Raw genomic sequence first — 57,671 nt, forward strand, 5'->3', positions numbered from 1 at the left:
AGTAGATACTCTCGTATCTACTTTTTCTTGTAATACCCAAAGTCCAGAAAGAACCTATTGGCCACCCTGGCATCTTTTCTTTTTTTAGTAAGCTGCCAAAATACTAGCGGAACAGCAGAAAAACAACAAACCAAATTAATTGAATCCTATTTGCAAGACTTAAAAAACGGTAATACGGAGGAGGCTTCTACAAAGGTCCGATTTACAAAAGCAGAAATAAATGCCGGTTTACCAGATATATTCTGTGATGCCATGCAAGGATATGATTATAAAGAATTAACGATTCATGAAATTAAAAAACTGAATGATTCTATTTATCTTGTAAATGCCACGGTCAATACAAACTTTGACAGCGAGGATAAATCTGAATATATCGATGTTGAATTCAATCCTTTTATTGTATTCTATGATAACGAATATAAAATCGCTTTTGTCAAAGAGCAGGTTCCCCAAAGCTTATATGGAGACTTAAAGGCACTGCCGGATAATTATGATGATAATTTAGACTACATCATATTTGAGGATGGTGATGAAACCTTTAACCCAGAATAGATGTTTATATTTTTATTAAGATGTATTAAAATATAAACAGGAGGTTGTATTGTATGGGAAAAAAATTATCACCAATGGAATATAAGTTCATGGAATTTATTTGGAAATTCCCCCAGGGAGTATACAGTAACTTAATATACGACGAATTTCCCCAGGCACAGGGCACAAAAGGGGCTATTTTATTTCATATCAAAGAAAAAGGGTATGTATCAGTCCAGCAGAAAGGAAAGCAGACCCTCTATACCCCGCTGATTAGCAAACTGGAATATGATAAAATGGCAATTAATATGAGGTTGAAGGATAAATTCGGAAGCAGCCGGTTGGAAAATCTGATTGCAGCATTATGCGGTAAAAAGAGTTTAACAGAACAGCAGGTAGATAAATTATATCAATTGATTGAAGAACTGAAAGAGGAGGATAATGATTAATTGGCTTGAACTGATATTTGTTATGTCAGTTGTATCCAGTATAATGTTCGGAGCTGTCCTTTTAATTGAACGCTTTTATAAAACTGAATACATTGAATACGTATATTTTATGATGAAAGTAGTTCTAATTATCTTTCTAATCCCCATGTTTATATTGATAACGAAGATTGTCATGGACAGCATGGGGTATACTGTCCATGATATTCATGGGGAAGATATAATGAGTGTCATTTGTTTTAATCGCTACAATGTTGCCATGCTTCCCCATATTCAGACTGCTGCAATATGTATGTTCGCCATATGGGGATTGGGGGCTATCTTAACTTTTATAAACTCTTTTATCAAGGGAAGGCGGCTGTTACATCATCTTATTAAAAGCTCTGAAACTATTTCAAAAACAGAACTGGACTGCATAATAGAAAAAGCAAAAACAGAACTGGACATACGAAAGCTGCCTGTGTTATATAAATCCCATCTCATAAGCACACCATTTTTGACAGGAATCTTCAATCCAAAAATCATATTTCCAGGCAGGGATTTTTCCGAGGAAGAGTGGGACTTAATGCTAAGGCACGAATTGATGCATCTTAAATCGAATGACTTGTTGTTTAAAGCCATCATTGGCATTGTACACTGTATACATTGGTTCAATCCCATTGTATATCTATATAAAATAATCTTTTTTGATTTCAGCGAATATGCTTGTGACAAGCGAACAGCAGCAGCTTTTAACTCCAGACAAAAATCGCAATATGCGGGCCTCATCATCAGCCTGGCCGCCACAAGACCGGAATATGAACAGACGGTCACATTCGTTGACCGAAATTACAGGGTGATTGAAAGGAGGGTTAAAGAGATTATGAAAAAACCAACAAAGGAAAAAAGTGCATTATTAATCGGAACAATGGCACTTTTTATATTACTATGCCCAATGGCCGCATATGCTGCTGCATCCGGAGTAATGGAAGCCCAATCTATAGCGGTAAAAAATGAGCTTACGAAAAATATTGAAGAGAGCACTATTTTTCTAAGCCAGGAATCATCCGTAAACATGAGAGCAGATGCAGTAAAGGTCATATTAGTTAATCCCAGAGGAATTAACAATATTGACATGTCTCTCGAAGCAGGCAGCACATATATGTTTGACTCTCTTTCTTTGAAAAAGGGACAGGAAATAACGCTATCAATCGTATCCGATAAGTCTTCCGACCGTTTCTCAGTCAGTATCACTGATAAATCTGGAAAAGGAAAACTCTTCTCATCCAATAAAGGCATGGTATCCGCTGCCTATACCGTCCCTCAGAATGGCGATTATAAGATTTATATGAACGGACCAAATAGCGGCAGCGACGATATCCATATCAGCGGAACGATACGGATTGAATAGTGGACGCACAGCAGCACCTGAATTTAGATATTTTACCTGTCTGTTTGACAAGGGACATATCGAAATTAACAGGTGCTGCATTTTTCTATCTGCAAATAGATATTACATAATCCTCACATTTTTAAGCGCCCCGGTCTTGGAAAACTGGGTCCACTCACACACATTCACAGCGTGGTCGCCTATCCGTTCCAGATATTTTGCCACCATCAGCAAATCAATCCCCTGGTCCGCCTGGTCAGGGGAGGATTTAAGCAGATGAATCACATCCTCCTTTACCTGGTTAAACAGTGTATCCACCTCGTCATCCCGGTCAATGATTTCCATGGCAGCATCCAAATCCTGGTCAATGAATGCCTCTATGGCGTCATGAACCATCCTGCCGGCCGATGCAGCCATAACCGGAAGATGCTTCACAATGTGGTATGCATGCTCGCTTTTAATCCTCAGAATCAGCTCCGCGATATCCGAGGCATGGTCGCCTATCCGTTCCAGGTCAGTCACCACCTTAAGGGCCGTGGACACCTGGCGCAGGTCGCTGGCAACAGGCTGCTGGCGCAGTATCAGGGACAGGCATCTGGACTCAATGGCCCGTTCCATGTCATTGACAGTCCGGTCGCCCTTAATCACATCCTCAGCCATCGTATAATCCTGGTCCTCAAATGCCGTAAAGGTCTGCTCAATGGCGCCCTCCACCATGTGGGCCATCTCTTTTAAATCCTGCTTCAATACTTCCAATTCATGTTCGTACGTAACCCTAACACTCAATCTGATTCCTTCCTTCTGCCATCATCCGAAACGGCCTGTAATATAGTCTTCTGTCCTTTTATCCTTTGGCATGGTGAAAAGTTCATCCGTAGCCGCATACTCCACCACCTCTCCCACCAGGAAGAATGCAGTGTGGTCTGCTATACGTGTGGCCTGCTGCATGTTATGGGTCACGATGGCCACCGTGTATTTATTCTTAAGGTCATCCATCAAATCCTCAATCTTCAGGGTGGATATGGGGTCCAGGGCTGACGTGGGCTCATCCATCAAAAGGACCTCCGGCTCCACAGCCAGCGCCCTGGCAATACAGAGACGCTGCTGCTGGCCGCCGGACAGCCCCAGGGCTGATTTTTTCAGGCGGTCAGAGACCTCATCCCACAGGGCCGCCCCCTTAAGGCTGTTCTCCACGATTTCATCCAGCCTGGCCTTGCTCTTAATGCCATGGATTCTTGGTCCGTAGGCAATGTTGTCATAAATGCTCATAGGAAATGGATTTGGCTGCTGGAATACCATTCCTATTTTCTTTCTCAGCAGGGTGGTATCCACCTGGGAATCGTAGATATCCTCATCATCCAGGAGAACGGTCCCATCTATCTTAACGCCCGGCACCAGGTCATTCATGCGGTTTAACGTCTTCAGGTAGGTGGACTTTCCGCAGCCTGACGGCCCTATGAAGGCAGTTATTTTATGTTCATACAAATCCAGGTTTATGTTTTTAAGGGCATGATTTTCCCCGTAGTACAGGTTCAGATTCCGGGTTGAAATCTTTGTTTTGCTTTCCACGCTTAATCTCCTTTGCTGATTGAAATGGTCCGTCATATCCTACGCCCCTGCTTCCACATTAAACCGGCGGGACATGTATTTTGCCAGACCGTTGATTCCCAGTACAATGACCAGAAGGACCACGGCCACGCCAAAGGCTTCGTTATACTTTGCTTTCTGCATGAACAGGTAGAGCTGTATGGTAAGGGTGCCTCCTGATTCAAATATTTTTGAAAACAGGTTCTTTGGAAGGTAATAGCCGCTTCCTGCCGTGAACAGCAGGGCAGCTGACTCTCCCACAATCCTTCCGATAGCCAGAATTACGCCTGTAAGGATTCCCGGCATGGCGCTGGGAAGCAGTATGGTCCGTATCATGTACCATTTTGTGGCCCCGATTCCAAGGGCTCCATGGCGGTAGCTGTCAGGCACGGTCTTAAGGGCTTCCTGGGTGGTTCTGGTTATGAGGGGCAGAATCATAATGGTCAGGGTCAGGGCTCCTGTAAGTATGGAATACCCCAGGCCCAGGGCATTTCCAAAAAACACCATTCCAAACAGGCCAAATATGATGGAAGGGATACCGGACAATGTCTCTGTGGTAAACTCAATCATGCGCACCACTTTTCCCGGCTTTGCATATTCATTCAGATACACGGCGGAGCCAATGCCCAGAGGGGTGGCCATAAGCAGGGTGATGATTACAATATACAGTGTGTTTATAATATTTCCCAGGATTCCAAAAGTACCCTTTGTGGCGCTGGAGGCCGTGCTTAAAAATGCCCAGGTTACATGGGGAATTCCCCGGACAAACACATAGCCCATTATGCCTGCCAGAAGAAGGATGGAAAAACCAGCGCAGATGTAGATGACAACTGTAAGAAACATATCCAGGCCGCGTACACGCTTACCGTATATGCTGTCCCGGACAACAGACTCCTCATGGACCCGGACTGCAATATCATTTGTCATTCCTGTTTCCTCCCCTCTTTAAAATCCTGGTAAGGCTTACATTGATTATCATGATGAAGGCAAACAGGACCAGACCTATGGTAAAGAGCACCTGTCTGTGAAGCCCTGCCGCATACCCCATCTCCGACACAATGGCTGTTGTCAGGAAGCGGACGGAGTTAAAGGGAAGGGGCAGGTTTACGGAGCTTCCCGACACAAGGCTGATGGCCATGGCCTCGCCGATAGCCCTGCCTGTTCCCAGCACAACAGCTGTTATAATGCCGGATTTGGCAGCAGGCACAATTACCTGGAATATGGTCTGTATCTTTGTGGCGCCCAGGGCCAGGGAAGCGCTCTTTAGATGGGCCGGAACAGACCTGATGGCGGATTCGCTGATGTTGATGACAGTGGGGAGAATCATCAGGGCAAGTACCAGTACAGCTGATATCAGGTTGGCCCCGCCTGTAAACTGGTGGGTTTCAGACCCCTTAAACAGTATCAGCTCCAGTTTGTACATCAGAGGATTGAGAATCAGGATTCCCAGCAGGCCGTATATGACAGAGGGAATGCCGGCCAGAAGCTCCACCGCCGGACGGACCATGTCGCTGAGCCGTTTGGGAGCTACCTCTGCAAGGAATATGGCAGTCATAACGCCGATGGGAACACCAATCAGGATTGCCAGAAACGTTCCTGCAACAGAGGTCAGGATGACAAACAGTATACCGAAGCTGGGGGAAGCTGCGGCAGGCTGCCACAGGGTCCCGAACAGGATTTCCAGCAGCCCCACCTTAAACAGTGCCGGCGTACCGCTGATAAGCATATATAATGTGATGGAAGCAACAGCCAATACGGCGAAAAAGCCGCAGGCAGTAAAGATGCCCTGTGCAGCTTTTTCGACGGCGGACTTGCTGCCATGACAGGAACGTATGGAACATGTCTCCGCTCTCATGCAGGAAGTCTCCTTTCTCTATTCCGATTATTTGTCAACCGCAATCAGTCCAACAGACCTGACAATTTCTGCGCCTTCATCGGAGTAAACATAATCGAAGAGGGCCTTTACAAGGTCATTCTGCCCGCTAATATCTCCCTTGGTAGCCATTACGAACGGACGGCTCAGGAAATAGGTGCCTGCCTTGATGTTTTCCTCTGTGGGCTCGGCGCCTTCCAGCTTCACGGCCTTTACCGTGTCATCCAGTACATCCAGGGAAACATAGCCAATAGCGCCCGGGGTGGAGGCCACCTTTGCCATCACTGCGCCGGTGCTGTCCAGCTCGTTGCTGTATTTGCACATGTCTTCCAGCTTTAACAGTTCCTCAAATGCGCTTCTGGTGCCGGAACCGGACTCCCGTCCAACCACTACGATGGGCGCGTCATTTCCGCCCGCATCCTTCCAGTTGGTGATTTTTCCTTCATAGATATCAGACAGCTGCTGCCTGGTCAGGTCCTCCACTGCGTTGGCCGCATCAACCACCACTGCAATGCCGTCAATGGCTACAATATTCTCAGCCACACCGTCAGCCTTCTCCTCATCTTTTAAGTTCCTGGAAGAGTTGCCGATATCGGCTGTTCCGTTGCTGACAGCCTCCACGCCTGCGCCGGAGCCAACAAATTCAGCTGTCACCGTTACATTGGGATATTTCTCCATAAAGGATTCGCTCAGGGCATTGGCAAACTTCTCCATAGAGGTGGAGCCCACCATGCTGATGGTGCCGCTTAAATCAGCTGAGGGAGCGCTGCCGTCCTTTTCCGCCTCTGCGGCTGTACCCTCTGTGCCGCCGGCAACACCGGATGTACCCTCAGATGCCGGGACCGTCCCTGCTGTGGTTGCGGCAGCCGCTGTGCCTGCGGGCGCTGCGGTTGTCTCTGTGCCGGTACCGCCGCATCCGGCCAGTATGCCCATGGCCAGAACTGCCGTGCCTAACAGCGCTGTTACTTTCTTTCCACTCATTCTCATCATACATTTCCTCCTGAATCATTTCGTTTATTGTCATGTTTGTTCTTATCTTTTCTACAGTTTGGAGTATACATAAGATTTACATCCGGAGAAATCATGATATGGTATAGTTTCTGTAAAATGTGTGTAAAGCCGCAGCAGCCGTCCGCTAATCCTGCATGAATCATTAACGTGCATCCCCGGGCACGGCAACGCCAAAAGGCACCTGCCGCGTCAAAAACAGCAAGTGCCTTTTCCATTTAGGTTCATTCTATCCGCTTTTATTCTGTCCGCATCCTGTCTCAGCCTTTACAGACATCCTCCACAATGCGTTCCATCTCTCCCCACTTTTTCTCCATATCCGCCACCAGTCCGAACTGGGTACGGCAGCGGTCCAGGTTGTGCTTCTCCCTGGCTGTCTTAAAATAAGTGTCACCGGACAGATAATCCGCCAGGAACCGGATTCCGCATTCCAGGGTCATAAGCCTGGCCCCCTGAGGAAGCATCCTGACCTCGGCCTGGGTAAGGCTTCCCGCACATCCCTCCAGAAATCCCTTTGTGTATGTCTCAAAGAGAGAAAGGGACAGGGATACCTTGCTTAAATCCGTTTCATCCTCCTTCGCGGTATTGGCGCCAAAGCGGATGGAGTCTCCAAAATCAAAGATAGAAAGTCCCGGCATCACGGTATCCAGGTCAATGATGCAGATGGCCTGACCGGTCTTGTCATCAATCATGATATTGTTTAATTTGGTGTCATTATGGGTCACTCTCAGCGGAAGCTCCCCTCTGGCCAGCATATCCATGGCCAGCCCCATATCCTGCTCCCTGTCCATGACAAACTGAATCTCATCCCGGACCCCTGACGCCCGGCGGCAGATATCCTCCTCCACTGCCTTTGTAAATGCCCTGAACCTGCCCGGAGTGTCATGGAAACCCGGAATGGTCTCTGCCAGCTCCCTGGCAGGATAGTGGGACAGAAGCCTCTGGAAATGTCCGAAGGCCTTTCCGCTCTGGTAAAAATCTTCCGGCTTTTCCACCAGGTTATAGCAGGTAGCTCCCTCAATGAAGAGATACATCCTCCAGTAATTTCCCTGACTGTCCACATAGAATGGGGCTCCCTCTCCGGTCTTTATAAGGTTCAGCGTTTCCCGGTCCGGGTCCCCTCCGTTTTTAATAACCTCCTGCCTCAGGAAGGTGGTAACCCCCTCAATATTGTGCATAAGGGATACCGGGTCCCGGAAGATATCCGTATTCATCCTCTGAAGGATATAAGGATGGTTCTCACATATGAGGCGGAAGGTATCATTGATATGGCCGCTTCCATAGCGCTCGCAGCTTACCGCCGCACCATCTGTGGCAAAGGCCGCGGCTGCCTCCCTAAGTATATGTTTATCAATTTCTGCGCTCATTTTCCTTATTACTCCCAAAGTTTCTCCGGATATAATCCCTTATGCTTAAGGTCCTTAATGGCGTTTACCACTGTATCCTTATCCTCCTTATAGGTGACCCCGTACCAGCGGTCCACGCTTTTTAAGACAGTCACCTCCGCCAGGCCTGCTTTGAGAAGTTCATCCACCACAAAGGGAAGAAAATACTCACACTTCATGGGATTTACAGGCAGGCTTTTATCCAGGAAGGCTCCAAATCTGTTTTCCAGCTCGCCCAGGATACTCTTTGTGAAGCCCCACATGTTCATGGAAACAATGGTGGATTCCGGAAGCTCTGTCCATGTGGCGCCGCCGTCCTCCGTATATTCAGCCTGATTCCCGTGTTTTTCAATTCTGGTCCGCTCACGGATATCCACCAGACGGCTGCCTGCATCGGTCCGGCACACTCCTCTTGCCACATATCCATTCTCTGTCAGGGTATTGTACAGTTTATAGCCCACCATGGTGTACTGGTACCGGTCCGTGTCCTCCACAGAGGCCAGCTGGTCATAAATCATACGGAAGGCTTCTTTGCCATAATAATCATCTGCATTGATTACCGCAAAGGGTCCGTCAATCAAATCCCTGCAGCAAAGGACTGCATGGCCTGTACCCCAGGGCTTCACCCTGCCCTCAGGCACCCCGTATCCTTCCGGAACCTTATCCAGTTCCTGGTAAACATAGGCCACATCCATATATCTGCTGACGCGGTTTCCAATGTGAATCTTAAAATCTTCCTCAATGGCTTTCTTGATAATGAATATGACCTTTTCAAATCCCGCTTCCCTGGCATCATATATGGAAAAATCAATGATGATATTCCCATAGGGGTCCACCGGGTCAATCTGCTTTAATCCTCCGTAACGGCTTCCCATTCCGGCCGCCATGATTACTAATACTGGTTTCTGAGACATGCTGTCCTTCCTCCTCACACAATACATTCTTATCCCTTTACACTGCCTCCGGTCACGCCTGCTAGAATCTTTTCTGACAGGAAGATATACAGGATGAAGGCGGGCAGGAATACAATCCAACAGCCACCGGCCGTACCTTGCCGGAGAAGCCTTAGGGGCGTTGCTTTGTCTGCCCATTTAATCAGGTCTTCCTTATAAAATCCGTGCCGCACTTCGGGCAATGCACACTTACCTTCCCGTGCCCCCTGGGTATACGCACTTTTTGTCCGCATCCCGGACACTTAAAGACGCGGTACTTCCGGCCTTCTGTAAAACGGAATTTAATTTTCCTGAAATACTCCGTTACATAGAACCGAAGACGCAGATATACCTGGTTTTCCTGGTAACGCTTTCCCACGTTCTTTGAAAACATCCGGGCATACAGGCAGATAATACCCGCCAGCTCCAGAAATCCCAGGAACGGGGACAATATCCTTACCCTGACAAAAGCATTTAAAAAAATCAGCACAAGCACAGCATACATAATGAACTGGCCCAGCTGGTCCATACCATATCGTCCTATCATGAAACGCTGGAATTTTTCCCTCAATTTATTCATCTTTAAACAATCCTTTCCCAATTATCCGGCCTGCCGCCAAGACGCTCCGCCGCAGCCGCGAATCATTCATCCGAGAGTAACTATAACCTAATTTTTGCGGGAAAGCAATGTACAGCCAGGGTTTTAATGATTATTTTATAAATACGGACAGAATGCCTCCTCCCAACAAAATATTTTGCCATCTTGACATTATATACCCTATCTTCTATAATCAAAATTGGTCTTAGGACCGCATTCCATGTTTTAGACATGATAAGAGAGAAAGGCGGCTAACTGAAATATGATTATTAAATGATTGAACAGCAGCAGATAATTTACACACTCCCTTCCCGGACTGTATAAAACCCGGGCGGATTTTGTGTGACTTTGTCATTTCGTTCAGTCATTCAGGGAATCATATTCCATACGGCCGTATTTTTGCATACCGGGATGTATCTGTATATCCATATACATCCATTGCAGCGGACAGGCATGTCCCGGCAGGCGCACACGCAACGCCCTGACCTGTACATTCCCGTTCCTTCTGCGCTCTTGCAGGCCAGGTTTATTCCCTTCTGAACGAAGTGCGTTCAGGAGGGTTTTTTTTTATGTTATTAAATGCACTGAATATTAAAAAAGAATATGGAATCCAGACTGTGCTGGATATAGAAAAACTGGAAATCCGGGACGGGGACCGGATTGGCCTCATCGGACGCAACGGGGCGGGCAAATCCACCCTGTTAGGCGTTCTGTCCGGAAGGATTGCCTGCGACCAGGGCATTGTAAAACGAAATTGCGCCATTGCCGAGATTCTCCAGACCGGAGAGACAGAGGATGAACCTGAGGCCAGGCTTTTAAGCCGGTTAAAGCTCCGGGACAGCGCGGTGAAAAGCGGAGGCGAGAAAACCAGACGGGCCATTGGGGCCGCATTTTCCAGCCAGGCCCCCCTGCTCTTTGCCGATGAGCCCACCACCAACCTGGATATGGAAGGCGTGGAGCTGTTGGAAAAAATGATGGGCGGATACCGGGGCGCCATCCTGATGATATCCCATGACAGGACCCTTTTAGACCGGGTCTGCAATCAGATATGGGAGCTGGACAAAGGAGCCCTGCGGGTCTTTGACGGCAATTATTCGGATTGGGCGGCCCAGAAAGAACGGGAACTGGGTTTTCAGGAATTTGAATACCAGCAGTACCAGAAGGAAAAAAGGCGCCTGGAACGGGCTGCCGACGCCCTGCAGAGAAAGAGCCGGAAAATGGCAAAACCGCCCCGCCGCATGAGCAGCAGCGAATGGATGCTCTACAAGGGCGTGGCCGCTGTCCAGCAGGGTCATGTGCAGAGTAATAAATCTTCTGTTCTGAGCCGGCTGGAGCATCTGGATAAAAAGGAACGGCCGGATGAGCTGCCCCAGGTGTCCATGAAGCTGCCGGATGCAGGGCGGATACGGGCCAGAAATGCGGCCTCGGTCCGGCACCTTACCGTGCGCTACGGGGAACGCATGGTACTGAATGATGTGAGTCTGGAAATAGAAGCAGGCAGACGTACCTTCATCACCGGCAATAACGGGGCGGGAAAGTCCACCCTAATCAAGGCCCTGACTGACAGGGTCCCTGAAACCTTTATTACCTCCGAAGCAAGGGTCAGCTATTTTTCTCAGGACCTGGACACCCTGGACCCCCAAAAGACGGTGCTGGAAAATGTGGCTGAGGACGCCGCTTATCCCCGGCACATCTGCCGGGCCGTGCTGTCCAATCTCTATATGACAAAGGACGATATGTTCAAACCGGTCAGCGTATTATCCGGAGGCGAAAAGGTCAAGACAGCCCTGGCCAAGGTACTTGTCTCCGGCTGCAATTTTATGATTCTGGACGAACCCACCAACCATATGGACGTGTATACCATGGAGGGTCTGGAAAAACTGCTGGGAAGCTATGACGGGACACTGCTGGCCGTCAGCCACGACCGTACCTTCATAAGCCATACAGGGGACGTGGTCTGGCGTCTTGAAGGGGGAACCATACAAAAAGGAACCTTATAGCGTGTTTTTATGTTTCAGGAGATGCCAACCGTTATATTTTCTTGACAATAACGCTTTTCCATTATATGATAGGTTTACTATAATTATCCATATGGAGGAGAAGTATCATGAAAAAAAATGTATTGGGGATTCTACTGGCAGGCACCATGGGGGCCGCCCTTATAACAGGCTGCGGTTCCGGTTCTTCCGGCACTGCACAGTCCTCTGCCACGCAGCAGGCACAGGAATCATCCGCTGACTCCGGGCAGGCAGGGGACTCCGGACAGGCAGCGGACTCCGGGCAGGCAAAGGAAACAGAGGCCGCCGCTTCAAAAACCACGGACCTTCCCGGCCTGACCGGCCATACCCTGATGATTTACTGCGGGGCGGGCATGACCAAGCCCTTTCAGGAAATTGCCGACAGCTTTAAATCCGCCACGGGCTGCGTTATGAACGTAACCTACGCCAATGCCGGACAAATCCAGTCACAGATTACCACATCTGAGGAAGGCGACATGTTCATAGCCGGCTCCGCCGAGGAGTTAAAACCAGTGGAGTCCTATGTATCTGAGAGCAAGGCCCTGGTAAAACACATACCTGTCCTGGCAGTGCAAAGCGGCAACCCGAAAAACATTACCTCCCTGTCAAGTCTGGCTGGGGAAGGTATTGCCCTCATCATAGGCGATGTGGACTCCACTCCCATTGGAAAGATTGCAAAAAAAGCCCTGACCGACGCAGGCATCTTTGACAAGGTACAGATAGAAGCATCCACTACCACGGCGCCCCAGATGGCAACTGCCATTGCTGCGGGAGAGGCCGACGCAGCCATTATCTGGAAGGAGAACTGCGATGCAGCGGGCGTGGAAATCGTGGACAACAGCGGTTTGGAGGATTACATAAAAACTATCCCCGCAGCATCCCTGAGCTGTTCCGGGGACAATGAGGCCAGACAGGCATTTCTGGACTACTTAAATTCAGAGGATGCACAGGAAATCTGGATGAAGTATGGATATGAGATTGCAGAATAAACAAAAGAGGCACAGGGGAACAGACCTGTTCTCGGCCGTGACCATTGCAGTAGCGCTGCTGGTGATTCTTTTCATCGGCAGCGCCATCTGCGCTATTGCAGCCGGCGGAATTTCCTCCTTTGCAGGAACCATCCGTCAGAAGGAAGTGCTCTCCGCCCTGCGCCTCAGCGCGGTTACCGCCAGTCTGTCCACCCTGATTGTCATGGCTCTGGCTCTCCCCACTGCCTATGCCCTGACCCGGACCTCCATGCCCTTTAAGGAGCTGTCCGGTATTATCATTGAGCTGACCTTGTCCCTGCCCTACCTGCTTCTGGGACTCAGCCTGCTTATCATGTTTTCATCGCCTGCAGGCAAATGGCTGAAGGAACAGGGTTTTAAAGTGGTATTTGCTCCTGCGGGCATTGTCATGGCCCATATCCTGGTAAACCTTCCCTACGCCATCCGGCTCATCCGTACTGCCTTTGAGGCGTCTGACCAGCGGATGGAATTCATTGCCCGGACCCTGGGAGCTTCCCCCTGGAAATGCTTCCTGACCATCCTCCTTCCCCTCTGCCGCAGAAGCCTTGTCAGTACCTTCATCCTGACCTGGTCAAGGGCCCTGGGGGAATTCGGCGCCACCCTTATGCTGGTGGGAATCACCCGGTTTAAGACGGAAACCCTGCCCGGCAGCATTTACCTGAGCATATCCACCGGCGACAACCAGGCAGCCATGGCAACAGCCATGCTGATGCTGATGATTTCCGGGCTGACCCTCTTTCTCTCCCGTCTGCTCAACAGTCCTGCGGACAGGAGCAAAAGGCAGGTGTACATACGATGAATGAAATAGTTATCAACAATTTTTCCGTGAAAAGAGGCAGTTTTACACTATCCCCCATCTCCCTAACCATCCAGAAGGGGGAAATCTTTGCCATCCTGGGCCGCACGGGTTCAGGTAAGACCGTACTGCTGGAAGCCATCAGCGGCATGTTTCCCGGCAGTACCGGCAGTATTCTATATGACGGAGTCAACATACGGGACATACCGCCCGGCCAGAGGAAGCTGGGCCTTGTATATCAGGACTACGGCCTGTTTCCCCATATGAAAGTAAGAGAAAATATTGGCTACGGGCTGAAGATGCACGGATTTTCAAAACAAGAGCAGGAGCGCCGCGTACAGGAGCTTATGGAAATGCTGTCCATCTCCCATATAAAGGACCAGTACCCCGGTACCCTGAGCGGTGGCGAGAGCCAGAGGACAGCCCTGGCGAGAGCTCTGGCACTGGCTCCCCAGGTTCTTTTATTAGACGAGCCATTTTCAGCCCTGGACCCGGCCACCCGCCGTTCCCTGTATCAGGAACTGCGCCGGATTCACCGGCATTTTGGCTGCACCATCATCTTCGTGACCCATGATTTCCTGGAAGCCCGGACCCTTGCAGGCCGTGCAGCCATCCTTTTGGAAGGGGAGCTGAAAACAGTCACCGACACCACACGTCTCATGGACGGTCATTTTACCGATGAGGTGGAACGGTTTCTGGGAAGGAATCCGTGATATTGGATGGGGAGTACGGAGCATGGGTACAAATTAATTCTGCGCCCAAGCGCAAGAAAGAAAAGAGGATTATCACAATGACACATATCAATGATGCGCCGTCATTTTACAGAGAATTAAAATCACGTTTCAGGGAGCTGCTGACAAAAGAAGGGATTCTGGGCCAGCAGGTGGTAATCAATACCAAATCCCTTACGCCTGAGGAAGCCATTGGGATTACCGGGCGAAGGGATTTTCCCATCATAACCGGAAAGGACGTGATGGTCCAGGCAGAATGCATGGGCTCCCTGGGACAGGCATTCACCGACGCCCCATCTGCCTTTTGCGGTACGTTGGAAGAAATATGCTCCCTGGACCTGACAGAGGACCCCCACAGCCGCGGATTATTCATAGCTGCCCTGAATGCCGTCATGAAACACCTGGGCAGGGCGGACTGCACGGTCCACTGCCGCAATCAAGGACCGGAATCCTGCGCCATGGATGTGGTCCGGTATATTGCCGGGCGCTGCGGCCGCCCAAACATTGCGCTGATAGGCTACCAGCCCGCCATGCTGGAACAGCTTGCAAAGGAATACCAGGTAAGGGCGGTTGACTTAAGCCCTGCCAATATCGGCCAGGAACGCTTCGGAGTCCTCATTGAGGACGGACGCATCCCAGAGGTAAGCCAGGACCTGTGCCGTAGAGCGGACCTGATTCTGTGCACAGGAAGTACGGTCTGTAACGGTTCCATCGTGAACTTCCTTCCATATAAGGACAAAATCCTGTTCTACGGCACCACCCTGGCCGGGGCAGCCCCTCTTATGGACCTGCCCAGACTCTGCTTTGCCGACCGGTATCAGGACCTGCCGTAATCCCCTGTAACAGCCTGGCCAAAGCGGCTCCGGTACTCCTGGAGCAGGAACACATTTTTATAAATTTGCGGTCCTTCTTGCAAAATACATCCGCCTGATGCTATAGTATAGAAAGATTTCATCAGAACGATTACAGATTGAAGGAGGACTACCATGGTATCACTGCCAAGGATTGGCGAAACCATAAGCGGTTTCACTGTCACTGAACTTGGGACTATACACATGCTGGGCACCAGGACCGTTCTGTTTAACCACGAAACAAGCGGCGCCCAGCTTTTATATATTCAAAACGATGACCGGGAACTGGGTTTTAACCTGATTTACCGGACGCCGCAGATGGATGAGCTGGACAATTCCCATATACTGGAACATCTTATTTTGTCATCCTGCAAAAAGTATCCCAGCAGGGATATTTTCTTTGATATGGACAGCAAAAGCTATACCACCTTTATGAACGGCCTTACGGACAATACCTTTACCTGTTACCCGGTGTGCAGCCAGAGCCAGGAACAGCTTCTAAAACTGATGGATGTATTCCTGTGCTGCATGGAGGAACCGGATGCCCTGAAGGACAGGAATTTTTACCTGAGGGAGGCCATACGGTATGAGCTCTCATCTGCCGGCGGTCCCCTGGCCATGCAGGGCACGGTGCTCAGCGAGGACTGGGGCCATCTGACCGATATCCTGGAAAATGCAGACAGCGCCATGTCCCATACCCTGTATGAGGGAGGACGCACTGCCAATCTGCTGGGGCGGGCACACCTTCATTACAGGGAACTGTCCTACGAACAGGCCAGGGAAACCTTTGGACGATGCTACAGCTACGCCAACTGCCTGATAACCTTATATGGGAATCTGGATTACAGGGCCGTGTTACATTTTCTGGACAGAGAACACCTGTCTAAAGTCCTCTCAAAAGGCAGCAGCCTTCTTGGGGAATTTGGGGAACCGGTGAAACCGGGTTTCCGGACCTGTACGGCGCAGAGTCCCGCTTATCAGGGCAGTCCCTCGGAACACGCCTCTGTGGTGGATTATGGCATCGACCTGTCCGGCTGCACAAGAGAAGATCTGATATACTGGGACCTTTTTGCAGATATTCTGGATAACGACACCTCTCCCTGGCACAGGCATGCAAGGGAAATGGGACTCAACCATGTAATGGAGGTTTATCTGGACATTCTGCTTCCCCACCCCTCCTTAAAGTTCCGCCTGCGCAACGGGGATTCCTGTTTGAAGGAAGTGTTTTTGGATTCCATAAGGAAAGCCCTTGAAGATATCAGCCGGGACGGCCTGTCCTCCAGACTGTACCAGGCTTCCATGAAGGAAAACCGTCTCTCTGACGCCCTTACCCGCGAGGCCCCCCATCTGGGCTTTAATCTGTCTGAAGAAATCGGACGTTTCTGGAGCACCACGGGCCGGACTGATTATTTCCAGCTCTATGAGGATGCCTTCCGGCGCTTTGAAACAGACCCGGACCAGACCATCATAAAGAAGCTGGCTGCTTCTGCCCTTCATCCCGCAGCCAGCGCCCTGGTGGTAACCGTGCCTGTACCCGGTCTGGCTGAGCAGCTGGAGGAGGAAAAGGAACAGTATCTCAGGGAAAAGCTGGATTCCATGACTGCCGCTGAACGGGAACAGCTGATAAATGAGACAGACGCCTTCCGCCTCTGGAACTCCATGGAACGGAGCAACATGGATTTTCTCATACAGCCAAAGGAACTTCCTGAGCCGGCAAACCCATGCCCGTTCACCAAACGTCAGCACGGAACCATCACATGCTACACCTCTCCCGCCCCCTCCCCGGGCGTGGGCAGTTACCAGCTCTATTTTGACATCAGCCGGATTGGTAAGGAGGACCTTAACTACCTTACGCTCTATCAGATGCTTCTGACGGAACTGGACACAAAACGCTTCACGGTGGAACAGCAGAAAAACCTGGAACAGGAATATCTTCACGACTGTACCTTTGATGAACTGTTTCCCGAACATAACGCCGGTCCCTTAAGCCATCCCATGATGAGCGTATTCTGGTACGGACTGACCGGCGATTTTGAAAAGGGACTGGATTTTCTCCTGGATGTAATGGGCGGAGGAGATTACAGTGACACGGACACCATTATACAGGTACTGGAAAAATATCTGCCTGACTATGACCTGTCCAAGGCGGACAATGCCTCTGCCCTGGCCTTCAGCCTGGCCGAGGGCTATATGAGGCAGGACTGCAGATTCCGCAATATGTTAAACAGCCAGGAAAATTATTATTTTCTGAAGGATGTGCTGAGACGGCTGAAGGAAGAGCCTGACTTTGGAACCGCAGCCGCAGCCAGGCTTGGCAGCATTGCCCGTACCATATTGAACCGTGACGGCCTGGTATTCCTGGCAGCTGCTTCACCGGATGTATTGGGAAATGTGGAGCAGGCCGCTGTGGAGATACTTGGAAGGCTTCCGGCTTTTCAGGATAGATACAGCGCCCCTGCGCCATCCATCTGGCTCCCGGACCAAAAACAAAGGCTGGCCGTGTGCGTGGAAGCCTCCTGCCAGGAGACGCGCCTCATAGGTGATTTTTATGGAAACACCTGCTTTAAAGGGCGTTATCTCCCCTTTCTCATGGCTGCGGCGGACAAATATTTAAAACCTGCTGTCCGGTACCAGGGCGGGGCTTATGACAGCGGCATTGATTTCTATATCCCTACCGGCTATTTCTCCCTGTGGAGCACCGCGGACCCTGAGGTCAGAAGCACGCTGGTGCTCTTCCTGGCAACCGGCGCCCGGCTCATGGAACTGCCGCTGACGGATGAAGAACTGGACGGCTATATCCTGAACACCTATGCCCAGGCGCTTCCGCCCTCAGGAACCTTGAGCACCCGTATGCGGCACATGCGAAGGGACATGGTGAACATAGATTCCCGCAAAATAAATGAGATGATTTCAGACATCAGGAACGCTGCCCTCAGCCACCAGCAGGAGGCTGCCCGGGTCATTGACGGAATATTGCGGCGCGGGGCCATTGTCACCGTGGGGAATGGAAAATGTATCATGAGGGATAAGGATGTGTTTGACCAGGTTCTGGTTTATCATACGGATGAGGTTTAAATGGACTGACCGGGATAAACCGGCCGTGCGGACAGAAAGAAAGCCCCGGAGTTTTTCCGCCTCCGGGGCTTTCCTTTTATATCATGGATTCCATCTTCATCCAATCCCGCCATACACAATTCCCAGTATAAACACCACCACGGCCAGGGGCACATAGACATACCTGGCCAGAGGTCCGAAGAATCCGCTTAAAGGCTTTTTCCGCCCTTCCTCCAGTTCCTTCCTGATTTCCTTATAGCCCAGAATATAATAGATGGACACAGCTCCCAGCACAGCGCCGAAGGGAACCACAATGATGGTGATAAAGTCCATCCATGACCCTACCTTGGGCTCTGACTCCAGGAAAATGCCCACCAGCAGGGCTATGCCGCTGCACAGGGCCACGGCTGCTTTTCTGGAAAGCTTAAACCGGGTCTGCCATGACTCGCTGACCGCCTCAAACATATTAATCAGGCTGGTAATGCCTGCAAAGGCCACGGACAGAAAAAATATAACTGCAAAGAGCCTTCCCATGGGCATCTGCCGGAATATGCCCGGCAGGGTAATGAACATAAGAGGCGGACCAGCGTTGGGCTCAATGCCGAATGCAAACACAGCCGGCATAATGGCCAGAGCAGCCATCATGGCAGCCACCGTATCAAAAAACGCGGTCCGGATGGATGCCTTTGGTATATCCTCCGACTTGGCCAGATAGGTTCCGTAAACAATCATTCCTGAACCTGTGATGGACAGTGAAAAAAATGCCTGTCCCATGGCCATAACCCAGGTATCCACCTTTAACAAATCGCTCCAGTCCGGAGCAAAGAGGAATTTATATCCTTCTGCCGCCCCCGGCAGAAAAGCTACCCGCACAGCCAGTATGGCGAACAATACAAAGAAGGAGGGCATCAGGACCTTATTGATTTTCTCGATTCCCTTGGTAGCCCCAAACATAAGGATGCCGGCAGCTGTCACAACCACCAGCACATGCCAGGGAATACTGCCGAACTCGCCTGTGGCCTGGTTGAAATAGACCGCTGCATCTGTTGTGAGGATAGCCCCTGTGACGGAACCGGCCAATGCTCTTACCACCCATCCTACGATGATGGCATATCCGATGGCAATACCCAGGGAACCCAGCAGAGGAATCCATGCCAGGAAATATCCCAGCTTACCTCTGCCTATCTTTTCCCAGCAGTATTCATAAGCTCCCAGGGTGCCGGTCCTGGCCCGGCGCCCTATGGCAAACTCTGCCGAAAGCCCTACCAGGCCGAATAATACAATGAATAAAATATAGGGCACCAGAAACGCGCCGCCGCCGTATTGTCCCACACGGTACGGGAACATCCAGATATTGCCCATTCCCACTGCGGAACCCACACAGGCCAGCACAAATCCCAGGCTGCTTCCAAAGCCGCCGTTCTGGTGCACGGCTGCCGGTGAGGAATCCGTTTTTTTCTGCTTGCTCATAACTTCTCCTTTATGGTGTATGTTTCAACGGCCTGCACGTCCTGTGAGGAAGGAAAACAGGACAGTCCAAAAGCCATCTTTACTATACTACCCCAATAACACCATTTAGTCAAAGCTTTAAAGCAAAAAAGTGACAATTGTTAAAACCCATCAACCACATCATAACTGCTTCCGTTCCACAAAGCCGGCCGCACCTGCCTGGTTTTAAGCTGCTCCACAAAATCGTTCAGCCGGTCCACCTTCTCCGGCAGCCAGGTAACATACTTTCCAATCTGGCCCGTGGTGTGGGCATCGCTGGCTCCGATAGCCTTAAGCCCTAACTCCCGGCAGTATGAAAGAGCTGTTCGGTTGGCTTCCAGGGTCGTGCTGCCGTTGAGCACCTCCACCCCGTGAAGCCCTGTGACCGCGCGGAGATTCTCCTCCAGCCCCCGGTTATTGTTCCTGAAGGGATGGCAGGAGACACAGAAACCGCCGGATTTATTGACATGGTCAATGAAATCCTGGGCATCCACCCGGCGGTCCGGATACTGTTCAATTCCCCATGCCGTGATATCGCCCTGGAGGGAAAAGAATTCTATACCCACGAAAATGGGAAAACCGGTTCTGTCCGAATATTCTGCGGCATATTCCCTGAGCCCCATGCTGTCATGGTCCGTGATGCAGACAGCGTCCAGTCCCCTGCCCCGGGCTATGGTCACGATTTCCTCCAGACTGATTCGGCTGTCCGATGAATAAGTACACTCATGAAGATGCATGTCAACCAGCATTTTGATTTCTCCTATCTCTTGATGATTTTAAGCAGCCTGCCGTCCTCTGTCCATACCAGGCTTTCCAGGTCCATGAATTCAGCTACAAAGGCGCTGGCTGGACGGCGGCAAAGGTCCAGGGGCGCATCATTCTGGACCAGCTGTCCCTGGTCCATGATTGCAATGCGGTCCGCCAGGATAATGGCCTCCTCCTGGTCGTGGGTAACAAACACCATGGTCAGTCCCAGGTCCTTCTGAAGCCGTTTAAGTTCATGGCGCATTTTGGTGCGCAGGGCCGCATCCAGGTTGCAGAAGGGTTCGTCCAAAAGGCACAGCTTCGGCTCCACAATCAGCGCCCTGGCAAGCGCCACCCTCTGCTGCTGTCCTCCGCTGATTTCCTGTATATAGGCTGAGGCATAATCTGAAAGACCTACCATTTCAAGATAATGCATTCCCTTCTGCCGGGCCTGTTCCCGCTTTACTCCCCGGAATTTCAGGCCGTAAACCACATTCTGGAGCACTGTCATGTGGGGAAACAGGCCGTAGGACTGGAATACGGTTGTAACCGGCCGCTGTTCCGGAGGGATATGGGTGATATCCTCGCCATCCAGCCGCACGGCTCCGCTGTCCGGCGTCAGGAAACCGCCTATCATGTTAAGGGTCGTGGTCTTCCCGCATCCGGAGGCACCAAGGATGCAGAGCAGCTGGCCCTGTTCCAGGGTAAGGGACAGGTCCCGCACCACTTCCCTGCCGTCAAAGTGTTTTTTCAAATGGTCCAGTTCAAGATACACGTCGCTTACCTGCCTTCCATGTTATAAAATAAGCCAGCCCTTCCACTGCCAGCACTACCAGTATGATGCTGGTGGCAATCAGGGAGGCCAGGGCGTAATCCCCTGTGTATACCGCATCAAAGAGTTTGAACACTGCCAGCTTCCGTCCAGGGTCAATGAGGAACAGGATTGCTCCGGCCGTGGTCATGCTGCTGGAAAAGTTATAGACAAAACAGCTGAGAAAGGCTGGTCTCAGTCCGGGAAGTATTACGGTTTTCAGCACTGAGAACTGTCCTCCCCCCAGGTCCCGCACTGCTTTTTCCTGAGCCCTTGGCACCTGGGTCAGGGTAGCCGCGCAAATCTTTGTGGCTGTGGGAAGCTGTTTGAACAGCATATTGGAAATAACAATCAGGGCTGTACCGGTCAGCTTTAAGGGCGGTGAATGAAATGCCAGGATATAACCGATTCCAAAGCAGGTTCCCGGCAGCATATAGGGCAGGGTGACCAGACAATCAAAAAAATTCCTGCCCGGAATCCGCCTGCGTTCCATGTAATAGGCGAACAGCATGGCGAAAAGGGTACCTGCCAGGGATACAATCAAAGCATATGTCACGCTCCGCCCCATGGTCCCCAGGTCAAAACGGACCAGCTGTTCCAGATACCGGGCGGTAAAGGAGTACACCCCCCTGGTGCTTTTCAGGAAGCCTGATATAAATATGCATCCGTACTGCAGCGCCATCATCAGAAAAAAGACCAGGCTTCCCAGGTTGGCCAGATTTCCTGTCAATCCGCATTTTCCCAGTGAAAGGGCCAGGGGTTCCTGCCTCCCCCTGCTGCCCTCTGTCAGCATATCCGAACGCTTCATCAGCTTACGGTAAATAAAAAATGCAGCGATAGACGGAAGCATCAGGACCATGTTCATGGCAGACGCCTTCTCCAGGTTGGAGTATCCCACCAGCTGAAGATATATCTCCGAAGCAATGGTGCTGAACCGCCCGCCGATAATGACCGGAGTCCCAAAATCCGCCAGGGAGCGGACAAAGGAGAGAAGCAGGGCCACCCATATACCCGGCCGTATAAGCGGCAGCACAATGTCTCCCAAAATGGCTTTAGGGCTGGCCCCCAGGTCCCTGGCGGCCCGGATGCTGTCCCCGTCCAGCTTGGTCAGAATTCCCCCCAGGAACAGGGCGTTTAACGGTACAAAGGAAAGGCTCTGCATCAGGATGACGCCCCAGCAGTTATAGGGGTCCCAGCCCAGCCCCAGCAGCCGGTACGTAATCCACCCACGGCGTCCATAGAGCTGGATATAGGCCAGGGAGGATACAAAGGGCGGGGAAACCATGGTAATCAGCAGAAGCGCCATACAGAACAGCCTGACAGCTCCCCTTCTGGTAGCTAAAAACAGGGCTGCCGCCGTGGAAAAAGCAGTACAGAGAAGGGATGCGCATACGCCCACGAACACGCTGTTCCAAAGGTTTCCCCTGTATTGGTTCCAGACAGCGGCATATGCATCATAGCTTAAGGATTTCCCGTCCCACAGACTTCTAATCAGAATACAGAGCATGGGCCAGAATACGAACAGGAATACACCGGACAGCAGGAAAGCCAGCAGCAGCTTATCCGCCCCGTATCCTGCAATGCCAAAAAGGACATCTTTCGATGCCCTTTTGCCATACATGTCTCCATGTATATTCCTGTTTGTATTTCCATTCATGCTTTCATGAGTGTTTCCAAACTTATTCATCTGCTGCCTTATCTCCCATCAGCGCCTCAAAGTGCTCCAGGATTTCCGTACGCTTTTCACCGAACAGGGACAGGTCCTCCTTCATCAGCATACCTGTGTCATATCCCAGGTCCAGTCCTTCCAGGGATGGCTTAATGGTCTTCACGCTGTTCTTCTGGTCAATCTCCGCCAGCATCTGAAGATTCTCATCGCTGCTGAACAGCCACTCTATAAAATACCTGGCTGCGTCTGCATTCTCGGCATTCTTAAATGCAGCCACTCCCTCGGGAACCCACGGAATGCCATCTGCCGGGTAAACGATGGACACATCATACTCATCTAACAGGGACTCAATGGTGCCGTCAATATATGTGATGCCAATGGCATATTCATCTGTGGTCACCTTATTCTTGGGGTCGGAACCGCGTTTTGCATAATATGCAATGTTCTTATTCAGTCCTTCCAAATAAGACCAGCCGCCTTCTTCTCCCTTAGCCTGCAGCAGGGCGTTGACCACTGCATAGTTGGTACCTGATACAGCCGGGTTGGACATGATGATTTCGCCTGCATATTCTTCCTTCAATAAATCATCCCAGCTGGCAGGAGCCTCCAGATTCAGCTCCTCCATGAGGCCGTCATTGAGCAGAAAACCTACAATGGTAATTCCCTTGGAATACCAATAGCCTTCTGAATCCTTGAACTCATCCGCCAGGCCGGCTGATGCGTCAAAGGTAACCTGCTCTAACAGCCCGTCATCCTTTGCGCTCATGAACGCGTCAATACCGCCTCCAAACCATAAATCGGCGGATGGTGTTCCGCCCTCTGCGCGGAGCTTGGAAAGCACCTCGCCGGAAGACATGGACAGCAGTTCTACCTTAACACCTGTATCCTCCGTGAACTTGTCAAACAGGGTTACGTAATTCTCACTGGTGACAACCACCTTCATGGTACCGGTAAGAGCCGGAGCCTCTGCCTTTGTCTCCTCCTGGCTTTCAGTCTCTGTCTCTGTGGCTGTTTCCTCAGTCTGGGCCTCGGCAGAAGCTGCTGCGCTGGTATTATTGCTGGTATTATTGCTGCCGCAGGCTGCCAGGGCCGGTACCATGGACAATGCCGTTAGCAGGGCAATCATTTTCTTTCTCATCTGTGTTCGTATCCTTTCTCTCATAACCGTATTTTGCATCACAGTCCTTTATCCTCCTCTTAAGGACAGTAATTACCATTGTTGAATTATAATAAGCAGCTGTCTCTAAGTCAATATGAATACTGTTTGCATAGAAAAAAACGAACAGATGAGAAATCAGATAGAAAAAATCTATTCAAGGGTTCCGGCTGCCAGTCTCCGCCCAAATCATTCCCGGCATCATTTTACAAAAAGGAATGGACGGTGCCAGGGCATTGTGATAGAATAAACGAGGTTATTTTCCCGGCATATGGCCGGGATTTTTAATGGATATAACGGAGGGATTTTGAGAATGGAACATAAAAGGAGTCAATGGGCCAGCAACATAGGATTTATACTGGCTGCCGCGGGAAGCGCTGTGGGACTGGGGAATATATGGAAATTCCCGGGAAAGGTGGCCGCAGGAGGAGGCGGGGCGTTTTTAATCTGCTATGCCCTGATTGTTCTGCTGGTAGGATTTCCGGTCATGCTGGCAGAGCTCTCCATCGGACGCAGCACCCAGAAAAACGTAGTGGGCGCGTTCCGCCGGCTGAACCCGCGCTGGAGCTTTGCCGGGGGCATCGGCGTCCTGACCCTGTTTGTAATTATGTCCTACTACAGTGTGGTGGGAGGATGGGTGATGAAATACATTGCAGTGTATCTGACCGGAGCTGATTTCAGCGCCTTTGGAAATGACAGCAGCAGATTTTCCGCCTACTTTGCGGATTTCATATCCCGGCCGGGAGAGCCCCTCATATGGGGCGCTGCCTTCCTGCTTCTGTGCATCTACGTGGTTGTACGGGGCGTGTCAGAAGGAATTGAACGGGTCAGCAAATTTTTAATGCCCGGCCTGTTCGTACTGCTGACCGGAATCGTCATCTATGCAATGACCCTGGACGGGGCTGCTGAAGGTCTTAAGTATATGCTGGCCGTGGACCCGGCAAAATTCAACGGCGGAACCGTTGTGGCTGCCCTGGGCCAGGCATTCTTTTCCCTCAGCGTGGGAATGGGCATTATGGTGACTTACGGCTCCTATGTGCCCAGGACAGAAAACCTGTCCAAAAGCGCGGGCTGCATCTGCATTCTGGACAGCCTTGTGGCACTGCTGTCCGGATTAGCCATCGTACCGGTGGTCTATATCACGGCCGGACCCGAAGCCATGGGAATGGGAGGCGGCTTTGCCTTCATGGCTCTTCCGGAGGTATTCAGCCGGCTGCCCGGCGGCGTGTTCTTTGGCTTTGCCTTCTTCCTGCTGCTGTTTGTGGCTGCCCTGACCAGCGCCATCAGCATCCTTGAGAGCTGCATCGCATGGCTTACGGAGGAATTTGGACTGTCCAGGCTGAAAGCCACCCTGCTTCTTGTGATTCCCATGTCATTTTTAAGCGCAGGCTATTCACTGTCGCAGGGGGCCATGGACATAAACCTGCCCTGGTTTGATTTCACCAACGGCGTACAGTATCTTCCCATGAATGCTGTCATGGAAAAATTCACTGACAATCTGATGATTCCCCTGGGAGCCCTGTGCTTCTGCCTGTTTGTGGGATGGGTATGGGGAACGGACAATGCCTCTGGGGAAATTGAAGCCTCGGGCCACAGCCTGGCCTGGAAACGGCTGTGGGCCTTTCTGGTGAAATTCCTGGCTCCGGCGGTTATTGTGGTCATCTTATATTTTACGGTTGGACGCGGGCAGGGCCTGTCCTAAAGGGCCGGCCCCGCATATCATGAATCAATGGTTCCGGCATCTGTTTTTCCGAAACCTGTATTTTTTTCTTCCCGGTCTTCGTCAGCACGGTCTGTCCCGGCCTGCAGATTATCCGCCTCCCGGTTTTCCTCCAGCGCATCCATGCTCTCCTTAAGACTCTTTCCCTGGCTGTCTCCAAGCTCCGCAGCCTGGTCCCGCAGAGACGCAATCTCCATTTCCTTTCTCTTTATGGCGCTGGTCTCATTGTCAATCATATCCGCCACATTGGCGCCCCCCATGCCCTTACTGACCAGGGCATCCACATGGACGCCGCTCTGGCTGGCTTCCGCTTCCTTCACATGCATCTCACCTTCAATCCGGTCCTTTACGGATGCTATCCTCTCAGCATTTCTGATGCCGTCCGATACATTGGCAAGGCTGCTTAAACGCTCTGCTTCCCGCTGGTCCTCCGTCTTATTGGGGTCAGGCTTTCCGGACTTTTTTTTGTCATCCTGTTCCACACACGCCTTGGCCTGCTGGGCATACAGTCCGGCTATCTGTTTGTCCAGGTCCGCCAGCTGCTTCCCGTAATTTTTCAGCTGGTCCTTGATATCATCCACCTTGCCGCCGTTTTTCAAGGTACTTTCTACCAGGTCATTCTTTCTGTCAATAATGGCCTGCTTCTGCTTTGTCAGATTCTCTATCATACTCATAAACTTTCCCTGAGGCGAGAACGTGGCCCTGTCACTGCGCCCTGTTCCGGCTGCTTTTCTGGTTCCGGCCTTATTTTTTGCAAAGGAGGCGTTTACCCTTGCCGCATTGATGATGGTGTTTTTAGGCTGAACTGAATTAAAATTAATTCTCATAGTCTTTCCTCCCGCTGGGATTTTTTGTTCCTGTCTATGTTATCGTACGGTTGCTGTTAAAGTTTACAGTGCCGGAATATAAATAAAATGGAGGCCTCTGTCAGAACATACTTTATCAAATAAAAAAAGGAAGGCTGTCAACCTGCATCTGCTGACATCCTTCCTCTTACTAATTCCTCTGTATGCCTATATCCTGTCCACACTCACTTTAACAACCACTTTTCTTACCTTCCCCGGATGCTCTACCATACAGCCGGGCCGGTGGATATCACTGGGAAAAAATATATTATAACAGCCTTTGGTTGCAATCAGGAAACTCTCGTCACCTACAGCTTCATAGAAGTAAATATCACTCTCATCTTTTCCTTCTGTAATAGCCAGGTCTCCAAGGTCCGGCGCAAAGCCCAGCATCTCCCTCCCCTTTGCCACAAACTGAACATCCACATATTTCTTATGTATTTCAGGTTTTTTATCATTGGAAGGACAGGTTGTTATATCCATCACCATTGCATAGATGTCCTTTCCGTCTATTGCATATGTCCCTGGCTCCATCTGTGTAAAATCCCTGCCCATAAGATATTCCAATGCCTTTTGGATTCCCTCTGGATATTTTCCCAAATCCTCATTGGTATAAATAGATGAAGATATCATACAGCCACCTCTTTCTACACTGTCTCAAAATGCTGTTTTAACGGCACATAAACATCTTTTCTCAAACCGGATAAAAGCATCTTAAAATTTGTGACATCGTTTCTCAGCGTCATGACCCGTACACCGTTCTCCGCCATTTCAATTGCTCTCTCCAGGTTAGGAGGCGCGATGGGACCCATTAAGGGAATGCTTTTTTCCTTGGCCTTTTTAAATAAGAGTTCAAAACGGCTTTTTACCTGGGGATTATCAAAATTATATGTCTCTTTAATTCCTAATCCAAGAGCTAAATCAGATGGCCCTAACTGTACCCCGCCCAAACCTTCCACATTCAGTATCTCATCAATATTATCAAAAAATTCCGGGTCCTCTGCCAACGGTATTACCAGTGTTTCATGGTTGCATTTCTCAACATATTGTCCAAAATCAAAATCCGGATAGCAGCCATAACCCGCGCTTCTGCAATCTGTGGCTGACCCTCTCACCCCATAAGGAGGAAACCTCACAGCCTGTATCATCTTTTTAGCGTCCTCAGCAGTGCGGCAATGAGGCACCACTACTGCGTCTGCTCCGAATTCCGCTGTTGTACGTATCAGCACCTCATCGTTATATTTAACACGGACACACGTCCCCATTCCGCTCTCATTTGCGGCAATTATCAAAGCCTGAAGCTCTCTGTCAATGGTCACCGGTGTATGTTCCATGTCAATGAACACAAAGTCGAATCCAGAATATCCTATCATCTGAACCACAATAGGGCTTCCTGTAAATATTCCCATACCCACTGCCAGCTTACCCTCATCCAGTATTTTCTTAATTTTGTTCTCTCTCATACTTATTCTCCTTATTTTATTTGTGCTTATATTACACATTTCTCTATTCTCAGTACACCGTTTTAGTATTTCAGAAATATTTTCGGAAGAATCAAAACCACATCGGGAATGTATGTAATGACAAGCAAAAATGCAATCATAACCCCAATCATGGGAAGTATCTCCTTTATAATGTCCTTGAGCGGTGTATCAGAGATGGCCGATGTAACAAACAGCAACGGGCCATAAGGCGGGGTCACCATCCCTATCATCATATTAATTACAAACATGACGCCAAAATGCACCGAATCTATACCAAAACTTTGAACCAGCGGATAAATCATAGGGATAAATACCAGTGTTATTGTGTTATTGTCAAATATCATGCCCAGTATCAGGAACATAATATTGCATATCAACAGGAAAACATACCTGTTATCTGTAATTCCCATAATGAATCCGCCTAACAAGGTGGGGATGCGTTCCAGTGTGGATATATAAACAATAACGGACGCACAGCCCACAGTTATGGAAACAGTGCCCACGGTTCTTGCTGTTTCTAACAATATTTTTTTTAAAGATTCCCAGTTCAGCATCCTATATACCAGTACGGAAACAATCAACGCATACGCTCCTGCCACTGCTCCTGCCTCCGTAGGTGTTACCGCCCCTCCATAGATACCACCTAACAGAATAACCGGAGTCAGAAGTGCGGGAATTGCCTTAAAGGTATAGGTCAGGAACAAAGGAATGGTATATTTTGTTCCATAAGGATACTTTCTTTTGTAAGACACTATCAGACAGTACGCTCCCAGAAATACTGCAAGCATTACACCTGGCAGCATCCCTCCCATAAACAGTGCTCCTACAGATGCCCCTGTAAGGGACGAGTACAGCAGCATGGTCATGCTGGGCGGAAAGATAGGGCCGATTGTGGCCGAGGCTGCCGTAATAGCACAGCTGAATCCATCATCATATCCCTGACGTTTCATCTCCGCAATTTCCATAATGCCGACGCCGGAGGCATCTGCCATGGCCGACCCTGTCATACCCGAGAATATCAGGGATACCAATACATTTACCTGGGCCATGCCGCCGCGCATCCTTCCCACAATGCCATCTGAAAAGCGGAATATCATATCTGATATCTTGCCTGTATTCATCACATTAGCTGTGAATACAAACAAGGGAATTGCTATGATGACATAATTGTTCCAATACGCCTCGCATATGCAGTTCGGTATTACTCCAAGATTCCCACCTGTAGCCAGCATATAGATTACACCAACAGAGAGCATCCCCAATGCAATGGGCATCCCTGTAAGAAAAATCATGGCAAATGCTGCTAAAAATACAACAATTCCAATATTCATACCATGTTCCCTCCTCTCCTACCTTTTTTGTCTCTTCATGAGCCATTTCCTCACATCCCTATACACATCCGCAAAGGAATAACACATTACGCCAAAAGTCAGGATAATGATTGGAAAAAAGTAAAACTTCACAGGTATTTTCAAGGATGGGCTTACTGTTCTGTACTTCATGATATACCGAACCGTAGGCTTTAACAGGATTGCATATGTGATACCCATTACTAAATTGCGGAAAATCCTTAACCCCCTCTGACCGTCTTCTGAAAGCAAATCATATACCATGGTAAAATTAACATGTTTGTTTAATCTACGGACATAACACGCTCCTAAAAGTACGGTCCAGATATAGGTTGCCACCTGTACCTCAGTCCCCCATGCGGGAGGACGATTCAATACATATCTGGAAAATACAGAATATACAAATGCCAGGAAAAGGACTGAGAATGTAATGACCGGAATAAGGACTTCCACACAATCCCTCATTCTGAGAAATAACCATTTAATTTTTTCTCTCATTGCATGCCTCCTTTCATTCCGGCGCTTACTTAGTTATTGCATTAAAAATATCCATATTCCAATTTTTTTCATTGTCCGGATTGGACAGATAGTACTCAAACGCATATTTTTTGAAGGCATCTCTATCCGGCTCCTGTATGTTAATTCCATACTTCTGCACACATTCATCCAGGATTTTTTCTTCCTCCGCCAGTACATCCTGATTGTTCTTATTAACAGCCTCTTTTATAATTTGTGTCAGCTTTTCCTGCTGGTCCGGTGTCATAGCCTCCCATTTATCGCCATTTATGCATACCAGGTTGGCTGTTATCATATGGTCTGTCATGATTATGCTTTTTGATACTTCCTGCATGGCATTGGCATAGGAAGACAGTATTATATTCTCTTGAGCATCTACTGTACCTGTCTGCATGGCAAGGTATGTCTCACTGCTGTCTAAAGGTGTTGGCTCCGCACCGATGGCTGTCCCCATGTCAAGAAAGGATGCTGAGTTTGGCATACGGATTTTTACCCCTTTTAAATCTTCTGGTTTCTGCACGGTAATGGAACCGTCTGAAAGCCACACATCACGCCTTCCCAGATAAAACGGGGCAATTACCTTTACATGGAATTCCTCCCAAATCTGATTCTGAACCCATTTTCCAATCTCTCCGTCCGTGTCTAATACCTGCATCATGCCTTCCACATCATCGTATAAAAATGCAATATCAAACATGTTTGCCCACAGAGCCCCGTTGTCATAGAAATATCCCAACTGAATAAATCCAATGTCAATATTTCCATCCAAAAGAGCCCCCAACTCTGCACTGGATTTAAAAAGAGTGGCACTGTCATAGTGCTCAAACTGAAAGTTTCCTTCTCCTTCTTTATCTGATACCTCTGAAATCCTGGATTGCAAAAGCTGGGTTGACGCCCCCGGCAGCTGGGAAGTGGATGTAATCAATTTTACGGTGTTCTTTCCGCCAGTATCCGCAGCTGCCGCCTTTTCTGTCTGTGTCCCGGATGTTTGTGCACCGACTTCCTGATTTCCTGTTTCCCCTTTATTTTTCCCGGAACTGCAGCCAGCCAGGAAAATTGCCATAAGTACTGCCATTGCCAGAACAGCTGCCCCTTTTTTATTCATCATATAGTAACCCTTCCCCTTTCAGATTTTATGAATTCATTTTTATCATTTCCACATGCTTTCTTGCCCGGTTTTCTATCTCCTGATAATCTTTATTCTCAATCAGGTCATTTGTCAGAAATGCTCTTGTTCCAAATGCCTTTATTCCAGCCTGTAGAAACTGCGGAATAGTATCAAGACTCACATTACAGGTGGCCTGCATGGGTATATGCCCAAGGGGACCCATAAGATATTTCACATCATTCACATCATCCACAATATACAGTTTTACAATATCTGCGCCGCAGTCCCTGGCATACACAATTTCAGTGGGTGTCATAGCCCCTGGTATGGACACCATATCTAACTCCTTTGTGCGTTTTATCACAGCCTCATTTGTATTGGGTGAAACAATATACCCGGCCCCCAGTCGATGGGCCAGCTCCACCTGACCCACTGTCAATACTGTTCCGGCTCCCATGCAGACCCTGTCTCCCACAGCCGCTTTTACAGCCAGCATCTGCTCTTCAAAATACTTCTCAGGACTATCCTTCCGATGGTTATAAGTAATCTCAATAAACTTCACTCCCCCATCTGCCAGAGCCTTAGCTACATTAGCTGCACCCTCAGTAGGAATCCCCCGGAAAATCACAATTAACTTTTCCTTTTCAATACTTTTTAGTACATCTTTTCCATTCATGTCCACATCCTCCTACGCTTTTCATATTGTCAAAAATATACAATGTTTTCACTTTTATTTATGCACTTTTCTATCCTCCCCTCCTGTATGCGGAGGGGGTTTTCTTATGTTTTGACACATTGTATATTTTTGTTATTTATAGTATACTTTAGTATGAGCATAATTACTAATTCATTTTTCAGGATTCAACTATCGAAAAAAACGATAGCATTCAGAGAGGTATTGTACATGAATACACGGCAATTAGAATATATTTTAGCCATTGCAGAAGAAAAAAATATTCTCCGGGCCTCAGAAAAACTTTTTATATCGCAGTCTACCCTAAGTCAGACGCTGCTTAATCTGGAAAAAGAATTGGGAACCCCACTTTTTATACGCAATCCGAGGGAGTTATCCATCACGGAAGCCGGCCAGTATTATATAGACGCCTGCAAGGATATCATGCATATAAAAGAACAGACATACGAACGAATACGCAATATTTCCAATATGGGTAAAGAACGTTACCGTGTCGGCATATCCTCCCAGGAGGGGATGGAGCGCTTTTTGACTGCATCTGGTATTTTTCAGAAAAAATATCCTAACGTTGAACTGTATGCTACCGATGAAAGCGCTAAAAATTTATTAAAAAAACTAAATATGGGGCAGCTTGCTTTAATTATTACATCCCTGGATTCTCTGCAAAAAATCACGTTTCCTTACAAAGTACTCAGCCGCGAAGAAATTCTTTTACTAGTTCCCAAATCTCTTCCTTATAAATCAGGAGGAGAAAACCACAAATTAAAATGGGAATTGTTAAAAAGTGAACACTTTATTCTATCAAAGCAAAACTCTACCATGCGCAGTATTACAGACCACATATTTAAGCAGCTAGGCGTGAACCCGGATATCGTATGCGAACTGGACAACACCTCAGCAACTATACACATGGTAGCTGAAGGTATTGGTCTGGCCTTCCTGCCGAAGGGTCTTAAGGTTGAAAATGAACACATCCGTTATGTATCATTGATGCCTAAAGTATACCGGTATCAGGTAGTAATCTATCAGGAAGAATTGGCTCTGAATCACAAGATGACTGATTTTATTGACATGCTGTAAAGGGTGTGCGCCAGCCCTTCATTACCGCATTTCCCGTTTCGCAGTTTCAACAAATTCCGCGTTATTATTTTAACTTTTATTGACTATTTTGCCTATATTTGTTAGGTTAGTCTTTATGGATACATATCATTTCAGAAATCAGACATAAGGAGAATAAAGCATGGAAATCACCAGCCAACTGACCGCCGAGGAAAAGAGGGCTATCATCCGGGACAACGGAGGGGACAAAGAACACCTTCTGGCTATCCTCTATGAACTGCAGAACGCCTCAGGCTACAACTACATTGATGAGGAAACCGCCGCACTGGTGGCAGAGGAAGTGGGTATGAATCCCACACGGGTATATGACATCATAACATTTTACGCCATGTTAAAGACAGAACCAAAGGCCAGGTTTGTGCTGAAGGTATGCAACAGCACCCCATGCCATTTCTCCCGCTCCGAAGAAATCGCACAGATTCTCAAGGAGGAACTGGGGGTGGGCATAGGCGAGACCACAGAGGACGGACTCTTTGCCTACCACTATATCCCCTGTGTGGGGGCCTGCGACATAGGACCTGTTATCAAGGTAAAGGACACGGTCTACGGAAATCTGGACCGTGAAAAAATCCGGCGGCTTCTGGATGACCTGAGGTCCGGAAAACGCAATCAATAATTGAGGGAGAACACTTACATGGAAATAAATGAATCCGTTTTATTAAGGCGCGTGGGCAGAATGAACCCTGTATCTGTTCCTGAGTTTGAAGCTCTGGGAGGATTTTCAGGCATACGCAAGGCTCTGGCCATGGAAAAAGAAGAAATCCTGGAGGAAATCAGCCGTTCCAATTTAAAGGGACGCGGCGGCGCAGGCTATCCTGCGGGCCGGAAATGGAAAAGTTTATACAGGATTGAGGGCGATACAAAGTACATTGTATGCAATGCAGACGAGGGAGAGCCGGGCACCTTCAAGGACAGGGTGCTGTTGGAGGAAACGCCCCTAAGCGTCATAGAGGGAATGCTCATTGCAGGATATGTGTTCGGCTCCAAACAAGGTTATATTTACATACGCGGAGAGTACCGGAGAATACAGAAGATTTTTGAGGAAGCCATACGGAATGCCGTGGATGCCGGGTATCTGGGAAAGGACATCATGGGGGTTCCGGGCTTTGACTACAGCATCACCGTTGTCTCAGGGGGCGGCGCATATGTGTGCGGCGAGAATTCCGCCATGCTCAACTCCATTGAAGGGAAAATAGGGCGCCCCAGAATCAAACCGCCTCATCTGGCCGAAGTAGGTCTGTACGGCAAACCCACCCTGGTCAACAACGTGGAGACTCTGTGCTGCGTCCCCGTCATCCTTGATGAGGGCAGTCAGAAGTTCCTCTCCTACGGCACGCCTGAAAGCGGCGGAACCAAGCTGGTATCCATAAGCGGCCATGCAAAAAACAGGGGCGTGTTTGAGGTGGGTCTTGGTATTTCCCTGGGCAGCCTGATTATGGACCAGGAGTACGGCGGCGGCACGTCAACCGGCAGAAAGCCCGGTTTCTTCCACATGGGCGGCCAGTCCGGCCCCATTGGATTCCCCGAACAGCTGGATACGCCCTATACCTATGAGGACCTGGCCCGGGAGGGGCTGGCCGTCGGTTCCGGCGCCATTGTGGTTCTGGACGACAGTGTCTGTATTGTGGAATATATACAAAAGGTCTTTGAATTCTTTGTCCATGAATCCTGCGGAAAGTGTACTCCCTGCCGTCTGGGGACCACCCGCATACTGGAACTGCTTACGGATTTCGTGGAAGGAAGGGCCAGGGAAGGGGATGTGGAGCGCCTGGAATACATGGCCAATCAGGTGTCCCAGCTTTCGGCCTGCGGTCTGGGCCAGTCTGTAAATGTAGCCCTGATGTCCGCCCTCCGCCACCGCAGAGGCGATTTTGAAGCGCATATAAACGGAGGCGCCTGCCCTGCGGGAGCCTGCGTATGTCATGAGAACGGGAGGAATGAAAAATGTCTCACCATGTAAATCCGGATACCAGGATACATATAGAAATCGACCATATACCATGCCAGGTCCCGCCTGAGACCACCATTCTTACAGCCGCGGCCGGACTGGGCATCCAGATTCCCACCCTGTGCTACATGAAGGAACTGGCTCCTGACGGTTCCTGCCGCATGTGTGTGGTGGAAGTGGACGGAGGACGGAAAAAGGGCCTTGTCACTGCATGCTCCGAGCACTGCACCGAGGGCATGGTTATTTCCACCCGTTCAGATAAAGTAATTGAAGCCAGGCGCTTTGTCCTGGACCTCCTTATGAGCAACCACAAGGAGCACTGCTTCTCCTGTCCGCAGAACGGTTCCTGCAAGCTTCAGGACTACTGCATGGAGTACGGCGTGGAATACACCAGCTATGACAGGGGAAAACGCGTAAATGCCCCAAAGGATACATCCAGTCCCTTTTTTGAATACAATCCGCAGCTGTGCATCATGTGCCGCCGGTGCGTACGGATATGCGAGGAGCTTCAGTGCAGGAACGTAATCAGCCTGAAGGACCGCAGCTTTGATACCATCATCACCACTGCCTACGGAAAGCCCTGGTCTGAAACCACCTGCGAATCCTGCGGCAACTGCGTCTCCCATTGTCCCACAGGGGCCCTGTCAGCCAAGGACCATAAGAAGTACCGCAGCTGGGAGGTCAGGAAGGTCAGGACCACCTGCCCCCACTGCGCCACCGGATGCCAGATGGACCTGCTTGTCAGGGACAACCGGATTGTGGGAGCAGAACCGGCCGACGGGCCTTCCAACCACAATCTGCTGTGCGTAAAGGGCAAATTCGGCTCATACAAGTTCGTTGGCTCCGGCGACCGTCTGACCCATCCCCTCATCCGCAGGAACGGACAGCTGGAGCAGGCTTCCTGGGACGAGGCCCTGGATTACATGGCAAAACGGTTCAGGGAGATTCAGAACAAATACGGCAATGACGCCATCGCTGGTTTCTCCTGTTCACGGGCTCCCAATGAGGACAATTTCGTGTTCCAGAAAATGATGCGTGCTGCTTTCCGAACCAACAACGTGGATAACTGCGCCCGTATCTGCCACTCAGCGTCTGTGACCGGTCTGGCCATGACCCTTGGCTCCGGCGCCATGACCAATCCCATTGCAGATATTACAGGGGATGTGGATGTGATTCTCCTTGTGGGCTCCAACCCCACCGAGGCCCATCCCGTGGTGGGCACCCAGATACGCCGCGCCGTCAGGCGGGGGACAAAGCTGATTGTGGTGGACCCCAGGAAGATTGACCTGACAAACGACGCAGCCCTGCACCTGCAGATTAAGCCGGGCACCAATGTGGCCTTTGCCAACGGCATGATGCACATTATTCTGAAAGAGGGCCTGGCTGACATGGATTTCATTTCATCCCGCACAGAGGGATTTGAAATCCTGGAACAGATTTTAGAAGATTATCCCCCTGAGAGAGTGGCCGAAATCTGCCACATCCGTCAGGAGGACCTGATACAGGCTGCACGGATGTATGCTGGCGCCGGAAAGGCTCCCATTATATACTGCCTGGGCGTGACAGAGCACTCCACGGGCACGGAGGGCGTCATGAGCCTTTCCAACCTGGCTATGATGACAGGCAAGCTGGGAAGGCCCGGATGCGGCATCAATCCCCTGCGGGGCCAGAACAATGTACAGGGCGCCTGCGACATGGGATGTCTGCCAACGGACTTCCCAGGCTACCAGAAGGTGGCGAATCCGGACGTTATCCACAAGTTCCAGATGGCCTGGAGCGTGGACTTAAATCCAAGGCCCGGCCTTACCTCCACCGAGGTCTTTCCTGCTGCCATTGACGGAAGAGTAAAGGGACTGTATATCTTCGGGGAGGACCCGGTCGTAACAGACCCGGATACAGGACATATTGAAAAGGCGCTGAAGAGCCTGGATTTCCTGGTGGTGCAGGAGCTTTTCATGACAGAGACAGCTGCCTACGCGGACGTGATTCTTCCGGGCGTCAGCTATGCTGAAAAGGAAGGCACCTTTACCAACACGGAGCGCCGCCTCCAGCGGGTCCGGAAAGCGGTTGAACCTGCGGGGCAGGCAAGGGATGACATACAGATATTCTGCGACGTCATGGGACGGATGGGATATCCCTGCCATTATGACGGCGCAGCCCAGGTCATGGACGAGATTGCGTACGTAACCCCGTCCTACGGCGGAATCAGCCACGCCAGGCTGGATGCAGGCGAAAGCCTTCAGTGGCCCTGCCCATCTAAGGACCATCCGGGCACTCCCATTCTTCATACAGGCAGATTCTCCAGGGGCCTTGGATATTTCTATCCCGCTGTGTACAAGGAATCCAGGGAGCTTCCGGATGAGGAGTATCCAATCCTCCTGACCACTGGACGTATGCTCTACCACTACAACACCCGGGCCATGACTAAGCGGACCGAGGGACTGAATGAAATCTGCAACGAATCCTATATCGAGGTCAATGAGGAGGACGCGGCTTCCCTTGGCATCCGTAACGGAGACAAGGTGCTTGTATCCTCCAGAAGAGGACAGATTTCCAGCACCGCCAGGGTGGGGCAGAAGGTACACCCAAAGGAGGCATTCATGACCTTCCACTTTGCGGACGGCAATGTGAACCGCATTACCAATGCCGCACTGGACGACCTGGCCCGGATTCCTGAATATAAAGCATGCGCCATCCGTATCAGGAAGGCGTAATGAGGTGCTGATAATGGAATTCACCAAACAGTATCCAATCATACGGTATGAGGACGGCAGGGAGGAGCCCTCCGCAGATGAAGTACTGGCGGAATGCGCCCTCAGCGTGCGCATCAACGGCCGCTTAGCGGAAGTCCTTCACTGTATTCCGGAATACCTGGAGGAGATGCTCTTAGGCAGGCTGTATACCTCAGGCGCCATCTCCTCCCCTGAGGATATAACGGATTTAAACATTCATCCGTCTCTCTGCCGGGCAGACATAAAAATCCGGGAAACGGACCGTACCATGGTCCGCCTCCCGGATTCACACATCTGTCCCAATGACATACTCATGCTTTCCCAGCGCCTTCTGGACGCCTCGGAGCTGTTCCGCAAAACCGGCAACGTCCACAGCGTAATGCTGTGCCGTGATTCCGAGGTTCTGTACCTGACAGAGGACCTGGACCGCGGCCGGGCATTTGAAAAGACAGTTGGCCGGGCCTTAAAAGACCATGTGGACTTTGCTGGCACCAGCGTGTATACCACCGGGCGGATTCCCCTCCCCATTGCGCAGAAGGCCATATGGGCCGGCATACCCGTCATTGTATCCCGCTCCGCCCCAACGGACCTGACCCTGGAGCTGGCCGCTGCCTACAACCTGACGGTCATCGGATTTGCCCGCAGAAACAGGATGAATATCTACCGTGCAGCCCGTAATGGCTCCTCTGCCCCATCCCCGGTCAGGCCAGATATGTAATCACAGGAATGGTAAGCACAGACAGGATGGAGGTCAGCGCAATGCTTTTGGCTGAAATCCTTCCATCCGTGGCCCCGTATTCCTTCTCAACCAGCATGACCACGCTGCCCACCGGCATTGCAATCAAAAGGATAAAGATTCCGTAGGAAACCTTGTCAATGGGCAGCATCCTCAGAAACGGGATGCAGACAGCAGGTATGACCAACAGGCTGATAAAGGCAAAGAGCAGCTGCTTCCTGTCGGTGACCAGGGACTTTAAGTCTGACTGGGCCACCATGATTCCCACGGTCATCATGGACAGGGGCACGGCTGCATTTCCCATGCTGTCCACAAAAACAGCCGCGGGTTCCGGCACCCGGATATGGAATGCAAATATAAGAATTGCCAGGATACAGGCGCCCATGCCGATATTTAGCATCTTCTTCCAGGGGAGCCCGGTCCGGTCCGTCCTGCTGTTTTGCGCCCCGTCTTTTCTTTTCTGTCCGTTTCCAGCCTTTCCTTGCGGCCTGTCTCCTCTATTTTTACTGTCATCCCTTGTCCCCATAGCCAGAAGAATACCATACGAATAAACCAGAAGATTATAACCAACAATATAAAAGGCCACGAATATCACAGCCTCTTCCCCATACAGGCTGCGCACCAGCGGGATTCCCATAAATCCCAGGTTGGGGAATATCATCATAAGGCGGTAGCTGTTTACCTCCCCGGGTTCAAGTCCCATAAGCTTTGTAAACAGCCGGCTCAGGAGAATGAGAACCAGGAAAAACACAGCCACCAAAACCAGGTTCTCTGCCACCATGTGAGGACTGTATGTGATTTTCTTATTCAGTACGCCGGATATAATCAGACATGGATTAAAGATATTGATGATAACGGAAGACAGACTCCTAGAGCCTTCCTGGGAGACGATGTGCGCCTTGAAGGCAATAAAACCAGCCAACATCATAAAAAACAAAACCAGCATCTGCCCGGCAATAATTCCTGCGTTCATTTCTATTACCTGCTTTTTTCTTGATTGTTCCATTGTAGCTGATTCCATTGCTATTTTCAATGATAACTCCAGAAAACAACCGCTGTTTATAATGACTGTTCCCCTGTCTGCCCCATAAATTAGGTTGAGCCGGCAGGAAAGGCCCTCTGCCAATCCCACCGGCTTATTATGTATGGTATCTATATGAAAAGCTCTGACTGCTTGTTTATGTCTCATAGTATACCGGCTATTTGTGTCATAAGTTTGACCGATTGCTAAATAGTTTCTAAAGAGGCTTAAGAAAATATAACAGAATCTTTTGATTTTCTTGTGTTGACATATAATACTATATGCTGTATAGTATAACTATATTATACATTGTATAATATGACGCGACTAATAATATTGTTTTCAGAACAGAGGTGTGCTTATGATATTTAACACTGGCTCCGCACTTTTAGACGCCATTGTACTGGCAGTTGTCTCAAAGGATGCGGAAGGGACTTATGGATATAAAATCACCCAGGATGTCCGGCTGGCCATTGATATCTCGGAATCCACCTTATATCCGGTGCTGAGACGCCTTCAGAAGGAGGATTGTCTGGAGGTGTACGACATGGCCATTGACGGCAGGAACCGCAGATATTACAGGCTAACGGAAAAAGGCAGGGTACAGCTGAATTTGTACCGGGGGGAATGGGCAACTTATTCACAGAAGATATCCCAGATATTTAAGGAGGCGAAGCTATGACCAGGGATGAGTTTATGAGGGAGCTTGCATATCTTCTGCAGGACATCCAGGATGAAGACAAGGACGATGCGGTCCAATACTATACCGATTATTTTGACGAGGCCGGTCCTGATAAGGAAGCAGAGGTCATACAGGAATTAGGAAGCCCTGAGCGGATTGCCGCCATCATTCGGACCGACATAGCAGGACACCTGGAGGACGGCGGCGAATTTACGGAACAGGGCTATCAGGACGAGCGGTTCCGGGACCCGGGCTATGCCATGGCAAAGCGTCTGGACCTGCCACAGGAGCAGGAGGGCGGCAGCCAGGGAAACGGTCAGGCGGATGGCCAGGATGACTTCAGACAGAGCCAGGGATTTAACCAGGGATCGGAGGACCGTTATACAGATGCCGGAAAACGGGCCTCCCAGACGTCTCCGCCCAGAACCAGCAAGGTGATAAAGCTCATATTATGGGCAGTCCTCATCATAGTGGCATTCCCCGTGTTCCTGGGGGTGGGCGGCGGCCTGCTGGGCCTGGCTGCGGGAGTCCTGGGCATTCTGACAGCTATACTGGTGGGGCTGGGAGTCACCACCTTTGCGGTACTCATGGGGGGAATCGTTATGCTTCCATATGGCGTGTTCCACATGTTTTCCCACCCCCTGGACGGACTCATGACATCCGGTACAGGACTAATCCTTCTGGGCGCCGGGGCCCTGTGCCTGGCCCTTTCCGTATTGTTCTACGGAAGGTTTGTCCCTTTTGTCATACGAAGTATCGTCAATGGGCTTAGCCGCCTGCTCCACCGAAGGAGGTAATGAAAATGAAGAGATTCATAAAAATATGCGCTGTCACCGGACTGATACTCCTGTTCCTTGGATTGGGCATCACCGCTGTCTCAGCTGCTATGGGAGGACGATTCACAAGCACCCTGCCGTCCCGGATGGCCTCCAGGGTCTGGCACAATCATATGCCATGGACGCTCCGCTGGGACAATGACCGTATGGATGACTGGGATGGCCTGTATAACTGGGATAATTGGGATGACTGGGGTGACGCGGATAACCGGGAAGATACGGATGTCACAGACCGGGACCATGACTCTTCACAAATGACCACGGTATCCGACCCCTCCTTTAAACAGGCCAGGAAACTGGATTTGGATGTAGATAAGGGCGTAATACGCATTGCTGAAAAGGAGGGCATTTCCCAAATCCAGGTCAATGTACAGGATATCTATGGCCGCACACGGTGCTACATGGACGAATCCACCTTAAAAATCAAGAGGGAGTCCGGGCGCAGCCGCGGCAACGATGCTCCCCGGATTGAGGTTCTGATTCCGGCCGGAAAAGAACTTGATAAACTGTCCCTGGATATGGGGGCAGCGGAATGCAGGGTCCTGGGCGTCACCCTCTCCAAACTGGAGATTGACACTGGCGTGGGAGCCGTTACATTTTCGGGCACTGTCAATGGGGATGTGGAAATTGAGACAGGAGTGGGAGATGTGACCCTGAACCTGACCGGCTCCCAGACCGGCTATAATTATCAGGTGGAATGCGGCGTGGGAACCATTGACGTGGGTGAGGAACACTACACCATGCTTTCCCATGAGACACACATAAACAACAAGGCTCCCTACACCATGGAACTGGAATGCGGCGTGGGAACCATTGATGTAAATTTTGACCAGACCCTATAGGGCCTGCCTGCAGAAAAGGAGATAACATTATGGATAAGAAATTATACCGTTCCAATATAAACAAAATGCTCTGCGGCGTATGCGGAGGCATAGGAGAGTACTTTAACATTGACCCTACCATCGTCCGCCTGATATGGGCCATATTTGCCTGCTCCGGCCCGGGAATCATAGCTTATTTCGTGGCGGCCATCATCATTCCCCTGGAGCCCAACTAAGGCCGGGACAACACCGGCCCCGGCCTAATCATCAGCCTTCTCCGGAAGCTGCAGCCATACAGACGCATAAAACATGCCGTCTTTTTGTTCAAACAGGGCCTCGCCTTTATACCGGTCCGCTATTTCCCGAATCGAGGCAGCGCCGATTCCCACCCCTTTCCGTTTTGAGGAAAGGGGTGTTTTGCTGTCAGCGTCAAAGGCCACGGTCCTTGTACAGGTATTGTCTGTGAGGAATACAAGGCTGTTTTTATTTTTCCTGCTGATGCGCAGGCGGATGGAGCATTTTGCATCCTTCTCCCGAAGGCAGGCCTCCACTGCATTTTCCAGCAGATTGCCCAGGATAACCGTCACCTCGGTATCCGATACAGGGCAGGGTTCCGGGTAGTCTGCCTGGGCTTCAAAGCGTATTTTATGCCTGCGGGCCAGGGAAGCATAGTAGCAGACCAGGGCATTGACCACCTGGTTGCGGCAATAGATTTCCTGGATATCCGGCGGCAGCTCTGTCTTGTAAATCTCAATGTACTCAGCCAGGCCGGACCTGTCATCCCGGTCTATATAGGACTGCACCACAGCCAGATGCTGACGCAGGTCATGGCGCGCCTTTTTCATGTCCTCCATGTGGGCCGACATGGTTTCATACTGCTTTTTCTGGGCCAGGAGGCTTCGGTCCGCATACTTTAACTCCTCCTCCAGCTGGGTCTTTCTGCGGGATATCTCCAACACCTTCAAAAAAACATAAGACACATAGCAGGTGCCAAGCAGCATCAGATACCTGGAAATCAGAAACTGCCAGGAAGCATATGCATATACATCCTGCACCGTACAGTAAAGCATGCCGAACAGGGTGGAAAACAAAGGGATTTTCCACATATACCGCCACATTCTCCGGTCGTCCATCTTCAGTGCCTCTTTTACCGTATGTTCCAGGAAATGAAGTATGAAAGGATAAGTGAGGAGCAGCAGTACCACCCTGGCTATATTATATATGAGATAAGGGTGGACCTCTGAAAAATCCCAAAAAAAGCGGCTCTCAATAAAATTGGCATTGCCAAACACAAAAAAGGACCAGGCCATCAGGAGCAGGTAGGTAAACATCAGTTTCTGGAACTGTTCCCTGATTAATAAAAATGAACACGTCAGATTAAACAGCATGAAGCTGTACCGCATCAGGGTAGTCCAACGGGCGGCAGCCTCATAGCCGCCCTGATTGATAAGGCAGAAGGCTGCGCTGTTCACACACGAAACAGCCGCCATCATCAGTACCACATACCTGTACCGGATTTTCAGCTTGTCCCTGTGGACCCAGTATCTGGGAAGGCCAAAGGGCATGAAATCCAAAAAGGGAAACAGCAGCGTCATAGCTGTATCCATCATAGTAAATCCTCCTCCCTTGCCCGCCGGAACATGTACTGTGAAAACCGGCTCCTGATTTCCTTATGGTCCCGCTTGCGAAACGGAACCCGTTGGCCGGTATCCATGAGGAACTCCATCTCCTCCATACGCCCAACACGGTCCATGTTAATGATAAGCCCCCTGTAACAAGGCAAAAACTGAGGATAAGCAGACAATACTGTCTCCAGAGACGCAAAGGGTACCCGGTATCTCAGGATACCCTGCCTCCCTGTATGTACCTGCACATAATGGCCGTCCCGGTCACACCAGAGAATATCCTTTAACAGTATCCTGTCATCCCCCAGGGCAATGAAACGGGCATTTAATATCTTTTCCACCCGCGCCAGCCTCATGGTCCTCTCAAATGCTTCATATGTAAAGGGTTTTATAAGATAACCGCAGGCCCTGACCCCATAGCTGTCCACTGCATGGTCATGGCTGGTGGTAACAAAAATCAGGGCAGCCGCCTCATCCCGTTTCCTTATCTCCCTGGCAGTGTCCATACCGGACATGCCATCCATGTACTGGTCAATGAAAATCAAATCATATACCTGGGGCCGGAAAGCGCCAACAAACCCGGTCCCGCTTTCAAACTCATCCAGTTCCGGTACTTCCCCTTCATAATTCTCACGGATATAGCGCATCAGATATTCTTTTATCTCCTGCCTGCACATCACTAAATCATCGATAATGGCAACCCGCATAAAATTCCCCCTTTGATAGGCAAGAAATACCTTCCTGACTTCATTTTACATAAAACAGACACTTATGGCAAATGCAAAATCAGGCCAAAAGCTGCAAAATCAGGCCAGCTTATTGAATGTACGGCTGAAAAACGGTATGTTTGAATCAGATGTTTAAATCCACTTAAGAAAGGGGGAGCACTGCATGAACATCATTATCTGTAACGACAACCTGCCGGAACGGACCCTAATGATAGATTACATCCTTAAATGGGCCTCGGCTAAATGCCTGGAAATGCAGATTGGAACCTGTAAAAACTGGGCGGAACTGGCTGCTGCCCTGGAAGGAAGGGAGTGGGACCTGGTTATTGTTGCCCTGGACGGCGTACGGGGCCTGGATACCGCAGCCAGTGCACAGCTGCTCTCCAGGCGGCTTATCTGGATTTCCGACCTGGATTTCGGGGTACAGGCATACCGTATGTGTGTCAGCTATTTCTTCATGAAGCCGGTCAGCTGCCAGAAAATGCAGCGGGCTCTGGAATGTGCCCTGGAAGTACAGAGCACACAGTAATATCTGGAGGGATGTTTAAATGAAACAGAGACAGCAGACAGATACTGTCAGGAAGACGCGCAGACAGCTGGAGCAGGAAAATTGTGCCCTCCAGTCCCTGGCGGAACTGGACGGACTGACCGGACTGTATAACCGTATCACCATGGAGCGCAGGGTAGATGACCACCTTCGCTGCAAACAGCCCGGAACCATGATTGTCCTGGACCTGGACCATTTCAAGCAGGTAAATGACCGTTACGGCCACATTGCCGGGGATATGCTGCTGTGCACCATTGCGAGCGTATTGAAAAAGATGTTTAACGGGCAAAATCTGGTGGGGCGCGTGGGTGGGGATGAATTCGTTATTTTTATACCCTCTATTCTGGAGGACGCCAGGACAGCCGGTGAATGCCTGCGGATTCAGGAACGGTTCCGCGAAGTGCGGCTGGGCGATTCCATCCTGATTAAACTGTCCATTACCATAGACAGTGCAGACAGCCTGACCTGCAGTAAATACCGGGATATGTTTGACTGTGCGGACCAGAAAATCATGGCGAAAAAACGTCTTCGCAACTTAAAGAACGGGACCGGCTATGCATCCCCTGCCAGGGAGCCGGCAGGCATACAGCCTGATATGAGCCTGATAGCCAGGGAGATGGAAGAGAAGGAAATCCCGCCAGGGGCCTACTGCCAGGATTACGAAACCTTTAAACAAATCTACCGTCTGGAGGAAAGGCGCCTCAGAAGGGATAAAAAAAGGGCTTTCATCATCCTGTTTACCCTGACAGACCGGAATAACGGTTTCCTCCCCCTGGATAAAAGAGATGCTGAGATGGATATGCTGGGGGAGGAAATCAAGCAGAGCCTGCGCATGGGAGATGTGTTCACCCGGTACAGCAGCTGCCAGTACCTGGTCATGGTGCTGGATGTGTCCCTGGAAAATGTGGATGTCATTGCAGAGCGCATATGCAGCTCCTACTACCGGGTACGCCAGGAAACGGCAGACAACCTGGTTCTGCACCGCAGCTATCCCTTAAAGCCCGCCCGCAGACGTCCCAGGGCCTGACGGCCCCGGCAGGACTTTATCCTGTCAATTGCGCACTGGAACAACAGCGGCAGCGCGATGGCCCATATAAGATACACCACACGGAACTGAGGCAGATTTTTGGGAAAATAGCAGTACCAGAGATCTGCCTTGTACTGTTCAAAACTGAATCCCACAAAGAGAGGCGTGTACTTTGCCATGGCCGCAAACAGGGTTTTCAGTACCATAAGGGCCATGATATGGTGCATCATCACTGCATATGTATGGCTTCCGAAATACCGGAGATACCGGCTGTCCTCAAAGGCCCGGGCCAGGATACGGCATACCCTGAGCCAGAATGCGATGCCCAGCCCGGCCGTGATGTAGGGCAGCAGGATTCCCGTAAAACCGTTGCAGAAGGCCACGGAGTAGATGAGAGGGCGGCCGGACATGGCCAGAACCAGCTGGACTGCCAGGATGATGCCAAAGTACAGGCAATGGTCCGCCCTGTCCCTTTGCTCCAGCTTCTCCCTGTACAGGGTGCCTGCACCGTAGCAGGGCAGCAGGAACATCATGCGCACCAGTGTAAGCCATCCGTCCTGGTACCGTCCGGAGCGCGCCAGAAGGATGCCTCCGGCCCCTATGGACAGATACAGAAGAAAGACTGCATATTCAGAATCCATTCCCTTTAAAAGGCGGCGCAGGAGCACATTGGCCATCTCCACCAGAAACAGGGCAGGCACAAACCAGGCAGCCAGGTTATATTCAAACTGGTGTCCTGTAATAAATGGCTCCGCCAACAGATTCCACAGGTTCAAATCCCCCCCAAAGGCAAAACCAGCCAGATGAAGTACCTGTGCAATCATGCCGTAAATCAGATTGTATACCATATACGGTCCCAGCAGCCGGACTATCTTTTTCCTGGTGTATGCCCCCAGCCGGTTTTCGCTTCCCTTTTTATAAAAATACCCGGAGATAAAGGCGAACAAGGGCATGTGAAAGGAGTAGTAGGGCACCAGTCCCCCTATATCCAGGTAACTGTTATTGAGATGGCCGTCCACCACAAAAACCATGCCCAGGGCCGACAGAATGCAGAACTGCATATTGAAGCCGTCATGGGACTGTACCCCGGGGCGCGCCTGGCCTGCGTTGCACCGTTTCTCCGCCCCGCCTGTCCCTTTTCCGTCAAATCGTCCTTCTGCCATGTCCGGCCTCCGTTTTATATATTTTTCTGAAATTAGACGGGGTCATGCCCATGACCGACTTAAACACCCTGTTAAAGTGAGTGATGTTGGAGAATCCGGTATCACGGCTGATTTCCGTTATATTCTTATCTGTTTCCATGAACATCCTCTGGGCATTCATCACCCGTGTGACGTTCACATACTGGATGATGGTGCTGTTGGTATACCGCTTGAACTCCCTGCACAGGTAGTAGGGACTTACATAGGACATCTGGGCCAGCTGGTCAATGGATATATCCTCCTGGTAATTTTTATGGATATAGCTGATTACATCTGTAATCCGGTTGCGCTTTTCCGGCTTAACCGGTGTCTGTATTTTCCTGGCAATGGTCAATAACGCCATGTTTAACAGGGTATGGATATAATCCTCATGGTAAGCCTGAGGTTCATCCTGTTCCTTAAGCAGGTCGTCCAGCATGCGGTGCACAACCTGCTTTTCCCGCTGGTCCGGCTTATATACCCCGGTTCCCTGCTCCAGCACCTTTAACAGCGGACGGGAATCCACTTCCTCCCTGGCGAAATACACCAGGAGCCGCTTAAAAGGCACATTTTCCTGGCCGTAGGAGTGGTGCATCACATAAGGGGAAAATATAAGAAATTCTCCCGGATGAATGCAGTAGAGCTGGTCCTGGATGATATGGAACCGTTCACCCTCCTCCAGATAGTACAGTTCAAAATAATCGTGATAGTGGGACTTTGACATATTGTCATTGACCCCCTGTATGCGTTCGCCGGCAATGCTCCTTCCCTGGGCCATCATGATTCCAGCCTGGTCAATCAATCTGTTTCCCCCTTTCTTTGGTACATATATCCAATTCCCATGTTTTTATAACCGTAAAATACACGGAAACATCATAGCGCTTCCAAATTAATACAGCAAGATATGTTTAATTTCAACCATAAAACTGCAAATATTGTCTAGTTTAGGCGGCCTTAATTCTATATGATAATAACATAAAACCGGTTGAAATAAAACAAGGAGGCAACAATTTATGAAGGTTTGTACGAATGCTTACACAGTCATTAAAAAGGATAATTACTTTTCAGTGACGACAAACAGTGTGGAAATCCGCATTCTTTTTCTGACTGATTCCATCCTGCGCATCAGGGCCGGGTTTGACGGCGATTTCGCAGAGGAATCCTACAGCCTTGTGATGACAGCATGGGAGGACCGGATGGACGATTTCCTGAAAGGCCGCAGAACACGGGTGGCTGCAGCGGATGCAGTCCTGTCGGACGGGGACAGGGAGGCAGTGATTGAGGGAAGCCTCTTAAAGGTAGTGGTGGAGAAGGACCCGCTGCGCATCTGCGTATACGACAAAGAAGGCACCCTGCTTCACGCGGACATCCCAGACCTGGCCTATATGGAGGACAGCAACCACCGCCGGATTCACACCAGCGAGATTTCACCGGAAGATTGCTTTTATGGTTTTGGAGAGAAGAGCGGTGATTTCAACAAAGCCCAGAAATTCATGGGCATGAGCCCCAAGGACGCCATGGGATACAACCCTAAGGAAACAGACTCTCTTTACAAGCACATCCCCTTTTACATAAAATTAAGCCGCAGCACCAGGAAAGCAGTGGGATATTTTTACCACAACACCTACGAGTGCGACTTTGACATGGGCCGTGAGAAGAGCAATTACTGGAAACCCCACAGCCGTTACCGTACAGACGGCGGCGACATTGACCTGTTCCTTATTGCAGGCCCCTCTGTGCGGCAGGTCGTGGAGCGCTATACGGACCTCACCGGCAAATCAGCCATGCTTCCCCGGTATGCCCTGGGCTATCTGGGTTCTTCCATGTACTACCCGGAGCTGGATGAGGACTGCGATGATGCCATCCTGGATTTCATCGACACCACAAAGGAGGAGAAGATACCGGTGGACGGTTTCCAGCTTTCCTCCGGCTACTGCACCGTGGAGACAGATAAGGGTATCAAGCGCTGTGTCTTTACCTGGAACAAAAAGCGGTTCAAGGACCCCAGGGAATTCTTTGCCCAGATGGATAAAAGAGGCGTGTCCGTATCCCCCAACGTAAAACCGGGCATCCTTCTCATCCATCCCAAACTGGACGAAATGAAGGCCAGGGGCATGTTCGTGAAGGCCAGTGACAGCGACGAGCCGGGCATCGGAACCTGGTGGGGCGGAAAAGGCGTGTTTGCAGACTTTACCAAACCTTCCACCCGGACCTACTGGAAGGAAATGCTCAGGGAAAATGTCCTGGAATACGGCACCAGTTCTGTGTGGAACGACAACTGCGAATATGACAGCCTGGTGGATAAGGACTGCCGCTGTGATTTTGAGGGCAAGGGCGGCACCATCGGACAGCTGAAATCCGTTATGTCCAATATCATGTGCCATATTACGGATGAAGCCATCCATGAAACCTTTCCCAATACCCGTCCCTACATTGTGTGCCGCTCCGGCCACTGCGGCATACAGCGCTATGCCCAGACCTGGGCAGGGGATAACCTGACCTGCTGGGACTCCTTAAAATATAACATTGCAACCATCCTGGGCATGAGCCTCTCCGGCGTGGCCAACCAGGGCTGCGACATCGGCGGATTTTACGGCCCCTCACCGGAAGCAGAGCTTATGGTCCGCTGGATTCAGAACGGCATATTCCAGCCCCGTTTCTCCATCCACTCCACCAACACCGACAACACAGTGACTGAGCCCTGGATGTACGGTGACTGCACGGGCTATATCCGGGAAGCCATCGGCCTCCGCTACCAGTTAAGTCCTTACCTCTACTCACTGATGGAACGGGCCCATGAGACAGGACTTCCCATCATGGAACCCATGTGCAGCGCATTCCAGAATGATGTTAGGTGCTACGAGGAGGGCGTGGACTTCATGTTCGGCGATTCCCTGCTGGTAGCCAATGTGGTGGAAAAAGGCGCCTCCGCCAGGAAGGTATACCTGCCTGAAGGCGAAACCTTCTATGATTTCTACACAAGGACTGCCTATGAGGGCGGCGCCGTCATCGAGCTTCCCGTGGACCTGGGGTCTATCCCCCTGCTGGTGAGAAGCGGCGCCATCATTCCCATGGCGGAAGACAAGCTTGATAACCTGAAAACGCAGCAGACAGAGCACCTCAGGATTCTGTGTGCAGCTGACCGGGACAGCCGGTTTGCCCTCTATGAGGATGACGGCATTTCCATGGACTATGAGAATGGAAGTTATCTGAAGACAGACATAACCATGACAGCCGGGGAACGCACTACCCTGGATTTCCACCAGGAAGGCCATTATGAGACAGCTGTAAAGACACTGTATCTGGACATGATTCACCGTGAAAAGGCTCCCTACTGGGTCAAGGCGGACGGAGAAACCATTCCTCATTTCCTCCACCGGAGAAAATTCGAGGAGGCGGACTGCGGATGGTATTACAGCCAGAGGCTTAAATCCGTTCAGATTAAGTACCCTAATCCTAAGAAGGATTATCAGGTGATTGTATCCTTTGAGCAATTCGACCTGATTGGTATGTAAAAAGCGAGCATATGCTTCCCCTCCCGCTTACAGAGGGGAAGCTGCTACCATAGAAAGGGGATATTGAAAATGAAAAAATTTGCAGCAGCAATGGCAGTGGCTATGAGTCTGGCTGTGCTGGGGCTCACCGGATGCGCCCAGGGCGGCGCCAAGACCAGCGCAGAAGCTACCGCAGAAAACCCAATGGTGCTTACTCTGGCCCACGGCCTCAGCGAGACCCATACCGTACACATTGCAATGACAGAATTTGCAGACAAGGTGGAGGAACGGACAAACGGAAGAATCCAGGTCCGCATCCTTCCAAACGGACAGCTGGGTTCTGAAAATGAGAACATGGAGCAGCTGATGGCCGGTGTTATTTCCATGACCAAGGTGTCCGCACCCGGCCTTGCCACCTACAATGAATCCTATCACGCCTTTGGCCTTCCCTATATCTTCGATGACACGGAAGACTTTTACCATGTAATGGATTCCAGCCAGATGCAGGATTTCTTTCTTTCCTCCTCGGATGACGGATTCGTGACCCTGACCTACTATACATCCGGCGCCCGTTCATTTTACACCAAGAACAAGGCCATCCGCACTCCTGCCGACTTAAAGGGATTAAAAATCCGCGTGCAGGACATGAAATCCCAGACCGATATGATGAAGGCTCTGGGCGGCATTCCGGTGGCCATGTCCTACGGCGATGTATACACCTCCCTCCAGACCGGCATCATCGACGGCACTGAGAACAACGAGACAGCCCTCACCACGGGCAAGCACGGTGAAATCTGCAAGGTATACTCCACGGACCAGCATGCCATGATTCCGGATGTAATGGTCATGAGCGCCAAGGTATGGAAAACCATCAGCCCGGAGGACCAGCAAATCATCCTGGAAGCAGCCCACGAATCCACGGAAAGCCACAAAATTGCCTGGGACGCCGCCATTGATGAGGCCATCCAGGAAGCATCCGCCCAGATGGGCGTGGAATTCGTGAATGATGTTGACAAGGATGCGTTCCGCCAGGCCACAAGCGGCATGATTGACCAGTACTGCGCACAGTATCCGGGTGTGAAGAAGCTGCTTGACATCATTGATTCGGTAGAATAAAGGGGAGGTAATCACATGAATGAACTATTATCTGTCATCAAGAAGTGGATGACCCGTCTTCTGGCCGGCATTGCCACTGTGCTGCTGTCCGTCATGACCCTTCTGGTCCTGTACCAGGTATTTACACGCTACGTGCTTAACAGCCCCGCCGCCTTTACCGAGGAGCTGGTGCGCTACTTTCTGATTTGGACCGGTTTCATCGGAGCTGCCTATGCCTTCATCACCAGGGAGCACATGTGCCTGGTGCTGGTGCGCGACAGCTTAAGCCCGGCAGGCCGCCGGATTCTGATGACAGCCATCGATGTGCTGATTCTGCTCTTTGCCATCTTTGTCATCACCATAGGCGGGTTCAAGCTGGCATTAAGCGCCCAGAAGGTATTCTCAGCGCTGCTTGGGATTCCCAGAAGCCTGGTATATGCCATGGCGCCAATCTCCGGGCTGTTCATCATCCTGGCACAGATTATCAATATCTATGAGGATGTAACCGGAATCACCATTGAAGGAGGGAATGAGTAATGAGTATCGGACTTACAACAGTTATCCTGTTTGCGGTATTTGGCATCCTGCTGTTCCTCAGCTGCCCAATCTCCGTCAGCATTGTAATCGCTTCCATCGTAACCGCCATCTCCAGTCTGTCCTGGGACCAGATTACCTTCATCACCATGCAGAAGATGAACAGCGGCGTGGAAAGCTTTTCCCTGCTTGCCATCCCCCTCTTCATCCTGGCAGGCAATATCATGAATAACGGCGGTATCGCCAGACGCCTTGTAAACTTTGCAAAGCTGTTCGTGGGCTGGATTCCAGGCTCCCTGGCCCAGGCCAACATCGTGGGCAACATGCTCTTTGGAGCGCTGTCCGGTTCCTCGGTGGCAGCTGCATCCGCCATGGGCGGCTGTATCTACCCCATCCAGAAGGATGAGGGCTATGACCCGGCCTTTGCAACAGCGGTCAACATTGCCTCTGCTCCCACCGGACTGCTGATTCCCCCCACCAGCGCCTTTATCGTGTACTCCACGGTAGCGGGAGGCGTATCTATCTCCACCCTGTTCATGGCCGGATATATTCCCGGTATCCTCATGGGCGTCGGCTCCATGGTAGTGGCCTTTATTTATGCGAAAAAGCATAAATATCCGGTATCCGGCCGCACGCCCATGAAGGAAGCAGTTAAAGTGACCCTGGAAGCCATCCCCAGCCTGCTGCTCATCATCATTGTTATCGGCGGTATCGTGGGCGGCATCTTCACTGCCACTGAGGGAGCAGGCATCTGTGTGCTATACTGCCTGATTCTTTCCATCTGCTATAGGAGCCTTACCATGAAGTCATTCATGAAGATTCTGGTAAGCAGCGCATGCACCAGCGGCATCATCCTGTTCCTGATTTCCGCCTCCTCCGCCATGTCCTTTGTCATGGCATACTCAGGAATTCCGGCAGCCATCAGCCAGGGCATCATGTCCATCTCCACCAACAAATACGTGATACTGCTGCTGATGAACATAATCCTCATGGTTGTGGGCATGTTCATGGACATCACGCCCGCCATCCTGATTTTCACGCCTATCTTCCTTCCTATCGCCCAGAGTTTGGGAATGAGCGATATTCAGTTCGGCGTCATGCTAATCTTCAACATGTGCCTCGGCAACATCACGCCGCCTGTTGGTTCCGTACTGTTTGTGGGCTGCGGTATCAGCAAAATCAGTATTGAACAGGTGACCAGAACACTGCTTCCCTACTTTGCAGTACTGTTCCTGCTCTTAATGGCCGTTACCTATATACCTGCCTTGTCACTGGGTATTCCCAGCCTCATGGGATTGATTTAGTGGTATTATGAGATAAGCCTTTGTATTTAAAAAAAGAGGTCGTCCGGGTATTTCGCCCGGGCGGCCTCTTATTCTCTACAGCACCTTTTCCAAAAATCCTCTGGCCCTGTCACTCTTTGGATTCTTAAAGAACTCATCCGGATTGGCATCCTCCACTATCTGCCCGTCGTCTATAAAGCAGATGCGGTCCGATACCTCCCTGGCAAATCCCATCTCATGGGTTACCAGGGCCATGGTGATACCTGTGTGGGCCAGGTTCTTGATAACCTCCAGAACCTCCTTTACCATCTCAGGGTCCAGGGCGCTGGTGGGTTCATCAAACAGCATAATCTGCGGCTCCATGGCCAGGGCCCTGGCTATGGCGATTCTCTGCTTCTGGCCGCCGGACAGCTTACCCGGATAGGCATCCGCCTTCTCCACCAGCCCCACCAGCTTAAGAAGCTCCAGAGCATTTTCCGCTGCCTTGTCCTTGGAAATCCTGTTCACCTTCACCGGGGCATAGGTCATATTCTCCATGACCGTCATATGGGGAAACAGGTTAAAATGCTGGAACACCATGCCGATGTTCTTTCTGACCGCCTGGATATCTGCCTTTGGAACCGTGATATCCGTGCCGTCAATGAACACCTGCCCCCTGGTGGGTTTCTCCAGCAGGTTGATGCACCTTAGGATGGTGGACTTGCCGGAACCGGAAGGGCCAATCAGCGTAACTACCTGGCCCTTCCCGATATTCAGGTTGATTCCCTTTAATACTTCCAGGTTGCCGAAGCTTTTATGCACATCACGAAACTCTATCACTTCTGTTCACCCACCTTTCCAGACGGCTGGCAACTGCCGACAATATCATGACAAATACGTAGTAAATAACGGCAATGACCAGATAAGGTTCAAAGAACCGGAAGGTCAGGACCGTAATCTGGTCCGCAGCCCTTAAGAGCTCCACCGCGCCGATGTAGGACAGAATGGAAGACTCCTTCAGCAGGGCAATGGCCTCGTTCACCAGGCTGGGCAGGATATGTTTCACGGCCTGCGGAATGATGATGTCCTTCATCATATCACCGTAGCCAATGCCCAGGGACATGGACGCCTCATACTGTCCCTTGTCCACGCCCATGATGCCTCCCCGGAATATCTCGGAGACATAGGCTGCGGAGTTCAGTGTAAATGTGAGGATTCCGGACTGGGTGGTGGTCAGTGTGAATCCCAGCAGCTGCGGCAGTCCAAAATGGACAATACACAGCTGTACCAGGAGAGGCGTTCCCCTGAAGATGGATGTATAAAACCTTCCAAACCATATGAGAGGTTTATATTTGCTGATTTTAACAAGAGCCAGTACGATGCCCAGCAAAAACCCCAGCACGGCGCAGATGGCCGTAATCTTCAGGGTGAGCAGTGCTCCATGGTATAGGAATGGCCAATATTGCCAGACACTGGTAAAATCTAATTTCATATGTGCAGCCCCTTCTTACATTGCCTTAATCTAAGATGAACTGTTCGCTTAAATGGCTTGCGATGATTTCATCCAGTTCTCCGTTTTCCATCATTTCCTTCAGCGTGTTGTTGAATGTCTCATAATAAGGGGATTCCTTGGGGAAGCCAATGGCAAAACAGTCATCATCCACCTTATCCATAAGGCTCAGCTTAAGGCCCTCATTGTTCTTTAAGAACTCTGTTGCGCCTGCGCCGTCAACAATACACGCATCCGCCCTCTTACTCTTTACTTCCTCAATACAAGCAGGGCTTCCCTGGATGCCAACCGTCTCAGCGCCCTCCACGCTCTCCGCTACCTGCTGGTAATTGGTGCCGAATACATAGGCAATCTTCTTGCCCTTCAGGGAATCCAAATCCGGGTAATTGTCCTCTGCCCTGTATACAATTGCATTTCTGGGATAGAAGAAGATTTCGCTGAAATCCAGTGTTTTCTCCCTCTCTGCCGTAGGCGCCATGCCGCCGCTGCAGAAGTCAATCTGTCCTGCCTGGATGGCAGCCATCAGACTTTTAAACGGCATATCCACAAACTCCACCTGGCCGCCGTTCTTCTCCACAGCCGCCTTTATAATATCAATATTCATGCCCACATAGGTCTTGCTTCCGTCTGCCGCCATCTCGATGGACTCAAAGGGAACGAAGGTAGCGGAGCAGCCCACCTTCACAGTCTTACCGGAAAACGGATTCTCAGCCGCTGCATTCTCTCCGGCTGCATCCGGCTTGTCCTCAGAGCCTGCTGCGGTATCCGCTGCGTCCTTGCCTGCCCCGTCCTTGTCCGCTGTCTCCTGGGTGGCTGCCTGCGCAGCAGCCGTGGTGGCATCCGCCCCGCCGGAACATGCGGTGAGTGCGCCTGCTGTCAGAACAGCGCACAGCAATAATGCAATTTTTTTCATAATAATTCTCCTCTCTGCTATATGTATATAAAAAATAAAAAGTCTGCATTCTGCAAACCTTATCCCCTCCCTCTGCCTTACCGGCATAAATAAAGGAAGAACTTGCATAATCATAGCATAAATATGCATCAGATTCAATAGATTCCAGGCTTTTTTCTGCCCCCCATCCGTGCTATAATGAAAACCGGAGACAAATAGCAGAAATGAATAAAAGGAGCAATTTACCATGTCATATGAAATAGACGGCAGGACAAACGGACCTGCCATGGCCTGGCCCGGCCGCGCCAGGATTGCTGTCATGGTCACCTTTGACTTTGACGCGGAATTCCTGCGCATGTCCAGAGCCGCTTCCAAAGGCGCCACCATTGGTTTTACGGATTATTCCCGGGGCCAATACGGCCCCCGGGAGGGCCTGAGACGGTGTCTGGATATGCTGGACACCCATGATATCAAATCCACCTTCTTTGTACCCGGAATCGTTGCAGAAACCTACCCTGACCAGGTGGAATCCATCCATGCCCATGGCCACGAAATAGCCTGTCACGGATACATGCATGAATCCGTCCGCGGCATATCCAGGGAAGAGGAAACAGAAATACTGGAGAAAAGCGAGACAATCCTGGAGCGCATCACCGGCAGGCGCCCGGTGGGACACAGGGGACCGGAAAGCATCATCCATCCCTTTACCCCGAAGCTGCTGGCAGAGCGCGGTTACCTCTACAGCTCTTCCATGAAAGACTGCGACTGGGCATATCTCTGGCAGCAGGACGGTCAGACACTGCCTCTGGTGGAACTGCCGTGCGACATCACCATGGACGACTTTACCTATTTTTATTTCACCTTCAGCGACCCTGCCGTGCGCTCCATGTACAGCAACCGTGAGGTATTCGGCAACTGGAAGGATGAATTTGACGGCCTGGCGGAGGAGGGGAATAAAATTTTCGTCTTAAAGCTCCACCCCCAGATGATAGGACGCGCCAGCCGGATTGCGACCCTGGGAAGCTTCATTGCCTATATGAAGGGCCACGGCGCATGGATTACCACCTGTGAGGAGGCTGCGCGGTATGTACTGTCCCAGGCTGAATCCGATGGAGCAAATCATGAAAAAGGAGGTGACGCCCTATGATGGCCTGGCCTGACAATAAGCGAATCGCTGTCATGATGGCATTTGACCTGGACGCGGAAACCATGTGGACCACCAGGGGTGATGGAAACCACGACCATATAACCAATCTGTCCAGGGGTGCGTACGGACCCAAACAGGGCGTACCCAGAATCCTGGACATGCTGGATGTGTATGGGGTGAAGGCCACCTTCTTCATTCCCGGCGTCATAGCCCAACAATATCCCCTGGTTGTAAAGGAAATCAGCCGCAGGGGACATGAAATCGGATTCCATGGATATCTTCATGAGGAATCCGCCTCCACTGCCTATGAGGAAGAGGATGCCACCATGACCCGCTGCGAAGCCATTATAAAAGAACTGACCGGGCAGTCCATTGCAGGCCACCGGGGTCCGGGAGGCGTGATACATGATTACAGCCTGAGGCTGTTTCTGGAGCACGGCTATATATACAGCTCCAACTGGCGGGACTCGGACGGCCCCTTTATCCACAGGATAGACGGCCGGGAGGTTCCGCTGGTAGAGCTTCCCAAGGACTCCATCTTTGACGATACTGCCTACGATTTTTACACGGATTCCGCCCCGGAGCGGTATGAGCTGAAATCCCCCCGGGAAATGCTTGAAATCTGGAAGGATGAATTCGACTCCCTGGCTGCTGAGGGCAGAATGATTAACTTTGTCCTCCATCCCCAGTTCATTGGACGGGCCAGCCGGGTAAACATGCTGGGGGAGCTTATAGGCTATATGCTGTCCCGCGGGGCGTGGATTGATACCAACCGGGCAGTGGCCGAGTATGTGCTGGAGAACCGGAATCTATTAATGTCTGACTGATAAACCGCATCCAGACCCTGTTCATGGCTCAGAACAGGGTCTGCTGTTCGTACTCGCAGTCCCTTTCCAGTTGGGGCGGTTCCTGCCCCAGCAGTTCTTTTGTCTTACCGCTGTCCAGAATCCATTCCCTTACCTGT

Annotated in this window: 55 protein-coding genes and 1 pseudogene (1 of these 56 running past the window's edge); 27 read left to right on the top strand and 29 right to left on the bottom strand. The window is 50.5% G+C overall.

Annotated features, from left to right (window positions below; translation table 11 throughout):
* Window positions 1-57: 57 nt before the first annotated feature.
* From FGS84_RS25950 to FGS84_RS31675, 3 genes are read left to right on the top strand one after another with little or no spacing between them, the layout of a single operon-like run.
* A complete protein-coding gene (locus FGS84_RS25950) occupies window positions 58-552 on the top strand; it encodes a hypothetical protein (protein WP_138311135.1) in 495 nt (164 codons plus the stop codon).
* A 53-nt stretch (window positions 553-605) separates the two neighbouring features.
* Window positions 606-980, top strand: coding sequence for a BlaI/MecI/CopY family transcriptional regulator (locus FGS84_RS25955; RefSeq protein WP_138311136.1), 375 nt, complete (start codon window positions 606-608; stop codon window positions 978-980).
* Between the two features lie 22 nt (window positions 981-1,002).
* On the top strand, window positions 1,003-2,367 hold the full coding sequence (locus tag FGS84_RS31675; protein ID WP_279232859.1) for a M56 family metallopeptidase: 1,365 nt from the start codon (window positions 1,003-1,005) through the stop codon (window positions 2,365-2,367).
* A gap of 102 nt (window positions 2,368-2,469) precedes the next feature.
* Here FGS84_RS31675 and phoU read toward each other — a convergent pair whose 3' ends face one another.
* From phoU to FGS84_RS26010, 9 genes and pseudogenes are all read right to left on the bottom strand, one after another.
* Window positions 2,470-3,132 carry a phosphate signaling complex protein PhoU gene (gene phoU / locus FGS84_RS25970; protein ID WP_138311137.1) on the bottom strand — a complete coding sequence of 221 codons (663 nt, stop codon included), beginning with the start codon at window positions 3,130-3,132 and terminating at the stop codon, window positions 2,470-2,472.
* 21 nt (window positions 3,133-3,153) lie between these two features.
* The gene (pstB, locus tag FGS84_RS25975) at window positions 3,154-3,915 is read right to left on the bottom strand and encodes a phosphate ABC transporter ATP-binding protein PstB (protein ID WP_279232858.1); all 762 of its coding nucleotides are present in this window, start codon (window positions 3,913-3,915) and stop codon (window positions 3,154-3,156) included.
* Window positions 3,916-3,954: 39 nt separating this feature from the next.
* Entirely contained in the window at window positions 3,955-4,860 is a 906-nt protein-coding gene (gene pstA, locus FGS84_RS25980) for a phosphate ABC transporter permease PstA (protein ID WP_138311139.1), read from the bottom strand.
* On the bottom strand, window positions 4,850-5,788 hold the full coding sequence (gene pstC / locus FGS84_RS25985) for a phosphate ABC transporter permease subunit PstC (protein WP_138311140.1): 939 nt from the start codon (window positions 5,786-5,788) through the stop codon (window positions 4,850-4,852). The genes pstA and pstC overlap by 11 nt, the downstream gene beginning before the upstream one ends.
* 27 nt (window positions 5,789-5,815) lie before the next feature.
* Window positions 5,816-6,796 carry a phosphate ABC transporter substrate-binding protein gene (locus FGS84_RS25990; RefSeq protein WP_347563893.1) on the bottom strand — a complete coding sequence of 327 codons (981 nt, stop codon included), beginning with the start codon at window positions 6,794-6,796 and terminating at the stop codon, window positions 5,816-5,818.
* A gap of 278 nt (window positions 6,797-7,074) precedes the next feature.
* A complete protein-coding gene (locus FGS84_RS25995) occupies window positions 7,075-8,181 on the bottom strand; it encodes an aminoglycoside phosphotransferase family protein (RefSeq protein WP_138311141.1) in 1,107 nt (368 codons plus the stop codon).
* Window positions 8,182-8,189: 8 nt separating this feature from the next.
* Window positions 8,190-9,113 carry a sugar phosphate nucleotidyltransferase gene (locus FGS84_RS26000; RefSeq protein WP_138311142.1) on the bottom strand — a complete coding sequence of 308 codons (924 nt, stop codon included), beginning with the start codon at window positions 9,111-9,113 and terminating at the stop codon, window positions 8,190-8,192.
* Between the two features lie 29 nt (window positions 9,114-9,142).
* A pseudogene (locus FGS84_RS26005) lies at window positions 9,143-9,229 on the bottom strand (carbohydrate ABC transporter permease); the annotation flags it as partial.
* A 65-nt stretch (window positions 9,230-9,294) separates the two neighbouring features.
* Window positions 9,295-9,711 carry a hypothetical protein gene (locus FGS84_RS26010; RefSeq protein WP_138311143.1) on the bottom strand — a complete coding sequence of 139 codons (417 nt, stop codon included), beginning with the start codon at window positions 9,709-9,711 and terminating at the stop codon, window positions 9,295-9,297.
* 587 nt (window positions 9,712-10,298) lie between these two features.
* On the opposite strand from FGS84_RS26010, the gene abc-f reads away from it, so the two are divergent.
* The 6 genes from abc-f (at window position 10,299) to FGS84_RS26045 (ending at window position 18,207) form a co-directional block, all read left to right on the top strand.
* Window positions 10,299-11,729, top strand: coding sequence for a ribosomal protection-like ABC-F family protein (gene abc-f / locus FGS84_RS26015; protein ID WP_138311144.1), 1,431 nt, complete (start codon window positions 10,299-10,301; stop codon window positions 11,727-11,729).
* A gap of 107 nt (window positions 11,730-11,836) precedes the next feature.
* Entirely contained in the window at window positions 11,837-12,736 is a 900-nt protein-coding gene (gene modA / locus FGS84_RS26020; protein WP_138311145.1) for a molybdate ABC transporter substrate-binding protein, read from the top strand.
* Entirely contained in the window at window positions 12,720-13,553 is an 834-nt protein-coding gene (locus FGS84_RS26025) for an ABC transporter permease (RefSeq protein ID WP_330641130.1), read from the top strand. The genes modA and FGS84_RS26025 overlap by 17 nt, the downstream gene beginning before the upstream one ends.
* A complete protein-coding gene (locus FGS84_RS26030; RefSeq protein ID WP_138311147.1) occupies window positions 13,550-14,263 on the top strand; it encodes an ATP-binding cassette domain-containing protein in 714 nt (237 codons plus the stop codon). Before FGS84_RS26025 ends, FGS84_RS26030 begins: the two co-directional genes overlap by 4 nt.
* 77 nt (window positions 14,264-14,340) lie before the next feature.
* Window positions 14,341-15,114: a DUF364 domain-containing protein gene (locus tag FGS84_RS26035; protein WP_138311148.1), complete on the top strand. Its 774-nt coding sequence runs from the start codon at window positions 14,341-14,343 to the stop codon at window positions 15,112-15,114.
* Window positions 15,115-15,267: 153 nt separating this feature from the next.
* Window positions 15,268-18,207 (top strand): peptidase M16, encoded by a 2,940-nt coding sequence (locus tag FGS84_RS26045; RefSeq protein ID WP_138311149.1) that lies wholly within the window; start codon window positions 15,268-15,270, stop codon window positions 18,205-18,207.
* A 96-nt stretch (window positions 18,208-18,303) separates the two neighbouring features.
* Here the strand turns inward: FGS84_RS26045 and FGS84_RS26050 are convergent, their stop codons facing one another.
* The 5 genes from FGS84_RS26050 to FGS84_RS26070 form a co-directional block, all read right to left on the bottom strand.
* Window positions 18,304-19,656, bottom strand: coding sequence for a sodium-dependent transporter (locus FGS84_RS26050; protein ID WP_138311150.1), 1,353 nt, complete (start codon window positions 19,654-19,656; stop codon window positions 18,304-18,306).
* 140 nt (window positions 19,657-19,796) lie between these two features.
* Complete coding sequence (locus FGS84_RS26055) at window positions 19,797-20,423, bottom strand: PHP domain-containing protein (protein ID WP_138311151.1); 627 nt, start codon at window positions 20,421-20,423, stop codon at window positions 19,797-19,799.
* Window positions 20,424-20,434: 11 nt separating this feature from the next.
* Window positions 20,435-21,193: an ABC transporter ATP-binding protein gene (locus FGS84_RS26060; RefSeq protein WP_138311152.1), complete on the bottom strand. Its 759-nt coding sequence runs from the start codon at window positions 21,191-21,193 to the stop codon at window positions 20,435-20,437.
* The gene (locus FGS84_RS26065) at window positions 21,183-22,886 is read right to left on the bottom strand and encodes an iron ABC transporter permease (protein ID WP_243130086.1); all 1,704 of its coding nucleotides are present in this window, start codon (window positions 22,884-22,886) and stop codon (window positions 21,183-21,185) included. The genes FGS84_RS26060 and FGS84_RS26065 overlap by 11 nt, the downstream gene beginning before the upstream one ends.
* A gap of 22 nt (window positions 22,887-22,908) precedes the next feature.
* The gene (locus tag FGS84_RS26070; protein ID WP_138311154.1) at window positions 22,909-24,036 is read right to left on the bottom strand and encodes an ABC transporter substrate-binding protein; all 1,128 of its coding nucleotides are present in this window, start codon (window positions 24,034-24,036) and stop codon (window positions 22,909-22,911) included.
* 331 nt (window positions 24,037-24,367) lie between these two features.
* On the opposite strand from FGS84_RS26070, the gene FGS84_RS26075 reads away from it, so the two are divergent.
* Window positions 24,368-25,756, top strand: a complete 1,389-nt coding sequence (locus FGS84_RS26075) for a sodium-dependent transporter (protein WP_138311155.1) — start codon at window positions 24,368-24,370, stop codon at window positions 25,754-25,756.
* A gap of 17 nt (window positions 25,757-25,773) precedes the next feature.
* Here the strand turns inward: FGS84_RS26075 and FGS84_RS26080 are convergent, their stop codons facing one another.
* From FGS84_RS26080 to FGS84_RS26110, 6 genes are all read right to left on the bottom strand, one after another.
* Window positions 25,774-26,601 carry a hypothetical protein gene (locus tag FGS84_RS26080; RefSeq protein ID WP_138311156.1) on the bottom strand — a complete coding sequence of 276 codons (828 nt, stop codon included), beginning with the start codon at window positions 26,599-26,601 and terminating at the stop codon, window positions 25,774-25,776.
* 186 nt (window positions 26,602-26,787) lie between these two features.
* The gene (locus tag FGS84_RS26085) at window positions 26,788-27,252 is read right to left on the bottom strand and encodes a YhcH/YjgK/YiaL family protein (protein WP_138311157.1); all 465 of its coding nucleotides are present in this window, start codon (window positions 27,250-27,252) and stop codon (window positions 26,788-26,790) included.
* A gap of 14 nt (window positions 27,253-27,266) precedes the next feature.
* Window positions 27,267-28,082, bottom strand: a complete 816-nt coding sequence (locus tag FGS84_RS26090; RefSeq protein ID WP_138311158.1) for an aldolase/citrate lyase family protein — start codon at window positions 28,080-28,082, stop codon at window positions 27,267-27,269.
* Between the two features lie 62 nt (window positions 28,083-28,144).
* Window positions 28,145-29,434 (bottom strand): TRAP transporter large permease, encoded by a 1,290-nt coding sequence (locus tag FGS84_RS26095; protein ID WP_138311159.1) that lies wholly within the window; start codon window positions 29,432-29,434, stop codon window positions 28,145-28,147.
* A 541-nt stretch (window positions 29,435-29,975) separates the two neighbouring features.
* A complete protein-coding gene (gene dctP / locus FGS84_RS26105) occupies window positions 29,976-31,076 on the bottom strand; it encodes a TRAP transporter substrate-binding protein DctP (RefSeq protein WP_138311161.1) in 1,101 nt (366 codons plus the stop codon).
* Between the two features lie 25 nt (window positions 31,077-31,101).
* Window positions 31,102-31,752, bottom strand: coding sequence for a bifunctional 4-hydroxy-2-oxoglutarate aldolase/2-dehydro-3-deoxy-phosphogluconate aldolase (locus FGS84_RS26110; protein ID WP_138311162.1), 651 nt, complete (start codon window positions 31,750-31,752; stop codon window positions 31,102-31,104).
* Window positions 31,753-31,980: 228 nt separating this feature from the next.
* On the opposite strand from FGS84_RS26110, the gene FGS84_RS26115 reads away from it, so the two are divergent.
* From FGS84_RS26115 to FGS84_RS26135, 5 genes are all read left to right on the top strand, one after another.
* Complete coding sequence (locus FGS84_RS26115; protein WP_138311163.1) at window positions 31,981-32,850, top strand: LysR family transcriptional regulator; 870 nt, start codon at window positions 31,981-31,983, stop codon at window positions 32,848-32,850.
* 160 nt (window positions 32,851-33,010) lie between these two features.
* Complete coding sequence (locus FGS84_RS26120; protein WP_138311164.1) at window positions 33,011-33,505, top strand: NAD(P)H-dependent oxidoreductase subunit E; 495 nt, start codon at window positions 33,011-33,013, stop codon at window positions 33,503-33,505.
* Between the two features lie 18 nt (window positions 33,506-33,523).
* Window positions 33,524-34,849: an NADH-ubiquinone oxidoreductase-F iron-sulfur binding region domain-containing protein gene (locus FGS84_RS26125; RefSeq protein WP_138311165.1), complete on the top strand. Its 1,326-nt coding sequence runs from the start codon at window positions 33,524-33,526 to the stop codon at window positions 34,847-34,849.
* Window positions 34,834-37,551 (top strand): formate dehydrogenase subunit alpha, encoded by a 2,718-nt coding sequence (gene fdhF / locus FGS84_RS26130; protein ID WP_138311166.1) that lies wholly within the window; start codon window positions 34,834-34,836, stop codon window positions 37,549-37,551. Before FGS84_RS26125 ends, fdhF begins: the two co-directional genes overlap by 16 nt.
* Window positions 37,552-37,564: 13 nt before the next feature.
* Complete coding sequence (locus tag FGS84_RS26135; RefSeq protein ID WP_207740009.1) at window positions 37,565-38,287, top strand: formate dehydrogenase accessory sulfurtransferase FdhD; 723 nt, start codon at window positions 37,565-37,567, stop codon at window positions 38,285-38,287.
* On the opposite strand, the gene FGS84_RS26140 is transcribed toward FGS84_RS26135, so the two are convergent.
* Window positions 38,271-39,494, bottom strand: a complete 1,224-nt coding sequence (locus FGS84_RS26140; RefSeq protein ID WP_243130087.1) for an AEC family transporter — start codon at window positions 39,492-39,494, stop codon at window positions 38,271-38,273. The genes FGS84_RS26135 and FGS84_RS26140 overlap by 17 nt on opposite strands.
* Window positions 39,495-39,687: 193 nt before the next feature.
* On the opposite strand from FGS84_RS26140, the gene FGS84_RS26145 reads away from it, so the two are divergent.
* Genes FGS84_RS26145 through FGS84_RS26160 form a run of 4 tightly spaced genes read left to right on the top strand, consistent with a single transcriptional unit; the run spans window position 39,688 to window position 41,901 of the window.
* Window positions 39,688-40,008: a PadR family transcriptional regulator gene (locus FGS84_RS26145; RefSeq protein ID WP_138311167.1), complete on the top strand. Its 321-nt coding sequence runs from the start codon at window positions 39,688-39,690 to the stop codon at window positions 40,006-40,008.
* On the top strand, window positions 40,005-40,805 hold the full coding sequence (locus FGS84_RS26150; protein WP_138311168.1) for a DUF1700 domain-containing protein: 801 nt from the start codon (window positions 40,005-40,007) through the stop codon (window positions 40,803-40,805). The genes FGS84_RS26145 and FGS84_RS26150 overlap by 4 nt, the downstream gene beginning before the upstream one ends.
* 5 nt (window positions 40,806-40,810) lie before the next feature.
* Complete coding sequence (locus tag FGS84_RS26155; protein WP_138311169.1) at window positions 40,811-41,686, top strand: hypothetical protein; 876 nt, start codon at window positions 40,811-40,813, stop codon at window positions 41,684-41,686.
* 29 nt (window positions 41,687-41,715) lie between these two features.
* Complete coding sequence (locus FGS84_RS26160; RefSeq protein ID WP_138311170.1) at window positions 41,716-41,901, top strand: PspC domain-containing protein; 186 nt, start codon at window positions 41,716-41,718, stop codon at window positions 41,899-41,901.
* A 24-nt stretch (window positions 41,902-41,925) separates the two neighbouring features.
* Here FGS84_RS26160 and FGS84_RS26165 read toward each other — a convergent pair whose 3' ends face one another.
* Entirely contained in the window at window positions 41,926-43,275 is a 1,350-nt protein-coding gene (locus FGS84_RS26165) for a sensor histidine kinase (RefSeq protein ID WP_138311171.1), read from the bottom strand.
* The gene (locus tag FGS84_RS26170) at window positions 43,272-43,997 is read right to left on the bottom strand and encodes a LytTR family DNA-binding domain-containing protein (RefSeq protein ID WP_138311172.1); all 726 of its coding nucleotides are present in this window, start codon (window positions 43,995-43,997) and stop codon (window positions 43,272-43,274) included. Before FGS84_RS26170 ends, FGS84_RS26165 begins: the two co-directional genes overlap by 4 nt.
* Before the next feature lie 184 nt (window positions 43,998-44,181).
* On the opposite strand from FGS84_RS26170, the gene FGS84_RS26175 reads away from it, so the two are divergent.
* Both FGS84_RS26175 and FGS84_RS26180 read left to right on the top strand, forming a co-directional pair.
* The gene (locus tag FGS84_RS26175; protein ID WP_138311173.1) at window positions 44,182-44,547 is read left to right on the top strand and encodes a hypothetical protein; all 366 of its coding nucleotides are present in this window, start codon (window positions 44,182-44,184) and stop codon (window positions 44,545-44,547) included.
* A gap of 19 nt (window positions 44,548-44,566) precedes the next feature.
* Window positions 44,567-45,592 carry a GGDEF domain-containing protein gene (locus FGS84_RS26180; RefSeq protein ID WP_138311174.1) on the top strand — a complete coding sequence of 342 codons (1,026 nt, stop codon included), beginning with the start codon at window positions 44,567-44,569 and terminating at the stop codon, window positions 45,590-45,592.
* On the opposite strand, the gene FGS84_RS26185 is transcribed toward FGS84_RS26180, so the two are convergent.
* Entirely contained in the window at window positions 45,553-46,755 is a 1,203-nt protein-coding gene (locus tag FGS84_RS26185; RefSeq protein ID WP_138311175.1) for an acyltransferase, read from the bottom strand. The two genes, FGS84_RS26180 and FGS84_RS26185, sit on opposite strands and share 40 nt — an antisense overlap.
* Window positions 46,736-47,575: an AraC family transcriptional regulator gene (locus FGS84_RS26190; RefSeq protein ID WP_138311176.1), complete on the bottom strand. Its 840-nt coding sequence runs from the start codon at window positions 47,573-47,575 to the stop codon at window positions 46,736-46,738. Before FGS84_RS26190 ends, FGS84_RS26185 begins: the two co-directional genes overlap by 20 nt.
* A gap of 211 nt (window positions 47,576-47,786) precedes the next feature.
* On the opposite strand from FGS84_RS26190, the gene FGS84_RS26195 reads away from it, so the two are divergent.
* The 4 genes from FGS84_RS26195 (at window position 47,787) to FGS84_RS26210 (ending at window position 53,200) form a co-directional block, all read left to right on the top strand.
* On the top strand, window positions 47,787-50,288 hold the full coding sequence (locus FGS84_RS26195) for a TIM-barrel domain-containing protein (RefSeq protein WP_138311177.1): 2,502 nt from the start codon (window positions 47,787-47,789) through the stop codon (window positions 50,286-50,288).
* A gap of 69 nt (window positions 50,289-50,357) precedes the next feature.
* Entirely contained in the window at window positions 50,358-51,383 is a 1,026-nt protein-coding gene (locus tag FGS84_RS26200; protein ID WP_138311178.1) for a TRAP transporter substrate-binding protein, read from the top strand.
* 15 nt (window positions 51,384-51,398) lie between these two features.
* Window positions 51,399-51,899, top strand: coding sequence for a TRAP transporter small permease (locus FGS84_RS26205; protein WP_138311179.1), 501 nt, complete (start codon window positions 51,399-51,401; stop codon window positions 51,897-51,899).
* On the top strand, window positions 51,899-53,200 hold the full coding sequence (locus FGS84_RS26210; RefSeq protein WP_138311180.1) for a TRAP transporter large permease: 1,302 nt from the start codon (window positions 51,899-51,901) through the stop codon (window positions 53,198-53,200). Before FGS84_RS26205 ends, FGS84_RS26210 begins: the two co-directional genes overlap by 1 nt.
* Window positions 53,201-53,275: 75 nt before the next feature.
* On the opposite strand, the gene FGS84_RS26215 is transcribed toward FGS84_RS26210, so the two are convergent.
* From FGS84_RS26215 to FGS84_RS26225, 3 genes are read right to left on the bottom strand one after another with little or no spacing between them, the layout of a single operon-like run.
* Entirely contained in the window at window positions 53,276-53,998 is a 723-nt protein-coding gene (locus tag FGS84_RS26215; RefSeq protein ID WP_138311181.1) for an amino acid ABC transporter ATP-binding protein, read from the bottom strand.
* Window positions 53,982-54,650 carry an amino acid ABC transporter permease gene (locus tag FGS84_RS26220; RefSeq protein ID WP_002573031.1) on the bottom strand — a complete coding sequence of 223 codons (669 nt, stop codon included), beginning with the start codon at window positions 54,648-54,650 and terminating at the stop codon, window positions 53,982-53,984. Before FGS84_RS26220 ends, FGS84_RS26215 begins: the two co-directional genes overlap by 17 nt.
* Window positions 54,651-54,675: 25 nt before the next feature.
* Window positions 54,676-55,581, bottom strand: coding sequence for an ABC transporter substrate-binding protein (locus FGS84_RS26225; RefSeq protein WP_138311182.1), 906 nt, complete (start codon window positions 55,579-55,581; stop codon window positions 54,676-54,678).
* Between the two features lie 226 nt (window positions 55,582-55,807).
* Here FGS84_RS26225 and FGS84_RS26230 point away from each other — a divergent pair, with 226 nt between their 5' ends.
* Both FGS84_RS26230 and FGS84_RS26235 read left to right on the top strand, forming a co-directional pair.
* Window positions 55,808-56,707, top strand: coding sequence for a polysaccharide deacetylase (locus FGS84_RS26230; RefSeq protein WP_138311183.1), 900 nt, complete (start codon window positions 55,808-55,810; stop codon window positions 56,705-56,707).
* On the top strand, window positions 56,704-57,534 hold the full coding sequence (locus FGS84_RS26235) for a polysaccharide deacetylase (protein ID WP_138311184.1): 831 nt from the start codon (window positions 56,704-56,706) through the stop codon (window positions 57,532-57,534). Before FGS84_RS26230 ends, FGS84_RS26235 begins: the two co-directional genes overlap by 4 nt.
* A 28-nt stretch (window positions 57,535-57,562) precedes the next feature.
* On the opposite strand, the gene FGS84_RS26240 is transcribed toward FGS84_RS26235, so the two are convergent.
* A protein-coding gene (locus FGS84_RS26240) for an SOS response-associated peptidase family protein (protein WP_138311185.1) crosses the window boundary here: on the bottom strand, window positions 57,563-57,671 show its end. The gene runs 491 nt beyond the window's last position; 109 of the gene's 600 nt are visible here — the last part of the coding sequence; its start codon lies beyond the right edge, outside the window; the stop codon is at window positions 57,563-57,565.

Origin of the sequence: Clostridium sp. 1001271st1 H5, from assembly GCF_005845215.1 — a bacterium.
Classification (GTDB): domain Bacteria; phylum Bacillota; class Clostridia; order Lachnospirales; family Lachnospiraceae; genus Enterocloster.

Bases quoted from the DNA above. Each gene is read 5' to 3' on its own strand.
- FGS84_RS25955 (WP_138311136.1), top strand. From the start codon at position 606: ATGGGAAAAAAATTATCACCAATGGAATATAAGTTCATGGAATTTATT.
- FGS84_RS31675 (WP_279232859.1), top strand. From the start codon at position 1,003: ATGTCAGTTGTATCCAGTATAATGTTCGGAGCTGTCCTTTTAATTGAA.
- pstA (WP_138311139.1), bottom strand. From the start codon at position 4,860: ATGACAAATGATATTGCAGTCCGGGTCCATGAGGAGTCTGTTGTCCGG.
- pstC (WP_138311140.1), bottom strand. From the start codon at position 5,788: ATGAGAGCGGAGACATGTTCCATACGTTCCTGTCATGGCAGCAAGTCC.
- FGS84_RS25990 (WP_347563893.1), bottom strand. From the start codon at position 6,796: ATGATGAGAATGAGTGGAAAGAAAGTAACAGCGCTGTTAGGCACGGCA.
- FGS84_RS25995 (WP_138311141.1), bottom strand. From the start codon at position 8,181: ATGAGCGCAGAAATTGATAAACATATACTTAGGGAGGCAGCCGCGGCC.
- FGS84_RS26000 (WP_138311142.1), bottom strand. From the start codon at position 9,113: ATGTCTCAGAAACCAGTATTAGTAATCATGGCGGCCGGAATGGGAAGC.
- FGS84_RS26010 (WP_138311143.1), bottom strand. From the start codon at position 9,711: ATGAATAAATTGAGGGAAAAATTCCAGCGTTTCATGATAGGACGATAT.
- abc-f (WP_138311144.1), top strand. From the start codon at position 10,299: ATGTTATTAAATGCACTGAATATTAAAAAAGAATATGGAATCCAGACT.
- modA (WP_138311145.1), top strand. From the start codon at position 11,837: ATGAAAAAAAATGTATTGGGGATTCTACTGGCAGGCACCATGGGGGCC.
- FGS84_RS26025 (WP_330641130.1), top strand. From the start codon at position 12,720: ATGAGATTGCAGAATAAACAAAAGAGGCACAGGGGAACAGACCTGTTC.
- FGS84_RS26030 (WP_138311147.1), top strand. From the start codon at position 13,550: ATGAATGAAATAGTTATCAACAATTTTTCCGTGAAAAGAGGCAGTTTT.
- FGS84_RS26035 (WP_138311148.1), top strand. From the start codon at position 14,341: ATGACACATATCAATGATGCGCCGTCATTTTACAGAGAATTAAAATCA.
- FGS84_RS26045 (WP_138311149.1), top strand. From the start codon at position 15,268: ATGGTATCACTGCCAAGGATTGGCGAAACCATAAGCGGTTTCACTGTC.
- FGS84_RS26050 (WP_138311150.1), bottom strand. From the start codon at position 19,656: ATGAGCAAGCAGAAAAAAACGGATTCCTCACCGGCAGCCGTGCACCAG.
- FGS84_RS26055 (WP_138311151.1), bottom strand. From the start codon at position 20,423: ATGCTGGTTGACATGCATCTTCATGAGTGTACTTATTCATCGGACAGC.
- FGS84_RS26065 (WP_243130086.1), bottom strand. From the start codon at position 22,886: ATGAATGGAAATACAAACAGGAATATACATGGAGACATGTATGGCAAA.
- FGS84_RS26070 (WP_138311154.1), bottom strand. From the start codon at position 24,036: ATGAGAAAGAAAATGATTGCCCTGCTAACGGCATTGTCCATGGTACCG.
- FGS84_RS26075 (WP_138311155.1), top strand. From the start codon at position 24,368: ATGGAACATAAAAGGAGTCAATGGGCCAGCAACATAGGATTTATACTG.
- FGS84_RS26080 (WP_138311156.1), bottom strand. From the start codon at position 26,601: ATGAGAATTAATTTTAATTCAGTTCAGCCTAAAAACACCATCATCAAT.
- FGS84_RS26085 (WP_138311157.1), bottom strand. From the start codon at position 27,252: ATGATATCTTCATCTATTTATACCAATGAGGATTTGGGAAAATATCCA.
- FGS84_RS26090 (WP_138311158.1), bottom strand. From the start codon at position 28,082: ATGAGAGAGAACAAAATTAAGAAAATACTGGATGAGGGTAAGCTGGCA.
- FGS84_RS26095 (WP_138311159.1), bottom strand. From the start codon at position 29,434: ATGAATATTGGAATTGTTGTATTTTTAGCAGCATTTGCCATGATTTTT.
- dctP (WP_138311161.1), bottom strand. From the start codon at position 31,076: ATGATGAATAAAAAAGGGGCAGCTGTTCTGGCAATGGCAGTACTTATG.
- FGS84_RS26110 (WP_138311162.1), bottom strand. From the start codon at position 31,752: ATGAATGGAAAAGATGTACTAAAAAGTATTGAAAAGGAAAAGTTAATT.
- FGS84_RS26115 (WP_138311163.1), top strand. From the start codon at position 31,981: ATGAATACACGGCAATTAGAATATATTTTAGCCATTGCAGAAGAAAAA.
- FGS84_RS26120 (WP_138311164.1), top strand. From the start codon at position 33,011: ATGGAAATCACCAGCCAACTGACCGCCGAGGAAAAGAGGGCTATCATC.
- FGS84_RS26125 (WP_138311165.1), top strand. From the start codon at position 33,524: ATGGAAATAAATGAATCCGTTTTATTAAGGCGCGTGGGCAGAATGAAC.
- fdhF (WP_138311166.1), top strand. From the start codon at position 34,834: ATGTCTCACCATGTAAATCCGGATACCAGGATACATATAGAAATCGAC.
- FGS84_RS26135 (WP_207740009.1), top strand. From the start codon at position 37,565: ATGGAATTCACCAAACAGTATCCAATCATACGGTATGAGGACGGCAGG.
- FGS84_RS26140 (WP_243130087.1), bottom strand. From the start codon at position 39,494: ATGAGACATAAACAAGCAGTCAGAGCTTTTCATATAGATACCATACAT.
- FGS84_RS26145 (WP_138311167.1), top strand. From the start codon at position 39,688: ATGATATTTAACACTGGCTCCGCACTTTTAGACGCCATTGTACTGGCA.
- FGS84_RS26150 (WP_138311168.1), top strand. From the start codon at position 40,005: ATGACCAGGGATGAGTTTATGAGGGAGCTTGCATATCTTCTGCAGGAC.
- FGS84_RS26155 (WP_138311169.1), top strand. From the start codon at position 40,811: ATGAAGAGATTCATAAAAATATGCGCTGTCACCGGACTGATACTCCTG.
- FGS84_RS26160 (WP_138311170.1), top strand. From the start codon at position 41,716: ATGGATAAGAAATTATACCGTTCCAATATAAACAAAATGCTCTGCGGC.
- FGS84_RS26165 (WP_138311171.1), bottom strand. From the start codon at position 43,275: ATGATGGATACAGCTATGACGCTGCTGTTTCCCTTTTTGGATTTCATG.
- FGS84_RS26170 (WP_138311172.1), bottom strand. From the start codon at position 43,997: ATGCGGGTTGCCATTATCGATGATTTAGTGATGTGCAGGCAGGAGATA.
- FGS84_RS26175 (WP_138311173.1), top strand. From the start codon at position 44,182: ATGAACATCATTATCTGTAACGACAACCTGCCGGAACGGACCCTAATG.
- FGS84_RS26180 (WP_138311174.1), top strand. From the start codon at position 44,567: ATGAAACAGAGACAGCAGACAGATACTGTCAGGAAGACGCGCAGACAG.
- FGS84_RS26185 (WP_138311175.1), bottom strand. From the start codon at position 46,755: ATGGCAGAAGGACGATTTGACGGAAAAGGGACAGGCGGGGCGGAGAAA.
- FGS84_RS26195 (WP_138311177.1), top strand. From the start codon at position 47,787: ATGAAGGTTTGTACGAATGCTTACACAGTCATTAAAAAGGATAATTAC.
- FGS84_RS26200 (WP_138311178.1), top strand. From the start codon at position 50,358: ATGAAAAAATTTGCAGCAGCAATGGCAGTGGCTATGAGTCTGGCTGTG.
- FGS84_RS26205 (WP_138311179.1), top strand. From the start codon at position 51,399: ATGAATGAACTATTATCTGTCATCAAGAAGTGGATGACCCGTCTTCTG.
- FGS84_RS26210 (WP_138311180.1), top strand. From the start codon at position 51,899: ATGAGTATCGGACTTACAACAGTTATCCTGTTTGCGGTATTTGGCATC.
- FGS84_RS26220 (WP_002573031.1), bottom strand. From the start codon at position 54,650: ATGAAATTAGATTTTACCAGTGTCTGGCAATATTGGCCATTCCTATAC.
- FGS84_RS26225 (WP_138311182.1), bottom strand. From the start codon at position 55,581: ATGAAAAAAATTGCATTATTGCTGTGCGCTGTTCTGACAGCAGGCGCA.
- FGS84_RS26230 (WP_138311183.1), top strand. From the start codon at position 55,808: ATGTCATATGAAATAGACGGCAGGACAAACGGACCTGCCATGGCCTGG.
- FGS84_RS26235 (WP_138311184.1), top strand. From the start codon at position 56,704: ATGATGGCCTGGCCTGACAATAAGCGAATCGCTGTCATGATGGCATTT.